Raw genomic sequence first — 57,671 nt, 5'->3', positions numbered from 1 at the left:
CTTTTTGGCATTGAGTTTCTGGAAGAGGTAAACGGGCAGCAAGATGGCAATCACAGCCAAAATCATACCGGCAAATCCTAAGACCGAAATAAAAGCGTTTGGTACGTAAAGAACAACCAAATAGGCCGGTAAAATGGTGAGGATGGCAGCCAATAGATTTCTTGCATTTTCGTTAGGAATCTTGACTGCTAGCATATTTTTTAAACTATCACATAAGCCAATTCCAACCCCAATGACCGAAGTTGAAACGGCCAGGATTGAAATACACCACACCAGCAATTGGACCGCGGGCCATTCGGCAATTTGACTAAGCGCTTGAATTAACTCTCCAACTTCGACTTCTCCTGCTGCCATTTGGCTATAGAAGGCAGGATTATTGTGATGAATGACGCTTAAAACGCTACAAGACCATACGATGTAGACAATGGCAGGAATCAAGCTTCCCCATAAAAAAGCTTGTTTGAGAATTTTACTATCGCGATGGCAATAATTTGTGACGGTATGGAAAATAACTTGAAAGCCGAAGGAGGTAAAGACGACCGGTAGCAAACCGAGCCAGCTTGTTAGATCACGCCATTTTGGGGCAAATAGAGGCATGTCTGTCCAGTCAACAGATAAGACTAAACCTGCAACCAGGATAGATATGATGGCGAGCAGTCCAATAAAAAGCAGCCGATTGATGTAGTCAATGGCTTTCAAAGGCAATAACAGCAGTCCTATACTAATAAGAGCATAGTAGGTAGCGATGCGATTGAAGGAGTACTCCATTAAACTGTTTGATTTTATTAATTCTTGAACGACAGAGCTTCCTCCATAGATAAAAACGGCAAGGAGGGAATAAGAAAGCAGCTTTAAGCTTCCGACTCCGATTAATTCGGCCATCTTTCCTGAATAAAGCCTACCAAGTGATCCAAGGGTGAGTCCTCGGCCAGCTTGTAAATTGAGCTCGACGTTGATCAATGAGGTATAGTACATGATAAACCAGATGAACAGCATGAGGAGAATGCTTGGAATAAGACCCAAGTTAGCCAAAACCATAGGTAATGCAATCATTCCGCTGCCGATACAGGTGCCTGCTATGAGTAAGACAGCTCCGGTTTTTATTTGCTTTGCATGCATCGTGTTTCCTTATAGTGGTGAAATCAAAGCGATAGGTGCGATAATTATAGTCGTCCCCATCACTAAACAAAAGTTAAATAAATTGGTTTATGGATTATGGCCAGGCATTGGGCATTTATTTCCGCTGGCCTTTGTTTTTGGCTACTAAATCGAGCGTCGATTAATTTTTTCATGAGTCACTCTTAAAAAAAGTATGTTATTTATGGGCAAAAAAAAGCCCCGCTTCAAGCGGGGCTTTTTATAGACACTTGTTTTTTACAAGCACTAACAATCCTCCCGCCTCGTGGGTAGCATAAAAAAGAAAAAGAAATAGGCGGTTTTGGTTCGTTGCATCTAATAAAACTCTCTTGTAAATCAACAATTTATCAAATCAGTAGATTCTCTGCCACTTTTTCTACCTAAACTAAAAACAAAGCCCAAGTTTATTTAAACTTGGGCTTTAAGACCTTTACTGAGTAAGGTTATATTTACTGAGTAAGGTCGTAATGAGTGAGCTCAATGACAGGGGCGTCATTTTCACCTAATGTGATGCTATAATGAATGCTCCCTTTGATGCCTGGAGCTTCAATACTCGTTTCTAAGTCAGAATTTACATTATCCAAAGATTCGCGAACAATATTTGTTTCGCCTTCGACGACAAAGTTTACTTTCTGAATGGCTTGACTTTCAGGATCTCGAATAACTTCAAGCTGGATGGGTGGCAACTGGTCTGGAAACCTTAGGACAGCCTTAAAATTGCGTCCCTCTTCTTCCCATTGATGGGGAGCGGATGCGATTGTAAATAAAAGGAGAGGAGCATCAAAAATAATGTTTAAGCTGCTTTGCGTACAAGCACTTTGAATGATTTTTTCCCATTTCTTATCGTTCTCATGGATAATGAGGGCTTTTATTCCTTCAACCCCTTTATTAACGCGCGCGGCTAAAACTTGCGAGATATCGTCGTTTTCGCGTGGCTGTATATTGGGAAAAGGACTTTGATCATTAATTTTTTGAGCTAGGTCCTTGCGCTTGAATTGGATGTCTCTTTCCATGTCTTTTTTAAATTGAAGAGTGTAGGGAGTGTCTCTTGAGAAATCGACTCCCTCTTTAAGGTCTTGGACGATTTTTTTGGTTAACAACTGTTCCACTTCCTGTTTCGTGGCAACTTCTTTTGCTTGCCCAACAATGGCGGGGATTTCATTAGTGAGTTGTTCGATTTTAGTCCGCCTATCTTCTAAGACCCTATTTTTAGTCGTTTCCTTAGCTTCTAAGACCCTATTTTCAGCCTTTTCCTTAGCTTCTAAGACCCTATTTTCAGTCGTTTCCTTAGCTTCTAAGACCCTATTTTCAGCCTTTTCCTTAGCTTCTAAGACCCTATTTTCAGTCGTTTCCTTAGCTTCTAAGACCCTATTTTCAGTCGTTTCCTTAGCTTCTAAGACCCTATTTTCAGTCGTTTCCTTAGCTTCTAAGACCCTATTTTCAGCCATTTCCTTAGCTTCTAAGACCCTATTTTCAGCCATTTCCTTAGCTTCAGCAAGACTTTTTTTGATATCTTTAGTTTCTTCTCGAAAAGCTTTATCGCTCTCTTTAAGCGCTTTAAAGGCCGAAATACCAAAAAGCGATGCAAAGGCAGACACTACATAGGCGATTTGTCTTCCCAAAACCTTTAGGGGCTCATTTCTTTTGGCGGTGCGGGCATCGATTAATCGCTCTGTCAAATCAGAAATTTTTCCGCTCAAGTTATAAAATTTTTTAATATCAATGTTTCCTTTTTTATAGCTACCAGAGAGGAATTCAAGTTGCGACTTTGAAATATCGGTAATCTCTTTGATTGAAAGCTTCTTACCTTGCTCTCCTTTTTTCACCCAAATATACAAGTGATCCCCAAAAGTTTTTCCTCTCGATTGAACAGCTTCTTCCAGAATCGTAGCCCATCGATTAGGATTAACATTTGATAATGGATTAACTGTCATAACAACCTCTTTTTGTTAATTACTTTCTAATGACTATTATAAAACAAATGAATTAATTTTGTTTGGATTTTTGTTAAATTTTATTTAAAACTGTTATTATTTAATAAAAAAGTAAAGTAAATATTTGATTTGCATTAGTTTAAGCCATTTATTAGTTTTAGGGATTGTTAGGGAAATTTTTAAAAAATATTGTGATTAACGTTAATATGCGTTGAGATAGAAAGGTGATAGGTTGCAGGTTCTGCGCCAGATCAATACAAAGGTAGGGAAGATGAGAGAAGAGGCTTTACATGCGAGTGATTATGAGACGTTTCTTTTGGGGGGCGACTTACCGGTCCGTCGTTTAGGATTCGGTGCGATGCGGATCACGGGTTATGGAGTTTGGGGGGATCCTGAAAATCCGCAAGAGGCATTGGCCGTGTTGAAGCGGGCTCTCAAGCTCGGTATTAATTTGATTGATACGGCCGATTCTTACGGTCCGGCGACTTCGGAAGATTTGATTGCTCAGGCGCTTTATCCCTATCCTTCAGACCTTGTTATTGCGACCAAAGGAGGGCTTGTAAGGCCGGGACGGGATGCATGGGTGCCAGTCGGGAGACCGGAGTATTTGATTCAGTGTGTGGAAATGAGTCTAAGGCGCCTTCGGATTGATCGGATCGATCTCTATCAGTTGCATGCCATCGACCCAGAGGTGCCGCTTGAAGACTCTTTGGGGGCCTTGAAGGCAATGCAAGAGCAGGGAAAAATCCGGCACATAGGCCTATCAAATGTTTCAGTGGCCGAGATTGAGAGGGCGAGAAAGATAGTCGATGTGGTTTCTGTCCAAAATCACTATAACTTGCGCAATCGCCATTCAGAGAAGGTTTTAGATTACTGTGAACAACATCAATTAGGCTTTATTCCTTGGTATCCAATTGCAAGCGGCGATTTGGCACAGCCAGGCGGCATTCTCAATGCAATAGCTAAAGAAAAAGAAAGCACTCCTGTGCAGGTAGCACTTGCTTGGCTGCTTAAGCGCTCTAAAGTCATGCTGCCAATACCTGGGACCTCATCTGTGAAGCATTTGGAAGAAAACATGGCAGCCGCCAGTCTTGAATTAAGCGATCAAGAATTTGCACAGCTGCAGGCCTGGAAGGATGGAGGCAATCTTTGATAGTATCTGCTTAAGGCATTCATTTATTTCCGGCGATGAGCTCCAGCCAATAAGCCTGCATGGTTGGTGAAAGATAGGGGGTAAGCTTTTGATATTTGACTCGTTTGGCGTGAAAAGATTGCGTGTCGACAAAGGCAATGCGCCCATCTTTGGAAATGGGGCAATTCGCGGGTTTGGTGCAGTCAAACAATCCAAGTTCGGTCACGATTGTATAAAGTGCTTCCAAGTATTCATTCGTGACCCACTCGCTTCCCCAAAAGGCTACATTTATTGCGTCATCGTAAAGGTCCATGTCCTCTTCGACTAAAATAAAATACTTTTTCAATGCATGGTTAGAAGCGTTTGAGCCGTTATCTGGCAGCTGGTAGATCCATTTATGAGGCACTTTTAAAAGATGCCCATAGCCATGGCTGGCGATCGCTTGTCTGATGAGTTCTGCCCCTAAAATGCGCTTGATCCAAAAGTAATACTCAGGCTTGCCTGAGTGATAATCTTGAACATCGAGATAGGCCTTGATAACATATCCCTTTAGCTCTGGATGCCTTGTGACAATGATTTGAGTGTGGTGCTGCGGTAACGCTTTATCAAAACTCGCCGCTTCCATAGATTGCAAGTCATAAAATGCCTGTACGTTGGATAGAATGTCATCAAGCTTTATTTTAGCTGCATGGTTAGAAGGGATGAGAAAGGGGGTGATTTGAGTCCAGACGGAAGTAGAGGGGGATGCGGGGTTGAAAGCAGGCGATAAGAGCCTTGTTTTTAAACTTTCTACAGGCTCTTGAGTTAGCTCAAACCATTCATAGATTTCGCATCCCTTGCAAATTGCGCGCTCTTCAATCCCTTGAATAGCGTTTAGGGGAATTGCAAGTAGCGCGTAAAGAGTTAAAAAAGCGTGCCGGATTGGAGTCTTCATCGTCGTTTTTTATTGCTTGGAAGTTGAAAGCGTTAATTTTTTTCGTTAGAGATGTATCAATTTTTTTATTTGTCTGACAATCGTTTTTCCAGATGCAGAGGGATTTTTGCTAGGTTTATTAACATCTTCTTGGCTATGCTAGCAGAAAAATAGGATTTTTTATGAAAGCTTTTATAACTAACAGTTTGATACGAAAAATAAATGCCGATGGGGCTATTAGCGAGAAAAATCTGCTTGTTGAGGCTTGTGTAGAAGGGGGGCTCTTAGCGGCTGGGCAGCCCTTAAAGCTTCTATTCGATTGGCCTGCATTTTTAGAGTCGATTGAATTAGGTTCTCTGTTTTGGTCATTTCCCTCTTTCGAGCAGAGCCAACTCTTTAATTTCATGATTGCAGTCCTTGCTCAAGAAGAGCAAAAAGACGAGCTACTCATTCGCTTATACGATCAGGTCTTTGTCGAGTGTTTGACCCAGGTTAAAGCTCTACCTCAAATCGATCAATCCTTCCTTCTCGATCAAATTCAAAAGAAAAGGCGTTTTGCTTTGTTTTCGCAAGCAGGCTATCTCTTTTCTGCGCCGCTCGATCATTATGAAAGAATGCTCGTAGAAAATCCTTATAATACCCTTCATGATCTCACCTTGTATCTTGCATGGGATCGCGTCTGTGTGAATTTGGCCATGATATTTGAGAATCCTTCTGCATTGAAACTGAGCGGTTTGGAAGTCTTAAAACAGTGCTTGGTCGAGTCTTTTCAACACATTACAGGCCAAGGTCGGACGGCTCCTGGTTTTTTCAGATTGATAGAGGCGTTTTATGCCTTTCAAATGAGAGAAGAAAATCTTCAGATCCATACAGATACTGAATGGCTGGTTCTTTGTCAAAGCGCACCAGCTTTGCGGCCGCGCGATAGTCTATGCGACGCCGTTTACATTGATGAGAGTATCATCAATTCACAAGTTATTGCAGATCCTTTGTCTGAGATGAGAAAAGTGAAGATCCTGACTTTGGATTCGGTCGATAAAGTAAAGGCTAGTTTATCTCTTGGCAGGTACATGATTGAAAAATTGCAAAAAGAGGTTCTCGACTGGGGTTATGCTCTTCGCTCTGTAGAAGTCATTTGTTTCAGAGAGGAAAAAGCAGGACTTGCTATCGAGTCGGTGTTTTTTTGATCTTGCCTCTATTGTACAAATCGGCTTAACTACGGTCTTAATGGTCGCAATGAGTGGGCATCATTCGTTTTTGAGAAAAGATTAGAGCCTAATGAAGATTGTTTAGCAGGCTCTGGTAAAATCAAAGTGGGAGGGGTCATGGGAATCATTAGTACGGTTGTAATCGGCTTTATCGTAGGACTTTTTGCACGAGCCCTCATGCCTGGAAGAGATCCTCTAGGCCTTATTCTCACAACGCTTCTTGGAATTGGAGGAGCTGTCGTTGGAAAATTCATTGGCGATACGCTTGGCGTTTATCGGCAGGATCAATCTGCCGGGTTTTTTATGTCATTGGTCGGGGCGATGATTCTTCTCTTTTTATATAATCGCTTTGGCCGCAAGGAAGTGGAGAATCAGGACAGGTAAAAGAGAGCTTGCAGTTTTGTATAAAAACCGGCCTATGCATGTGTGCATCGCATGCCTTTGCTTATAAAACTTGTTGAGATCTCAGTGCTTACTCGGTAATATAGTTCCTAATATAATATTATGGAGTAAGTATCGGTGTTTTTTTCTTCGGAACAGCCTAAAAATCAATCCAATGTTCAAGTTTTAGAATTATTTAAAGAGGCAAGTCTTAACCGTGAAGCTTTTTGGGCTAAGCAGGCCAATACTCTTCATTGGTTTCAAACTTGGAATCAAGTCCTGCAATGGCAGCCACCTCACGCTAAATGGTTTGTAGGCGGTAAGCTCAATGCTTGCTATAACTGTCTCGATCGCCATATGGGAACCGAGACGCGCTATAAAAAAGCGCTCATTTGGGAAGGGGAACGCGGAGAGGTTAAAACCTTAACGTACGAAGAGCTTTTTGCAGAAGTCTGTAAACTAGCCAATGTTCTTAAATCCCTCGGCATTCAAAAGGGGGACCGGGTTGCTCTTTATCTTCCCCTCATTCCAGAGTCGGTTGCTGCAATGCTGGCGTGTGCACGCATTGGAGCCGTGCATACTGTCGTGTTTGGCGGATTTTCGGCTGAAGCTTTAAAAGACCGCATCAATGATGCCGAAGCAAAGCTTGTCATTACGGCTGATGGTGGATTTCGCAAAGGCAAAGTTATCCAATTAAAAGAAGCTGTCGACATTGCCCTGCAAGAGTGTCCGAGTGTTGAGCATACTATCGTCATCAAACACACTAAAGAACCCATTCCTATGCAACCTGGAAGGGATTTATGGTATGATCAATTGATGCAAGACGCTTCTAGCCAATGTCTGGCAGTGGAGATGGACGCAGAAGACATGCTTTTTATCCTTTATACTTCTGGCACGACCGGCCATCCCAAGGGAATTGTTCATACGACAGGCGGTTATATGGTGGGCGTGGCGGCGACGACTAAATGGGTGTTTGATGTTAAGCCTTCCGATATCTATTGGTGTACCGCCGATATTGGCTGGATCACAGGCCATAGTTATGTCGTTTATGGACCGCTTGCCAATGGAATGACTCAGCTTTTGTATGAAGGGGCTCCTGATTGGCCTCAGCGCGATCGTTTTTGGAAGTTAATCGAGAAGCATAAAGTCACGACTCTCTATACTGCACCGACTGCCATTAGAATGTTTATGAAATGGGGTGAAGAGTGGTTAAAGAAGCACGATCTTTCTTCTTTGCGGCTGCTTGGATCTGTTGGTGAGTCTATCAATCCGGAGGCTTGGATGTGGTATTATAAGCATGTGGGTCTGGAAAAGTGTCCGATCGTTGATACCTGGTGGCAGACTGAGACGGGGAGTATCATGATTGCACCTTTGCCGGGATTTACGCCTCTAAAGCCCGGGAGTGCGGCATTTCCCCTTCCCGGAATAGATGTTGCCATTCTTAACGATAAAGGAATGGATGTTAATTTTGGCTATCTGGTCGTGACTTCGCCTTGGCCTTCGATGCTAAGAGGGATTTATAATGACCCTGAGCGCTACGAGGAAGTCTATTGGAAAAAATGGAATGGCCGCTACTATTTTACGGGTGATGGGGCTAATCGCGACAAAGACGGCTATTATTGGCTATTGGGACGAGTTGATGACGTGATTAATGTGTCAGGCCATCGTATTGGAAGTATCGAAGTGGAAAGTGCTTTAGTGGATCATTCAAGCGTTGCAGAAGCCGCCGTCATTGCCATCAGCCATCCTATCAAGGGTCAAGCCATTGCGGCCTTTACCTCTTTAAAGGAAGGATTTGAGCCAGGAGAATACCTAGCTGAGGTTTTGAAGCATCACGTTGTTGAAAAAATCGGGGCCCTTGCAAGACCAGAAAAAATTATTTTTGTTCGCGACCTTCCCAAAACACGAAGTGGTAAAATCATGCGACGCCTGCTTCGGGACATTGCAGAAGGACGGATCCTCGGAGATGTCACGACGCTTGCCGATCCGCTAATCATGAATGAGCTTAAAATTCAGTATGAAGAGGATTGAGCATCATCCATGGGGGAGGGTGCCGGACTTTTTTTGCAAGAGCTCCGCAGGTTTAAACTGGGAGCCCTGGATTGCTATCTTAGGCCTTCATTTACGGCGGCGGACTGCATAACCGTATGGTGTGGGCCATGAAGGAGCTTGGTTGAGGGCGTATTCCGCTTTTAGGGCCCAGTAAGGCTCGCGTAGAAACTCTCTGGCTAAAAATACAAGATCGGCTTCTCCGGAGGTAATGACGTCATTGGCTTGATGAGGATCGGTTATCAGTCCAACGGCTCCAGTTAGGATTTTAGCCTCTTCTCGAATTTGAGCTGCGAAAGGAACCTGGTAATTAGGCCCAACCGGAATTTTGGCATGTGGGACTAAGCCACCAGTGGATGTGTCGATGAGATCGACTCCTAACGATGATAGGCTTTTAGCAAGCGTAACAGACTGCTCCAAGTCCCATCCTCCTTCTTCCCAGTCGGTTGCTGAAATGCGAACAAAAAGAGGCATACTTGGTGGAATGATGGAGCGTGTATCTTCGACTACTTCGCAAAGCAATCGAATGCGATTTTGCAAGCCTCCGCCATACTCATCGGTCCGATGGTTGCTTAAAGGCGAAAGAAATTCGTGAAGTAAATACCCATGGGCTGAGTGGATTTCAATGATTTGAAATCCGGCTTTTAGGGATCGGTGGACACTTCTTTTGAAGGCCTCTTTGATTTCGGTAATGCCTTGTTTGTCCAATTCTTTTGGTAAGGGATTGTTTTCGGAGAATGCAACCGCGCTTGGGGCTACAATAGGCCATCCACCCTCGGTCGGCAATAAGCCATGCCCTCCAAGCCAGGGGACGGCGCAACTTCCTTTACGTCCTGCGTGCGCAAGTTGAATGCCTGGAATTGAGCCCATGCGGTCGATGAAGGCGGCAATGCGTGCGAGCGGCTCGATTTGTTTATCATCCCAAATTCCAAGATCTCCTGGCGAAATACGCCCTTGAGCTGTTACGGCTGTGGCTTCGGTGAAAACCAATGCGGCACCGCCAACGGCTCGGCTACCCAAGTGAACGAGATGCCAATCATCTGCGAATCCATTTTCAGAGGAGTATTGACACATAGGGGAGACGGCAATACGGTTTTTGAGTTTAACACCCCTAATGCTTAAAGGACTTAATAAATCAAAATCTGGAAAACTGCGATCATGGTCGACTTCTGATTGGCAGCCTGCATGATGTCTTGGTTCTTTGTCAAAATATGGATTCATGGCTTTTCCCTTTTGCTTTTCCAATAAAATAAGAGCTTTTCCGTCTTATAAAGGGGTTTTCATTTTTTGCCTAGCCTCTAAATAGGCGATGATTGCGTGTAAATCCGTATGGATAAGGGGTCTTGCTCGTTTTGCGAGTGAAGTTTTGCGAACGGTTGGATTCAAGAGACTCAGGGGATAAAGAGAGGGTTCTTATATTTTTGGAAGAGTAGAATAAGCGATTGCACGTCGAAAGAGCCATTTACGTGCTGAAGAATGTAGTCGGTATAGAGTTTGACCTCGGGGATGCGTTGACTTGCGATTCCTATGGCTATTCCAATGAGTAAAAAGTGGGTTTTAGAGACTCTAAAAGGAAGAAACTGGGTCAATCTCATGGTTGGTAGTCAAAGGGGATAAGGTTTTCGGTGTTAATATATTGAAATTCAATCAGAATTAGAATGATAAGTCGCATGGTTTTGAGATCTGCTATCAAGGAAGGAGTCTAATTGTAAAAAGCTTAAATTTCAAATGGATGAATCCAAAATTCTAAATCAATCGCTCTTCTGCACTCCATTTCATTTTTGCCTTTCTCACAGTTCCTAAATCACATGAGGGCAAAAGGCCGAATTATCTGCCATCCTACTTGCGATTCACATTTATGGTAGCAGGGATCCTATGGATGGCTTAGTTTATTACCTTCTGTTTTTCGAAAAATGAAAGCCAGGGCTAATCCTACAAAGAAGCCGCCAATGTGGGCCATGTAGGCCACTCCTCCCTCGTCATTTTTGACCGAATAGAGGGTTCCTGCACCACTCACTAACTGTAAAAAAATCCAGATTCCTATGACGACGAGGGCTGGCATTAAGACAATGGATTGTCCCACTAAGACTTTGACTTTTTGGCCTGGGTAAAGAAGAATATAAGCGCCGAGAATGCCAGCGATTGCTCCTGAGGCTCCAAGGTTTGGAATGGTAGAATCGGGAACGAATACGTATTGGGCTAGTGTCGCTGCTAGCCCGCTTAAAAGATAAAAAAGAATGTATTTAAATCGCCCCAACCGATCTTCGACATTGTCTCCGAAAATCCACAAGTAAAGCATATTACCAGCCAAGTGCATCCAACCCCCATGCATAAACATGGATGTAAACAAGGTGATGACGTTGTTCCAAGGATGGGCCGAGAATCTGCTTGGAACAAAGGCCCAGCGCTGAATAAACTCCATTCCTCCCTGCAGTTCTGCGAAAAAAAATAAAATATTCAAAGCCAGCAAAATATAAGTGACATAAGGGGTGCTTTTTCTAGACGAATTATCATCTCCAAGAGGCATCATAAAAAGAATTCTCGATTTAAGGTAATAAAAAAATTGATCATGGCGATAAAGCGAATTTTTTGTCTATGATCCATTTTTTTATAGTTCAGACAAGGATCTTGCTGATCTTTTTAAAATAAAATGTTGATGAATTGACAACATACAAGTGTTCTGATCTAATCCCGATAGGTAATGCTCAGAAACTTGCATCAGCGAGCAAAAAGCATTGCTTCGTGATGCTGGGGTGAATTTTATATGCAAAGGCATTTTTAAGCGTTTGGAGAAAAGTAAAATTTATTGGAGGAAACTATGGTAAGCACACTAAGCAAACAAAAACACAAAGACTATCAAAAAGAATTTAAAGAAGAATTCATGCAAAGAGCCATCGAACTTAGCCGGCGCGCTTCAATTATTGAAAAGACGGGCGGTGTATTTGGGGCCGTGGTTGTGAAAGATGGCAAGATCATTGCAGAAGGATACAATCAAGTTCTTAAGCACAAAGATCCGACATGGCATGCTGAAATGCAGGCAATTCGCGAGGCTTGTAAAAAGCTTGGAACACCTCATCTTGAAGGATGCATTTTATACACAAGCGCTGAGTGTTGTCCGATGTGTTTAGCTACGGCCTATTGGGCGCATATCGATCATATTTTCTATGGTGCGACAATGGATGATGCGCTGAAATACGGAAATTTCCAAGATACCGACATCTTGGATGAATTGCGCAAAGACTCAAAGGATCGCCGTATTCAATTTTCTGAAAAGATGCGTCCAGAGGCTGTTGAAGTCTGGAAAGAGTTTGCTAGTATGCCAGGCCACGGCCATTATTAATCTTAGCAAATAGTAGGGGTATTTTATGACAGCAACCGACAAGATCACCATTTTCACAACTAAAGTTAAGGTACCTCCCAAGTCCAAGGCGGCATTTAGCGATTGGCAAGCCAAACTAAATACCGCCATTGCCAAATTTCCTGGATTTGTCAGCCTGGAAATTTTATCTTCGCTTGAAAAAGAAACTCCCATTTGGACCCTTGTGCAGCGCTTTCATGACCCGGAAGATGTTGTGGCATGGCGTGCCTCGCCGGATCGGTTGAAACTCCGAGAGGAATTGAAAGGGCTTTTGGGTAAGGAAGGGCAAAATGCCATTCAAGAGATCGAGACAGGAGCATCTCATTTGCAAGGAGGAGTAACCGAAGTCTTCGTCACTCAGATAGCTTTGGAGCATGAAGAGGCTTATCGTGAATGGATTGCAAAGATTCACCAAGCCGAGTCGAAGTTTCCAGGTTTTCGCGGAATGTATGTCCAGTCGCCTAATACAAGTAAAGGGCGCTATTGGATTACCCTTTTACAATTTGACACGCCTGAAAATCTAGATCATTGGCTTTCTTCGCCAGAACGGCATGAGGTTTTAAAAGAGTCGACGTCGTTGATTTCGTCGCTTGAAAGCCATCGCATCATAACTCCCTATGCGGGCTGGTTCTCTTCGATCGCAAAAGAGGGAGTCGTGCCTGCTGTCTGGAAGCAAACTATGTTGGTTCTATTGGTTCTCTTTCCGGTCGTCATGCTTGAGCTCAAATATCTTTCACCATGGACAGCTAAGCTCAATATGGCTCTTGGCACATTCATTGGCAATGCGATTAGTGTGACATTACTTGCTTGGCCGCTGATGCCCTTTGCCATCTGGTTATTAAGCTGGTGGCTGATCCCAAGTAGCAATCGCAATCGAGCGGTGACGTTTGGTGGATTTTTGTTAGTGATGGGGCTTTATGCGGCTGAAATAGCTCTTTTGTGGCATCTCTTATGAGGGCTTTTTTGAAAGTAGAGAGCAAGTGCCCCTTCTAAATTTTTCTGATCTTTAGAGAGTCATTCCACTTCATCAGCTGCTTTAATCAAGGCAAGCTTTTCTTGGCGGCTCATTTTTTTGATGGAAATTTCCCGTTTTGTCGCCTCGGAACGATTGACATGTTCTTCGCGAAACACGATTTTTTCAGGAGCCGATAGTTTAAAGAAGCGCGCTCCATTTTGTTGTTTTTGATGTTCGTTAAAGCGGCGCTGAACATCTTTGCTAATGCCTGTGTACAGCTTTCCCGAACGCGTTTGAATCATGTACACTTCCCACCCATCCCCTGGCATGTCAATCCTTTTCGTCATTTGAACTGAGAGTATATCTGCGAGAGGATTAAGATTCATCTCTTAAATGGCATGCGGACTTCTCATTCATTCTCTTCAAACGCTTTCTTTGTGAGGATACTCTCTCATATAGTAATAAAGAAGAGCTAGGTAGATGAGCGGCATGACTAGGTCATCTGTCCAAACAAAGAGACCAAAATTTTCAGGAGCAGTATTTCCCCGCTGTAGATAGTCGACAATGTGTACAACTAAGGCACCTAAAAGAAAAATGCACTGTCCAATGATCGTTGCCAGCCAAAATGTGCTGCGATAGCTAAAAGCCATGATACCTAAAATGCCAAAAGCCAGATTGGCCGCCGCCACCTCTTGTTGAAAAGGATTACCAGGAGGCCATCCAATTAAGGTCGCTGTTTCATAAGATATAGCTGTATGAGCATAAAAACCCAAGAGTCCCATGATGCCTATATTAAAAAAAATGAGGTAAGAGAGAATAATCTCTACTTTTTTATTCCACTCTTTTTTCACGACCAAATGAATGAAACTGCAGATCAATGCACATAGACATAAGATGATTGGAATCATTTCCTTTTTCCTTTCCTTTATAACCTGAGTTTTGGATGTATTGCGCTTAGAGGAACTCAGACTTAAATCAAATGTCATAGTTTTTTCTTACATTCTTTACCAGAGATTTTATCCTCAACCTGACTGGGATAAATGTTGCAACTAATAATTTGATTTATGTTTTCTTAATATTATTTTAATATTAATTAAATTAATTTTATTTATTTTATATTTAAATAATAAATTAGAGAGATGTTATGGGAGAGTCATTCATTTGCAATCCTTCGGCTTCAGTAGCGAGGGGAATAGAAGACCTTATTATTAAGGGTGAGAATAGCAATAGTTTAGTTCTGACTGCTAGCTGCCATCTTTTATCCAGGTTCATGAGTGTCACAGTCTTCCCAACTTTTTTAGCATTAGAGTTACTATTCAAACGGGTTCCCAAACTATTATTATCGATTCCATTTTCGCGAAGCGATCAGGTTGCGAGTCAAAAGTTCCATAAAAATAGTCAGAAAATTGAGAAGTTTTGTTTAGGCATTTTGTTTTCACCTCTTGGCATCCGCTCTGCAGATGGAGTCTCTGGCTTGTTTCTTAAGAATATTAAGTCGAATAGAATCATTAGACCCTTCGGTGTTGAAACGCAGTATGGAAGGGAAATACCTGGGCAAGGCATTCAATATCCAGAGAGCGTTGAAGAGTTAAAGGAACTTGTCAAGCAAGCCAAGCGAGAAAATAAACAAGTCTCGGTCATTGGCGCTGGAATGAGCCAAGGTGCTCAGACGGTTCCTGCAAACGACAACTGCCTCGTGATTAATATGAGTCGATTAAAGTCTTTGACATTTAGCGAAGATAATCAGACAGCGACTGTGCAAGCCGGCGCGACGTGGGAAGAAATTCAGATCGAAGCGAATAAGAGAGGGATGTCTGTCATTGTCAAGCAGGCCTCAGATCTTTTTACTGTGGGTGGATCGATTGGCATTAACTGTCATGGCTGGGCGCATAAAGACGGGGCAATTGCCTCAACGGTTGAGTCGCTCGACATCATTGATGCTAATGGCGACTTACGTACGTTGACGCCCGATGACGAGATGTTTGGATGCATGTTTGGAACGCTTGGTTATTTTGGAGTCATTGTCAGTGCCAGATTGAAGTTAACAGCGAACGAGCATTTGATTGAGAAAACAACCGAAGTGAGTTTGGATGAGTTTATCACCCATTACAAGACGCATATTAAAGACCAAGATATTCCTTTATTTGGCGGACGGCTTGTGCTCGATAATTTGGATGGGAATCCGCTTCGCCAGGTGTGCATGGTCACTTATGAGAAAGACACCGCTGTTGCCGAAGCACAGCAAGCAATTCCAGTGTTGACACAAGATTTTACACCAGAACCGAAAGCTGGAACAAGAATTGAGCGCATTGCTCTTCAAGCGCTTAGCCGCCTCTCTTATTTTACCACGCGAAGACTGATCAATAAATTTTGGAGTAAAGAAAGGCAGGTCATGCTTGAGGGAAGGAAACTGACGCGCAATGAAGCGCTTCATCCGCCAATCAATGCCTTTAGAATGCTTCAAAACTCTAATTTACATGCACAGTGGCTGCAAGAGTATTTTATCAAGGAAGAAAATCTTCCGAATTTCCTCAGATTTTTAGGTGCTCAATTGAAAGCCAATGAAGTGCGCTTGGTCAATGCGACGATTAGGCCAACTCCACAAGATAATATCTCCGTTTTGCCATATGCAGAGCAGGACCGTTATGCCGTCGTCATCTGCTTTAGCCAATTGAAGACGGAGAAGGAAATTGAGCGCACAAAGAATTGGATTCAAGAGGTCAATCAATACCTTGTCACACAAGGGGATGTCTATTATCAGGCCTACATGCCTTATGCAACGCAAGAGCAGTTCGAACAATGCTATGGCGCAGAGCGTGTTGCAAATCTAAGAAGACTTAAGCAACAGTATGACCCAACTCATGTGTTTAGCAATGGTCATACACAAAAATATTACGACGTAACTTAGGAGAGAGAATGCTTAACATAAGCGCAGCAACCGTTAATCCAATTGTTCCTGTCAATCAAGACATACAGCCTGTTCAATCGCAAATGAATGTGTCCCCTCTTTTTCCGCGCGGCGATGTGCAACCTCCTTCGGATTTTAGACGTGTTTTTCAAACCTCGAATCAGATGAAAGGGGAATTTGTAAAGTTTCTTAAAACGATTTTCTATCGTCTAGACGAAAAGAAAGTTCTGGCCTTGATGGAAAACTTGCTTGGAGATCCAACAAAAACAGATGAACAAGTCTACACAGAGTTGGTTGCTCAAATTCATACAACCAAGAAAAACTTTTCATCCCTGAAACAATTGTGGTCGCTCTTTGTGTTGAAGAAGGGGATGGGCAGTCAAGTTGCTGAGTTCATGCAGGGATTTAGAAAAGAGAAGTTTTGCGATTACCTGGAAATTTATGATCGCCGCTACGTCGATACGATCCGCAAAACAGCCAAGCTGCCATTGAATGGCTCTGTCATTGCTGTTTGTAATAGTCCAGAGATTGGATTTGGAGATCGCATTCAAGCAGGCGCCTTATTAGGGTCTTATCCTTATAAGCAGCATGTGGCTTTAAATGACAACGACTGTGAAGATCCTTTTCTAAATCCGGAAAAAACTCATCGGCCAATTGGCGATGAAGTTGCTGATGGAAGCGTTGACATGATCGCGTGTGTGGGCGGACTGCATCACATTCCGGCCGATCGAGTAGAGCCTTTTACTCAATCGATGCATAGCAAGCTAAGACCGGGCGGAGTCATTTTCATTCGAGAGCATAATGTTGCAGATCAAGCAGGGGCGGCTCAGTTGCCTAAAGAAGACTTAAGGGCCATTGCATCTGTCGTTCATAGCTTTGTCAATGCCTCTGATGGCGTTAGCTGGGAAGTGGAAAGCAAAGAAGTGCGCGAGTTTAAAAGCAGCGAAGAGTGGGTCCAGTTAATGCAAACGCATGGCTTTACGCGTATCTCGGATAAGGCTCTTGTTTTGCCTGGTGATCCCACAGAAAATGCGATGTTGGCATTTGTGAAGGCTCCGACGAACTTAGAAGAGCTCCAACAAGCCATCAGCTATCGCAATGACTGTACACGTCCTAAAAATGGGACATGGGCAACATGGATTGAATGGGGAAATGTGCGCTTTTCAAAGCAGTATGCCGAATTTATTCAAGATCATCACAGCTATGCCTTCGATTATGTTGGACATATGCGGCAGCATTGGCGCCATTTCTATCAATTTTTAAAAGAGTCTATAAACGATAACGATGTGAAGCTGAAAGATTTGCTATTTTCAGATAACATGGCGATGAATTTGTTTATTCTTGCCACGACAACTATTCAGTGCAGCTTGAGTGCGCTGACGAATTTACCAAGCGCCTGCATCGCTCGTTGGAAGCATGGAAGCGAATGGCGCACTGTGGCCAACTTAACGGCATTGGAGAGATTTGATGCTCAGAATGAAAAAGAGTATTCAGACTTTATTGATCACACGCCCTTTTACATGTATGACTACATTGGCAAAATGAAGAGCATGTGGAGCTGCGTTTGGAATGCGCCTGAAAGCCTTGGAACAAAATTGGCAAGCGCTTTTAGTGCAGTGGGGGTAAGCCTTGGCTTCATCGCTAAGGCTATTATTTCAGCACCTATTAAAGCCTTCTACACAGCAGAAGGCAACCAGGAACCTGATACGATTAAAATCTTGATTGCTGATCCCAATAATGAACTGGATATCATTACAGCAAGATGGGAAAGGGAAAAAGATGAACGCTACCATCAAAACCAAACAATTCAGGTGATTCATCAAACACCAGATGGCCACAAGCTTGTTTCCATGCCCCGCTACAAACCCTTCACTCAGATTTGTGGCTATTTATCGGAGGCTGCGACATTGCAAGTGTTAGAAATTGGTGGGCAGAAAGAAATCTCCATTGATATCTTAGTCAATAAGCAAGAGCGGCCAGCTGTTGAAGGAGCTCGATTGATTTACGAGACAGAAAAACTGCAAGATCCGGCAGAAAAGCATTACCTGACATATCAAGTTCATCTTTCTGCACTAAAGCAATTTCAGCAAACGATTCAATTAGCCAATATTGAATATATCCACGAATAAGTTTCCATAATTCCGGCTCGAATGAGCCGGGATTATTTTTGAAAAATAAATGCCTATCATTTAAATAGGTACTGAGTTTTTGGGTTAGCTCTCTAAAATTTTGAGTGCCTGCTCAATCTGCCCTTGAATGTCAAGAGCGAGCAAAGTAGCAATCACGATGAAAGCTGTGGAGTCATGATGGGTGGATTAGATCAAATCAAAACAAAGCTGATTACAACCGAAGACCTTCCTTTAGTCATCGAGTCCCGAAATGAAATGGCTCTCGTTGACTTGCTCGACCTCTTGACCCATAGCAATTCCTTTTTTAAACAAAATTTGTTGAAGCATGGAGGGTTACTCTTTCGCAATTTTCCCATTCACAATGAGAATGACTTCGCATCGGTCATTAAGGCTCTAGGCACGGGAAAATTTATCGATTATGTTGGCGGAGATAGTCCGAGAACAAAAATCAAGGAAGGCATCTATACTTCAACAGAAGCGCCTCCTTCGATGAAAATACCTCTTCACAATGAATTGTCTTATGTTAAAAACTATCCCTCCCACATCTATTTTTACTGTGCTGTACCTGCCCAAGAAGGAGGCTCAACCATTCTTGGCGATGCACGCAAGATTTATCAATCAATTAATAGCGCTGTTAAGCAGCGGATGGTTGACAAAGAACTCCTCTATGTTTCTGCGTATTACCATCAAAGTAAGTTAATGGAGCTGATCAACACCTTCCAAAAAGGGCATAAACCTTGGAAAGATGTGTTTGAGACGATGGATCCGAAAGAAGTCGAAAAAAAATGCTTAGAAAATGAAATAAGCTTTAAGTGGAATCAGCATAATTGGCTGCAGATCAGCCAGCTGAGGCCCGCGGCCATTTCCCATCCAGAAACCCAAGAAAAGGTGTGGTTTAATCAGGCCCATCTCTTTGACTTCAATCCCAAATTGTTAGGATGGTGGCGCTATCTTGGCACGAAGTTGCTTTATTGCCGCGAACATATGCGATTGCATCAAGTGTTTTTTGCTGATCATTCTAAAATTCCCCGCAATGATCTATACCACGTTTTAGATGTTTTAGATGCCAACACGCTCTCATTTCCTTGGCAAAAAGGAGATCTATTGGTGCTGGACAATGTGCTGTCTATGCATGGCCGGGCTACTTTCAAGGGGCCACGCCGCGTCTTGACTGCGATGACTGGATAGGAAATCGAATATTTGAATTTAACAAATCTTAATAATTAAAAACAGCCTGTTTGCTACACTTTTTACTGTAAATTTTACATGTAGAATTTGTTTCGGTTTTTATTATTAATCCTTATTAAGAGATTATATGAATCCAGTTCAGGCTGTGGGGCGGATGCTTATTCCTAACCAGAGAAGGCATGTTGATCCGGAAGTAGCAAATCTATTGGACCAAGAGGCTTTAAGAGTTGTTGCTGTTTATGAGGGGCAAAAGTTAGATGTTACAACGCCGATGGGACATGCGCTTGAAGCTTTTCATTTCGCAGGCAAGCATCCCCATACTCAGACTAAAGTTGATCCAACGACGCAAACAGTTGTGCTATTTGGGGGACAGGGATGCTACCAGCATTATCTTTCCTATTACATAGACATGTATACGAGGCGTGGAATTAACGTCGTCACCTTTAATTATACAGGAGTTGGGCGAAGCGATGGTGAAACAAATCCAAGAGAAGTTGTGGATGGCGGTGTTGCAATAGTCGATCATTTAGAACGCCATTTTAACGTACCCTTGGATAAGATTGCTTTGCATGGCTTCTCTTTGGGCGGGGGAATTTCCGCGCAGGTTGCTCTGATCAAAGAAGGAGTTCATATTGTTAATGACCGCTCTTATGCAAAATTATCGATCGCCGCTCATCAACAGATCAGGTCGGTATTGCCGGCAGCTGGAATTGCAAGACGCATTATCAACTCGTTGGCTGTTGTTGAAAACATGTCCCATCTCGCTTTTAAATTAACGGGGTGGGAGCTCGATACAGAAAGCGCCTGGTCTAGAATTAGGGGTAGGAAGTGTGTGATCTGTCATACGCACGATCCTGTTATTGTTTATGATGCGAGCCTTTACAAAGCGATTCATGGCATAAATCAAGAAACGACCTTTATGCTTTTAGAAGATCAAACGGCAGATCCCCATTCTCGTCCTTTGAAAAATCATGAAATAGATGCGGTTATTCAAGCCATTGGATTTCGCAATCTTTTGGCGCAGCGCATCCAAGATCCAGTCACCTTGCCGTCTCCCATTAATCTGCACCGAAAAGTGACTTGGTTAGAGCGTGCTAAAGGCGCGTTTGATCTTTTCCAGCAAAAAGTCTGGGCAGCTTTTAGTTATACTATGGTATTTCTCCGTTCGGTTTGGCACAGACCAACCATCTAACCGCTCTATTTGAAGAAAAGAGCTCTTATGAGGACTCTTTTCTTTGCACATTAAATCCAAAAAAGATAGATGTGAGACAAGCCAGCTCTAAATTCTAGGTGTATAGAGCGATGAATGCTCTGATTAAATTAAGTGATGAAGGAGTTGTAGATGGATACCTCTCTTTTGCTCGCCCGCATTTTTGGAGTTTCGTTAATCGTCGTTTATGGAAGCGTCTTGTTCAATCAAAAATTTTTTAAGCTTGCCTGGAAAAGTTTATTGCAGCAGCCCATTTTACTATTTATCACAGGATTCCTTTCGCTCATTTTAGGCCTTATTGTCACGCAAATTCACAACATTTGGACGGCAGACTGGAGAGGGGTGATCACTTGTCTTGGATGGTTCTTACTAATCAGTGGAATGGTGCGCATTTTATTCCCTGCGGTCGTGCTGCAAATTCAATCTCAGCTGTTGAATTCGAGCCGTTCTTGGATTAACGCGATTGCAGGATTGCTATTTCTCGTTGGACTGTATTTGACTTACGTTGGATTTATTTCTCATTAGAACTTTCCACCCGTTAAAAAAGGGCGGGCAGTTTTATCTCCTTTTGGTTATCTTTAATAGCTCCTCTTTCTTTGAACGCGAGTAAAGTAACCTATGCATGAAATATCTGTAGTACTTCCAGCTATTGCCGATGGCGAGGATAAGAGTTCTCCTTTCGTCAATCGGATCAGAAAAAATTATCGGCATGTCAGAAAATGGGCAAAGAGAACCCATACCGATTGCTTTCGCATTTACGACAAAGAAATTCCGCAGTATCCGTTGGCGATTGATTTTTATGCAGGGCGCTTCTGCGTGCATTATTTTTCCCGTTCAATCGACGATCCAGAGCCACCCAAAGAGATTGTGGATGAAACAGTTCAGGCACTAAAAACCATTTTCGCGATAGACGAAGAGCTGGTCTTTTGGCGTACCCGTTCTAAGCGAAAAGAAACCCGCCAATATGAGAAGATGGGAGGGGCGAAAGAGTTTTTTACGGTTCTGGAGTTTGGCGTTAAATTCAAAGTTAATTTGGTAGACTATTTGGATACGGGTTTATTTTTGGATCATCGCGAAACGAGAAAAATTGTGGCGTCAGCCTCTGCAGGTAAACGGGTACTCAATTTATTCGCTTATACCTGTTCCTTTAGCGTGCACGCCGCAGCTGCAGGGGCAGCATTTACCAAAAGTGTCGATATGTCCAATACCTATACTGCGTGGGGACGCGATAACTTCGACTTAAATGGATTTCCCTTGCAGGATAATCCGATCATTCGTGCCGATTGCCTTAAGTTTCTCGATGAAGAAGTAAGAAGCCGGGTAAAATACGACATCATCGTGATCGACCCGCCAACGATCTCTCGCTCTAAAAAAATGGATCAGTTATTTGACATTCAAGTCGATTATACGACATTGATTTCAAAAGCTTTGAAGTTGCTTGTAAAGGGGGGGATGATCATCTTTAGTACAAATTCACGCAAATTTGTGTTTGATTCCCTGCTCTTTCCAACCTGTTCAATCGTAGATATTTCCCATAAAACGCTGCCGATTGATTTTCATGACCCCAAGATCCATCGTTGTTGGAAAATCACTCTAAATGAGTGAGTCGAAAGGCGTTCTTTTTTGCTGTTCTGCTTGATCTTTTTGTGGGGTTGTCCTACAACTCGAAGAAATAAAGAGTTAGAGGAGTTAAAGATGGCCCAATCCACTTCTTTGCAGCTAATCGTTCGCCAAAGTCCCCATTCTGTGCCGATGGCGGTCGAACGATTAGAAAATGGTATTCTTGCCAGAGGAATGAAAATGTTTGCCAAAATTGACCACGCTCGCGAAGCGCAAGATGCTGATATGTCCTTAAATGCAGAAATTGTTCTCATTTTTGGAGATCCAAAAGTGGGAACTTTTCTCATGCAAGAAAATCCGCTTATTGGGCTTGAGCTCCCTCTACGCTTACTAGTTTGGCAAAATGAAAATAACACTAACATTGCGTATGTAGACCCGATTTCTCTTGGATCTGCCTACGAGATTTACTCTCAGGCTGCGAGTTTAAAAAAAATCAGCGGGGCGTTAGCGGCGCTGGTTGAAGAGGCGATTAAATAAAAGGGGATGAAACAAATGGATGGTTTAAAAGGGCAGTGGAAAGTGATTGGATGCCAATTAAATGGAGTGTGGCTCCCAGTTCCTATCTTCCAGCATTTCATTTATGCTTTTCCTGACGAAAAACACTTCACTCTCAGCTGGGGAGATTTGACCTTTCCAAACTACGTCGGCGGATTTCCCAAAAGCGATAAAGGAACTCTTTCGATTAATACGGCGGTCGAGCCCCATGCAATAGATTTAACTCCATCTTCTGGCCCCTTTGCCGGCAAAACATTTGAAGGGATTTTTCATCTCGATCACGATATTTTGAAAGCTAATTTTGCCTTTCCTGGGCACGAGAGGCCGCATGCATTTAAAAGCCTTGAAGGGCATGTGTACGAAATTTGGCAGAGAATCTAGGGCGTGCCAAATAGATGAATCAAGATTATTTCCTAGGCCCTACCCTAAACTTGATTTAAGCAATCAGCCCTAGTTCTTAATGCACTTGCGGCAGAATTGCTTGGCCGCGGGCGACGTAGAGTTTGTCCATCCGCCTAACAAAAATCTTGGAGATCTTTCAATCTTTTAAAGACATTGATGGGAATCTCTTCTGCCTCTCTTCCAAATAATATCTGGGGCATTTGCTATTGCTGACGCAAGAGTAAATGCCTCTTATCGGCGCCTTCTCTTTTCTTTTTATTATTTTAAATTAGTATTTATTGTTTGTTTTAAAATAATCAATCATTAGTAATTCATTCTTTAGTTGATGGAATTGAAAGATCGAGTTATAAGATATGGCCTGTTATAAAAACATCTAACTAATTTGGGGTTTTATGGGCTATATAAAGTTTATACAGAAAGTGGTTCTCATCTTATTAATGGGATTAAATTGTGTGAGCTGCGCGACAGTGATTAATGGAACAACCCAAAGGATTCCGGTTTCGAGCGATCCTATTGGAGCGTGTGTGTATGTTGATGGTAATCCTGTTGGATGTACACCGACTCAGGTTGAGTTAAAGCGCAAGTATGACCATTTAATCACATTATCGAAAGATGGGTATGAAGACGAAACCATTCGCGTTGAGCCTGTTTTGAGTGCTGCTGTGGCGGGTAACATTTTAGCGGGTGGTTTTATTGGCTGGGGTGTTGATGCGATTAATGGATCACAATATCGCTTAATTCCTGAAACTGTTCATGTCAAGATGCGTCCAGGCTCAGTTCCTTACTGCCGGTCCGCTTCTGTGCGGGCGCCTTACATGCAGTAATAAGCTCCCAGCTTCCCCGACTTGTTCCTATATCTTTGCTATCATTGGCAAGTCGGATTTAAATTTCTGTTGCATTTTTTCCGCTTAAAAAAAGTTTAAAATTGAAAGCAGATTTAAGTTCTGTTTTGACAACCAACAATGGATGAGCGATAAAGCTCTCTTAGGCAAATTTTAGGGGCCTGGGTTTTAAGCAGATAAACGCAAAAGTTCAGATTAGATGAGTGGGGCATGGGTGTTCTGGCTTGGATTGTGTATGCCTTGATTGGCGTGGCGGCAGGATTTTTAGGGGGATTATTGGGAATTGGGGGTGGAATCGTTGTTGTTCCAGCACTCATTTGGACTTTTAGTCTTCAAGACTATCAAAATTCCCATCTCATGCAGATTGCGATAGGAACCTCTTTGGGAGCAATGGTGCTGACATCGGCTTCTTCTGCATGGGCGCATTATCTGCAAAAGGGAATCTATTGGCATCTTTTTCGGGTGCTTTTTCCCGGATCACTAGTGGGTGCTGTTTTAGGGGCTCTTCTGGCAGACTATTTGCCTAGCGACCATTTAAAGCTAATTTTTGGCATGTGCGAATGTATGATTGGGATGCACTTCTTGATGCCGGGCAAGCTCAAGTCAGGCACTCAGGTGCAATCATTTCATCCACTACTTTTTTTTTGCTTTGGCGTCGCGATAGGAGCCCTATCGACACTGCTTGGAATTGGCGGAGGGATTATCACGGTTCCTATTTTAACACTTTTTCAGGTTCCCATTAGACATGCAATTGCAACTTCGGCAGCCCTCGGCTTTTTTAATGCGGTGATAGGGGCGGCTTCTTTTCTTTATTTGGGATTAGATGCTGAAGTGTTTCCTGGAGCGATAGGCTACCTCTATTTGCCGGCTTTTATAATCATTGGAATATCAGCTTCCCTACTAGCACCATATGGAGTAAAAAAAGCCTATCTATGGCCAGCTGATGTCCTGAGGAGAATTTTCGGCGCAGTCCTAATCTTGCTGGGCCTTTCAGTCATCTTTCCTTTTTATTGATTGGAATACATGCTTGGTTTAAGGCTTCTTTATTACTTTGTCTATAGTGCAGGATAAGAAAGAGGCGAATAGAGCTAATAGAATAGTTAATTCTCTTCCCATTTCTTGTGTGGCATAAGAGAGCATTACATCTTTTAGGGAGTATCGTCAAATGAAAATCAAAATGCCTGAAAATGATTCAGGCATTTTGAAAGAAGGGGATGTTTAAAGGGTTTTTTCTAACACTTTTTCTGCAATGTAGCGCTCATATTTAAAGTGAAGCCTTCTGACAAGATCATTGACTTGTCGATTGTCTTCAATTATTAGGTATTTTTTTATTGAGTCAAAAAAAACAGTCAGTTCTTTTTCCGGAGCAAGCGATGAAGAAAGCTTGCTTCTGACAGTTGATTTCATTCGTCCAACATGTTCTGTCACTTTGATTAAATCTAAAGTGAGATCTGCCGCGCTTAATTGGATGCAATTATCATCATGATTTTCTTGGTTCAAGTTCTTTTCAAGATTATCAAAAACATGTTCCTCAAATGAAAGCTTGGCTAAGTCGTATAAGGCATAAACAGCACAACTGATGTAATTGCTCTGCCGCTTTTCTCCCCCTTGAAAGAATCGAACTTTTAGGTTTGACTTTAGCGCTAAAGCGGGGAGTGTTGCCGATGCGTGTCCTGCTGCATCTAGCTGTAAAGCTTTCCATCCCTGGTTCGTTCTTTGTAAGTAAATCGCTGTCATGTGAGCCGTTGGTTTACTGTCGCTGTTTTGACAGCGGACGATAAACCCGAACGTACTGTTTAAAGGAGCCTTTTCGATTTTTTGCAATTCAGATTCAAAGTCTTCGCAATCTTTGCAAACAATACAATGGAAATTAGGTTCCATGATCTTTTTAGTTTGCAAATAGTCAACCAGGAGTTGAAGGCTTTGAGGCTTAAAAGCGCGCCCTTCTTTGCTAAATTCAAAATAGTCGTTTAACTCCTGATATTTCGTTTTTAAACAGTCGAAGATAAAGGCTATTTTAGCATGATCCTTTCGATCTTTAAAAATCTTGAGAAGCTTTGAAAAAAGGAGATTCCTATCTTGGGCAGCGATCTCACCGAAAGTGTTTAAAAATAAATCTTTCACAGGTGTCAAAGAGCGAATCAGTTCACTCAGTTTTGTTAATTTTTCGGTTAAAGCCACCTTATCTTCAATCACAACAAAACTTTTTAATTTCGAAGGACTTTTTGGCGAAAAAATTACAAAGTAATGATTGGATAAAGGACTGATTTGCGCATTCGGGCTAACAGAACTCTCCTCTCTACTGAAACTGGGAATAAGGATAAGATTATTAGGTTTTAATAGCCGTCTTTTGGGAACCTTTTGAATCTTTTTTTTCTCGCCGACAGTAAAAGATTGAGAAGTTTCCAACTCCATTGAAGGATTTAGAGTAGATTGAACTTTCATAAGGATGTACTTTTGATAGATTAATAGGTAGTCCTAAACATGTAACGCTCGCCTCTGATTATAGTCACAAATAAAATATTTGATCATTCCAATATGATTGGCTAAGTTCTTTGAGAACGAAAGAGTCTTTCTCACAAGTTCTGAGCATCTTTCTCTGAGAATGTTATTAAATCTTTCAATGTAACTCGTTTTTCCCGATTCCTTTCCGACAGGGCGATGTTGCTTCCAAGGAATGACTTCGTCATACACTGAGAATTTATCTGTATAAAAGATGGCTTTTTTTTAAGTCTTCAGGTAATTGTTCCAATAAACATTCTGCTCCTTGTTTTGTTCGCTTACCAATATGCACTCCCAAAATCTGCTGTTTTGCAGAATGAAAAACAAGCCATAACGATTGCTGATTATCTTTTTTTCAACGTAACTCGATTGCTCATCTAACTCAACAACAGACACTTCAAACTCTTCAGCCCTTGTTATTGTCGCATTCAGATTTTCTGGCAGCTCTTCGACTATGTCATTAATAAACTGTAAAAGCCATGGCATACTAACATTAAAAATTCGACAGACTCCTTCAAGTGAAACCCGTTCAAGATGTCCTTGGCAAATTAGCGATCTCTTATCTTCATTAATTACTTTATTTTAAGGGTCGATGACAAACTGTCGCCCACAATTAAGGCATTGATGATTTTGCTTTCCATTATGAATATGGCCATTTTTTTTGATAATCGATGAGCTGCAGGTTAGGCATGTCAATGTCATTTCAGGTCTCGTTTGGGTAAAGCCCAATAAGAAAACCTAAAAGACCAGAAAAGTCAAATCAAAGTTTTTAGATAGCATTACATGTTTAGGACTACCAAAGAATTTGGTATGGTCTTAGATCTTTTGCTAAAACAATTTTGACTTTAGGTATAGGACTATTTTTTAAAAAAAACTAGATCGGATTGGAAATGTTTTTTTAAAGGTAAAAAAAATGTTGTTTTTTATACTTCTTCTTCTTTTTTAGTACAAAAAATTTTAGCAAATAGAGGAGATTCTAATGCTCAAAATAATGTAGGATTGATGTATCAGAATGGAAGAGGAGTGCAGCAGTTAGATGTAGAGGCTGTTAGATATTATCGCTTAGCTGTCGATCAGAAAGATCCTCCTGCTCAAAGCAATTTGAATCGCTTCTACTAGCATCTATTTTCAAATTTACAAAGTTCAAATAGTGGTGAGATATTTATCAAAAGTTGTGGATTTGGGAATAAGATGAGCCTAACCTTAATGAATTTTTGAGTATCAATCAAAAATCTCAAAAGAAGAACGCTCATAAAAGAGAATCTCATTTTAGAAGATAAAAACCGACCATCAATTGAATTTAAAAATTCTTTAGATGAAGTCGCTAGAAAACTTCTAGGGCAGGCGATTGAAAATGAAATTCAAGACTACATCTAACAATTTAAAGAGCTTAAGACAGAAGAGAATAGAAGAGTTGTTACGCGTAACGGTTATCTCCTAGAGCGCTTTATTCAAACGGGCATTGGCGAAGTCTTAGTTAAACAACCAAGAGTTCGAGATAAAAGAAAAGATCAGAAGTTGAGCAGTCAGATTTTGCCGCCTTATCTAAGGAGAACATCAAGCTTAGATGCTTTGATTCCAGCCCTTTACCTTAAAGGAATCTCAACAGGTGATTTTGGGGAAGCATTAGAAGTTATTCTTGGAGAAAATGCTAAAGGGCTGTCGCCAACTAATATTGTTAGATTAAAGGAGGGATGGGAAAAAGACTTTAAGGAATGACAAGGAAGAGATTTAAGAGAGAAGCAGTATGTCTTTTTTGGGTAGATGAAATTTATTTTAACATTCGCTTAAGCGAAGATCGTCCTTGCCTTCTTGTGATCATGGGGGCGTTAGATAATGGTAAAAAAGAGCTTGTTGCCATTCATGATGGGGTAAGAGAGAGCAAGCTGTCCTGGAAAGAAGTGTTGCAGGATTTGAAGATAAGAGGGTTAAGTACTCCTTAAGCTAGCGATAGGAGATGGAGCGTTAGGATTTTGGGCAGCTCTAGAAGAAGAATTTACAGAAACAAGCGAGCAAAGATGTTGGGTGAACAAAACAGCCAATGTTTTAGATAAGATGCCTAAGCGAGTGCAAACACACGCTAAAAAGCTAGTTCATGATATTTATATGGCCTCAACCAAACAAGAAGGCTTAAGAGCATTTGATGTTTTTATCAAGGTTTATGAGGCAAAATATCCGAAAGCTTGCGAGTGTTTATTAAAAGATAAGCAAGAGCTCATGACTTTTTATGATTTTCCAGCCATGAATTGGCAACATATCAGAACAACGAACCCAATTGAGTCGACATTAGCGACGATTCGGTATCGAACTAGCCAAACGAAAGGATGTGGATCAAGACTAGCAACTCCTACAATGGTCTATAAACTAGCAACCTCAGCAGAGAAGCATTCGAAACGATTAAAAGGTCATGAATTAATTAGCAAAGTCATCAAAGGGGTGCCATTTAAGGACGGAGAAGAAGTCAAAGACCAAGAGCAAATAGCGTAAAAATCAAAAAAAATTGAGGAACGCTCATACACAACTTTTGACAATATCTCTCAGAATAGGATAAATTGTGTATGCTTTTAGTTTTTGAATATACTTTTTGTTAAAACAATTAGGGAGTGATTTATGATCGAAGCAATCCGATACTACGGTAACCATACTATTTTGGATAATCTTACAGAGGTGGTTTCAGCAGTTGTTTCGACCTTTCGAAATGCCCTTGATCAAAGAATTTATTCATTCGTAGTTGAAATTATTTTTCAAATTATTGTTAGCTCTCTTTTTTACTTCAATCGCAATCTTTTTAGCTTAGGATTTGTTATTGGGTTTATTTTTGATCGGCAAGTACGTGAAATCGTTGAAAAAGTCAATATTGTCTATAATGCACAACGCTCATTTGTTGAAAATGCTCTCTTCTTTGGGGGCGGAGTCCTCCTAGCTTTTTTCACAATCCCAAATTCGATCGCGATTGCCACTCTTTATCATTCCGCTCAATGGGGTGCTTTCCTTTATACAAGCAGTCGCGAACAATAAGCCGTCGCAGAAAAAGTGCAAACTATGTTTGGTTGAGAGCGTCAAACAAGCGCTCCAACTCTTAGTTAAATGACACTCCCTCTTCCAGTTCATAACAGCTTATATCCGATATTATTTCTCAAGTGGATGTCACGACCTTAGGGGCTTTTCTTTAATTCATAACAATCTAGATTCGAAATTATTTTCTCTCTAACATGAGTTTTGAGTTTATCTAATTGACAATTAATTAGATAAATCAAAATTGATGACAAAAGACCTCTTGAAGATTTAAAACATTTGTTTCTCACTACTAATGTAAATCACAAAAGGGAGATATTATGAGAAGTTGTGGATTTGGGGATAAGATGAGCGTTCCACTTTTGAAATTTTTGATTGGTATTCAAAACTTCATTGAGGTTATACTCATCCTATCTCCAAATCCACAACTTCTCATAATATCTTTGGAGAACGAGTTAAATGACGATGAAAGATTGGATCAATCAGCTACTAGACTTAACGATTGTTTTTTCGTTTGATCATTCTGGATTTAAACGGCACTGTCTTTATTAGCTACATATGGTCGATTTATCGGGACATCATCGAGTCGTGACAGGAGCAAGCAGTGGGATTGGTTTAGCTGTCCTAAAATCGCTTCTTCAACAAAAAATATATGTCCAGTTAATAGGTCGGAATCTGGAAAAATTAGAAAATAGCTTTAAATGTGACTGTTCTGTTACCTTTGCAGAATATGATTGCCTCGATATAGCCGATTTAAACAAGGTTTAATTTTTTGCAATAGATGAAGTGAAAACTCCTATCGATCTTCTCATTCACGATGCAGGTGATATGCCTCTTTCTTTCACAATCACCAAAGAGGGGTTTGAACACATGTTTGCTTTTCAAGTTCTTGGCCCATTCATTTTAACGAAGACTCTAGCTGATTTAGGCAAGCTTCGACAAGGCTGCCACATTATCTTTGTTTCATCTGGAGGAATGTATTTACAAAAGCTTGATCTTTCAGAGCTTCTTTTTGAGAAGCGTTCATATAATAAATATACTGGATATGCAAATGTGAAACGTGTTCAGGTGATTTTTTCCGAGCTTTTTTCAAAAAATATCCGCAATACTTATTCAGCTCTATGCATCCCGGCTGGGCAGATACGCTTGGCGTTCGTTATTTCATGCCGCTCTTTAAAAATTATTAAATAAACGACTCCGATATGCAGAAGAAGGTGCTGATACAATCTTATGGCTTGCAATCGCTAATGATTATCCAAATGGAAAATTCTGGTTTGACCAGAAACAAGCAAAAACCACGATTCTGAATTTAAAGAAGTCAAGCAAAAATGACGATGAATTCCTCTGGAAATACTGTAAATCAATTTTGGCTTCGATAAAAGGTACATCTAGATGAATCTATCATTACTTAATAGCCTTTGCTACACAGCGGTTTGGTTTTGGTGTGTCTTTTTTGGCATTCATGGTCAATCCATCGTAGCTACAATCGGGGCTGTTTTTTTAATTTTATTTCAACTTTATTTCACTAAGATTAAAGGTATCGCTTTATACATTCAATATGTGCTTTTAGTCATTTTTTGTGTTCCTTTAGGGATTCTGTTGGAAGTATTTTTTATTCAAACAAACCTTATCCATTATGCCAATACAACCAAAATGCTTCCTCCAATTTGGATTGTTTTGCTTTACCCTCTTCTCGCTTTTGTTCAATCACTCATTAAAAATAATCAAAAAAATTACCTAACATCTTTTCTATTTGGGTTTCTAGGCGCTCCACTGAGTTATATTGCGGGTATTTCGTTAGGAGGATTAACTTTTCCATACCCACTTCTCCAAACTTGGATCATGATTAGAATCTGCTGGGGTCTATTCCTTTGTCTTCTTAGTAAAATTGCAAATATCGTTGAAAAAGCCACAGCAGAAACTTTAGAAGACTACGATTCAAAAACTAATTTAAAGTTAATATATGATGGTGAATGCCCAATCTGTAAACGAGAAATTTGCATTCTTCAAAAAATGGAAAAATACCTGAGGGCCAGATGAAACAAAAACAGTTTTGGATTTCGTTCGTTGTTTTTATCTTTCTTTGCTTGACTGTGCAGATTGTTGGAGGTTTTTGGACAAAAGAAACCGTTTCGACATGGTATCCCAAACTAGCCAAGCCTTCATGGACGCCACCCGATTGGATATTTGGCCCAGTCTGGTCCGCTCTCTACATTATGATAGCAGTTTCTGGTTGGTTAATTTACCGCGCTGAATATTCGTATAAGCGAACTATTGCTTTGATGTTTTATGGTAGTCAGCTTGCTATGAATTTTATCTGGTCATTTCTCTTTTTTTCCTTACGCAGTCCCTTTTTAGGATTGATCGATATCCTTCTTCTTTGCTTGTTAATCAGCTTAACGATCTTTAAGGCTTGGCCGGTGCGTCCTTTGGCAAGTCTCCTACTGATTCCCTATTTAATTTGGGTTATATATGCAACATCGCTTAATGCTGGAATCTGGCTACTGAACGATACTTCAAGAGTTGGATTAGTGGGATCATAGTAAGAACATGACGGATATTACGCTCATATTTCCAGACCAATTATTCTTACACCATCCTTGCTTAGCTTCTGGACGCGAAATTTACCTTGTAGAAGAGTTTCTCTTTTATAAAGTTCAGCCATTTCACAAACAAAGACTGGTTCTCCTAAGGTCTGCGATGCACAGCTATGCCGAAATGCTCCGAAAGAACCAACATAATGTGATTTATATCTCTTCAAAAGACCTCACATACCGGGGAAGTTTATTCGATATTCTTGGTAAAAAGCATATTAAAAATATTTACGTTGCTGAATTTGCGGATGAATGGCTATCCCAAGATTTAACAAAAGGTGCTGAAAAATTTGGATGGAACATTTATTTCTATCCTTCACCAGGTTTTATCTGTTCCAATCAAGACTTAAAGACTTTTTTTGTGGGAAAAGAGCATTATTCTATGGCACAGTTTTATGCTTATCAACGAAAAAGTCAGAATATCTTAATGAAAGGCGGAAGTCCTGTTGGAGGCAAATATAGCTTCGATACCGAAAATAGAAAAAGAATGCCCAAAGGTCTTCCTGTGCCCCCTACTTTTCTTCCGCCTAAAAACCCAGATACCAAAAAAATAATCGCTGAAGTGGAAAGAGAATTTACTGATGCGATTGGCGAAGCAGCTCCTTTTTTATATCCAACAACGCATGAAGAAGCTCATAAAGCACTTCAGGTATTTTTAAACCATAAATTTGCTTTATTTGGTGACTATCAGGATGCTATAAAACAGGAAAATTCTTTTCTTTTTCATAGCGTGTTGTCTCCAATATTGAATATTGGACTTTTGACCCCCGACGAAGTCATCAAAGCAGCCATTAATCACGCTGAAAAACATTCTGTCCCAATAAATTGCCTTGAAGGATTTTTGCGGCAAATCATAGGTTGGAGGGAATTTGTAAGGGCATCATATTTACTAAAAGGATCTTTTCAACGTTCATTTAATTTTTTTTATCATCAGGACACCATTCCTAAGAGCTTTTGGGAAGGTTCTGTAGGCATTTTACCTATCGATACGATTATTAAGAGAATTTTAAGAACTGGATATTGCAATCATATTGAGCGTTTGATGGTGTTAGGAAATTTTTTATTGCTGACAGACACTGCACCTCAAGAAATTTATAAATGGTTTATGGGATATTTTGTAGATGCATATGATTGGGTAATGGTACCAAACGTTTACGGAATGAGTCAGTATGCTGATGGAGGCATTATTGTTACTAAACCCTATATTTCATCCTCGAATTATATTTTAAAGATGAGCAATTACCCAAAGGGAGAGTGGACAGAAATATGGGATGGTCTTTTTTGGCGTTTCCTTCAAAAACATCCCTCCCTATTTTCTTCTAATAACCGCACATTAAATTTAATGCACGTTCTAAAGAAAAACGAAAGTAGTATTATCAAAAAGGTTCGAAAAGCGGAATTGTGGCTTACGGCTTATAAATCAGAAAAATCTTATTGAAGAACTTTGTTTTTTTTAAATAGTCTATCCTGAAAAACTCTCAAAAAAAAGAAAGCTAATCAAATTTGATAAAGTGATCTAATGCATATGCCGATACTAAAAAAGAGCATTATTAAAGCAGGTAAAAACTTCTTCAAGGGGTCTCTGACTTTTATGTGCATGCATACAGCTCCTACCATCACCAAACAAATAACAAGAGCTGAAGGAAAAACCAAGAAAGGTATCCACAATCCTAAAAGAAGTAGGAGAGCTGAGCTGATTTTGATGAATCCAATAACATAGAAGAACCTATCCCGATAATGTTTTAAGCTTATCCATCCAAAAGAAGATAAAGCTAAAAGTTAAAAACCCTTTCCAATAGCAAAGACGTCTTTCCCAGCGAACCACAAGTCGTCTAAATTTTCTTTGCAGCCAAGAAATAGCCCGCTCAACTTTCCACCTGAATTTGGCTAAGTTGGAAACGATTTTCTCAGCTTTTTTCGCTTTACCTATTCTTCTGTAAGCAATAAAAGGAAAAACTTTTCTCCTAACCAATTTGTCTCTAAGCTCTTCAGCATCATATCCTTTATCTGCTTCAAAAATAGGAATCAATCCTTTTAGCAAATATCTTCGATTTGTAAATCCTTCAATTCCATCCAAGAGCTTATCGACCTGTTGCCTTTCATCTCCTTTAGCCGATGTCACTTCAAAGTTAATAGGATTGCCATTGCCATCTGTCAGTAGATGAATTGTAACGCCTTTTCCTTTATAACCATAATCAATCAGCTGACCTCCTCCTTTTCCTGCTGAAAAAAAAACCATCTGCAGCCAGTCTTTCAAAATTTAGGAGACCTTCAAGCTAAGCCTGCTCTCTAGCTGCTGTCAACATCTTTTCTAGCTTCCCATTTGCCTGCGAAATTCCTAACCATCTATGAGTTGCTGACCTTGAAGCCCACTGATCTCCTTTTGGCAAATCGCACCACCTGGCTCCATTAATCAAAATCCATAAAAGGCTATTGCATACCTCTCTTCAGGGAGTATGAGGCTTACCTTTCCTTTTCTTTCCAGCTTCTCTAGGAAAAAATATTTCTAATATTTGCCATTGATCGTCACTCAATCCTTCAAATCGATTCCCTTCATATCTTTCTCTGATTTTCAACGAAAATAAGAGAAAGATAATCTATTGCTTAAAAAATTGCATTATCGGGATAGGTTCACTGTTTTATTTTCATGAATTGGACTAAAATTTAAACTTACTGAAATTTTTTGCAATGGTTGAAAAATAGGTAGTAATTTCAAATTATCATTATAATCACAAATAAAGATCTTGATCAATCCGACGTGGTTCTCAATTTTTTTCGAACACGAGCCACAGCGATTGATCATTTTTTTATTCCCTAAAAAACTCCACATCTCACCTACCTCAAGAACAACAACTTCGAAATTATCACTTTCAACTAATACCCTAGCGTTTAATTTCTCGGCTAGAACTTCGAAAGTCTGCTACATAAACTCAAGTAGCCATGGCATGCTTACATCAAAAATTCTACAAATACCCTCTAGAGATACCCTTATCTATAAGAGATCTTCGAATTCTTTTTTTGGAGCCTTGTGAAATAATTTTATTTTGAGGATCTTCGAGAAATTGCTTTAAACAAGAAAGACATTGAAATTTCTGTTTTCTTTGAGAAGTTGATTCATTTTTCGAGCTGTGAGTGATTGGCTGTAAGGACAGATATCTTCATAAATGCTCCTATGGTAGAGCTATATTTACTCGCCTAACGTCTTAAAATCAGTACCTATTTAGGACTACCGATTTTTGGGGTTTATCTAACAAATTTTCTTTGTAAATAAAGATATTTTATTTAGGATAGCTTTCTTTGTTATTTCTGCGTTATCAAACCTGGTGCTGTATAAATGAACTTAAGCCATTGATAAGATGTGATAAGCTTTATTGATTTCCAAAAATTTAAGATATTTTTTTCAATTTAGTTAGTAAATTAAAAGGATAAGTGTATGGTAGATAATATAGGGAGCAGAATTAAGGATGATTATCTTAGCACTAGCAACGAAGCTGAAAAAGTCTCTCCTACAAGTCGTCGCTTAATTGAAGGAGTTGAGCAAACGCAGGACATCGTTTCTCAAGATGGATTAATATCAGAGATTGGATTATCACTAGGAGATCGAATCGAATCTTCTGCTAGTAATAGTGAGGGAGCTTTAAAATCACGTGGTATATATCTTTTTGAGCAATATAGTGATGATGAAATAAATGATGTAATTTCTTGTAGTACTACAACAACTGAATTAAGTGAGGGGACAGAGCAGTCGCAAATTTCTTTCAAACAAGAAAATTCTTTTGACATCGCTAGCCTAATCAAGCAGATGGAGGCTAGTGTGAATGCTTCCATGAACGAAAAATTAAAGAAACAAAAGAAAAAAGACAAAGAGAAGCAAAAATTAATATATAAAGAAAATTTTGAATCCAAAAAGATATTAGAAGAATCGATTTTACAGCTCCGTAAAGATCTTAGTCAACAAGAAAATCGACACCAAGAATCGATTCTACAGCTCCGTGAAGATCTTAGTCAACAGCAAAATCAATATCAGCGATTAGAAACAAATTTTAATAAGTTAGAAAATCAAAATAAACAAATTCTCAATGAGAATACTGAGTTGAAAGATCGAAATGAAAAATTAGAGAGCCTAAAGCAATATTTAGAAAGCGAAAATCTGAAGCTAAGTAAAGATAACATTGAATTAAAAGAAAAAGTTGCTTCTGATGCTAACACAATAAGCAATTTGAATCTGGAGATTGTTGATAAAGATACTAAAATAGGTAATTTGAATAACGAAGTTGATAATCTAAGCCAACAGAATACAGCTCTAAATCAACAGAACACAGCTCTAAATCAACAGAACACAGCTCTAAGCCAACAGAATACAGCTCTAAGCCAACAGACTAGAACTGATGCTAACACAATAAGCAATTTGAACCTGGAGATTGTTGATAAAGATACCAGAATAGGTAATTTGAATAAGGAAGTTGATAATCTAAGCCAACAGAATACAGCTCTAAGCCAACAGAATACATCTCTAAGCCAACAGAATACATCTCTAAGCCAACAGAATACATCTCTAAGCCAACAGAATACATCTCTAAGCCAACAGAATACAGCTCTAAGCCAACAGACTAGAACTGATACTAACACAATAAGCAATTTGAATCTGGAGATTGTTAATAAAGATACCAGAATAGGTAATTTGAATAAGGAAGTTGATAATCTAAGCCAACGGAATACAGCTATAAGCCAACAGACTAGAACCGATGCGAGCACAATACATAATTTAACTTTGCAAGCTCTAACAGATGCTAGGACTATACTTGATTTTAATAATCGAATAATTGCTTTAGAGCAACAAAAATTAGAAGATACTGCGACAATCAATAATTTAACTACGCAGAATGCAAATTTAAACCGTCGACTAATTTCTGAAACTAACCGAGCAGACGTTTTAAACCGAAGAGTAGAAAATAGAGATGAAAGAATAGAAAATCTTACATCTGCTAATCAGGCTCTAATAGAACGCAACCGAAATACGAATCTTCTATTGAATATCGCTCTTGAAACGCAAGATTTAAATGTAGACCAAATACTACAAAGTTTTGGCCTTCAACAAGATGCATATATCAATCTTTCTCACAAAGACAAATTAGACAAAATTATAGATGCCTACAGCCTAAGAATTAATCAGGCTTTGAAAGAAAATGGTATTCCTTTTGATCAGTATCAGAACTTAACAAACGAGCAAAAAGTAGGTTTACTGACATCTAAAGTAAATTCAATGACGCAACCTTCATGGTTTTGGAGTTTATTCAATATTTTTGGACGAAGAAGATAAAAGATTAATTTTATTCTTTGCTAGAGTATATTGAAATGGCTTTGTTGAATAAATCAATTTAAAATTGTGGATATGAGTGAAAAAATTACAGATTATCAATAACTTAAGTTGATTTATTTAACACAGAGCCATAAATTTAATGATAAAATTTTTATATAGTTTTCAAATGGAGTCTATTAATGCGTAACAACTGTGCTATAGAAGCTAAGCGCTTTTATAATTCTGACTATACACAAATGAGTTATGAAGACTTCATGAAAAAATATCGAGATTCTGATGATAGGTCTTGTATTGATGCAAGGCGGTTTACAGAATTAGCTGTTCTCATTATCTCTTCTTTTTCTAAATCTTTTTCACAATTAAATGTAGCAATTCCTGCATTATGTGAATCAATAGCCTCTTCTAAAAGATATCGTAAATTTAAAAAAATGAATTCAGCTCATATAAAAGAGATGAAAAGAAAAGAAATCAAAAAGCGGCAAGCAATAAATGACGTGGTTTCTTGTAGTACTACAGCAACTGAATTAAGTGAATTTATAGAGCAGCCGCAAATTTCTTTTAAACAGGAAACTTCTTTTGACATCGCTAGCATAATGAAGCAGTTGCAGGCTAGTGTGAATGCTTCCATGAACGAAAAATTAAAGAAACAAAAGAAAAAAGACAAAGAGAAGCAAAAATTAATAGATAAAGAAAATTTTGAATCCAAAAAGATATTAGAAGAATCGATTCTACAGCTCCGTGAAGATCTTAGTCAACAGCAAAATCAATATCAGCGATTAAAAAAGGCAGAAACCGAGCGTCGTAGAGAGATGGATGAATTAAAAAGCGTGCAAGCCTATATTCGTATAGAGCAAACTGAGCGTCGTAGAGAGATGGATGAATTAGAAAACGCACAAGCCGAGCGTCGTAGAGAGATGAATGAATTAGAAAACGCACGAGCAAAAAATAGCATAGGCATTAGGCAATTAGAAACAAACGTCCATGAATTAGAAACAAACATTGTTCAATTAGAAACAAACGTGCATAAATTAAAAAGCGCACAGGGTGAATTAAAAAATGCACAGAATGAATTAGAAAACGCACAAGCCGAGCGTCATAGAGAGATGGATGAATTAGAAAACGCACAAGCAAAAAATAGAATAGGCATTAGGCGATTAGAAACAAACGTCCATGAATTAGAAACAAACATTGTTCAATTAGAAACAAAAGTGCATAAATTAAAAAGCGCACAGGATGAATTAAAAAGCGCACAGGATGAATTAGAAAGCGCACAAGCAAAAAATAGCATAGGCATTAGGCAATTAGAAACAAACGTCCATGAATTAGAAACAAACATTGTTCAATTAGAAACAAACGTGCATAAATTAGAAAACGCACAGAATAAATTAAAAAGCGCGCAAGCAAAAAATAGCATAGGTATTAGGCAATTAGAAAAAGCACAAGCCGAGCGTAGCCTAGCGATTAGGCAATTACAAGCAAACATCAGTAAATTAGAAAGCACACAACCCGATAGCCCTATAAAGATTAATCAATTAGGGGCAGATATCAGATTTATAGAAGAGCAAGTTTTTGTAGAAGCAGAAGAAAATATTGGAGTAGTTGAAAGAGCAAAAAGAGCTCTTCTGCTTAAAGTAGAAGAAAGTGATGACACAGAGCGGGAACAAGTAAACGAAGAAGTGATTGTAACAGACATTCAAGTAGAAAACCTTGAAGTAAAACAAGAAATTTCTGTTAGACAAGAACCTTTTGTATCTGAACAACATTATCCTTTACATGTGCCAATAGAAGCAACTAGGGAATCAATATCCATTCTCCAGTATCTATTCAAAATGTTTTCTCGGTTCCCCTTTAAAAGTATAAATAACCTATTCAACAGGTTAATTAATTTAAAAAAATAGAGATATGGCTAGTTGCGATTGTGCGCAGTAACTTATAAAATCAAAAACTGTTAGCTTGAAAGATCGCGTTTATTTCGGAAATATCTTCAAAGAGTTTCTTAAAGGAACTCATCGATTAAATGAGGTTTGGAGCCTTGCTTTTATGTCTGATAGGGTTCCAAACGGAAAGAAAATCAGATTGCTCAATATTGTCGATGAATTTACCAGGGAAAGTTTAAAAATGGTTGTCGACACATCTCTTTTTGGATTAAGGATAGCCAGAGAATTGGAAGAATTAATTAAAAACAGAGGATGCCCTAGACAAATCATAAGTGATAATAGAACAGAATTCACAAGCATGGCTGTGTTAAAATAGTCAGAGAAAGCATGTGTTGAATGGCATTATATAGAACCCGGTAAACCAATCCAAAATCAAACGATAGAAAGTTTTAATGGTAAAGTGAGAGATGAATTTTTAAATCAACACTGGTTTACTAGTTTGCAAGAAGCTCAAAATTTAGCAAAAGAATGGAGGTAAGACTATAATAATTGGCACCCTCATAGTGCACTACTATATAGTCTTTCACCTGAAAAGTTTAGAAAGGCTTATGATCTAAAAACAATCAATGCATAGATAGTGCGATTTTCTACTTTCTATTGGACCTTTTTTTAAGAGGCAATCTCAATTCTCTATGAGACTGTAAATAATCCAGTCTCATGAACATTTTTAAATTCGTTTGAGATAAGGATTGTCATGACTTTGTATTTTCGTTCCCTCTACTTGATCTTATGCTGCTGTTCGATGCTTCATGCACAAGAAAGCTGGTCTAATCTAGAACATTTATTCAATAGAATAGAGCCGCCGGAGCGTTTGATCAAGCACGGACATGACAAGCCAAACCAGGAGATCAGGAAATATTATCAAAAGTTGTGAATTTTAGGATAAGGTGAGCGTAACATCAATTAAGTTTTGACTACCAATCAAAAATTTCAAAAGAGGAACGCTCATGAAAGAGATTCTCATTTTAGAAGATAAAAATCGATCATCAATTGCATTTAAAAATTCTCTAGAAGAACTATTAAGAGAAGGGACTAGAAGGCTTCTTGAGCAAGCAATAGAGAATGAAATTCAACGCTATATCGAATAATTTAAACGACTTAAGACAGAATAAAATAGAAGTGTGGTTACCTGTAACGGTTATCTACCAGAGGACAAGTATTGGAAGCGATTAAAAGGTCATGAATTGATTAGAAAAATAGTTGAAGGAGTGCAATTTAAAGACGGAGAAGAAGTCAAAGACCAATAGCAAATACCATAGAAAATCAAACAAATTGGGGAACGCTCATACACAACTTTTGACAATATCTCTAGCTATACTTCCTCTTTGAATAATGGGTTTGTTATACTCAGCTCAATTTCGAATGCGATAAGTCCGTCCAGTTTGCACGGGTAGTCTTTGCGTTCTATAGTGAGAAGCACCCTACTCCATGCTTTTTTTATTCGCATACTATTTCAAATTTGACGTGAGAGATATTTCGCAACAAGGCTATTGACTTTGATAAGGCTTGTGTTTTAATCTTTTTGATGAGTAATCATGTAGTGATTAAAAAATTTAAAGTTATGAGAATTTCCAGTATTTTTCATAAAAAAATTTGAAATCTCATGAAGATTTAATGCAATCAATGATTATAACAAAAATTTGAAGTCAATATTTTTTTTGACAAATAAAAAATATAACAGGAAGTGTAATTATGAAATTCAATTTAGTAGATAATTTAACGAACTATGGTTTATTAGGTTTAGCTGGATATACTGTTTTTCAATCTAAGATGGCACCTATAGCCTTTTTTAAGGCTGGAGCTACTCAGGTTTCAGTCATGCTCGCAATAGTGTATGTTTCAAAAAAAATATTCGATTCTTTCGGATACGAATTTTCTCAAGCTAAAGATTGGGATAGTATCGTGGCAATTGGATATGTAAGTTCTTATGTGGTGACAGGAATAGCGATAGCTCATTTTGGATGGAGTCCATCATTAGAATCTGGAGGAATGCTTTTAGTCTTCAATAATTTAGCTGCTGCAAATCTTATGAATTGGTTTACTCATGCCATAAAAGCCTTTTATCCGATCAGTAATACTCATCAGAGCATTTAGTTTTGATTTCCTTAAGCTAGGCGTAAAAATTAGCAATTTCCCATGAGAAATGTTGTCAAAAATTGTGTGTCAGCATTTCTTTTTTGAAATTTTTGATTGATACTCAAAGCTTGGGTAGTCCTAAACATGTAATGCTGAATATTTGATTTGACTTTGATGTGCTGAATGCGGTTTTCTTTTTTTAAATCTAGAGGAAAACCAATGACAATCACATGTCGATCTTGCAATGCTCTCGTGATTAAGAAAAATTGTCATATCCATAATGGAAAACAGAATCATCAATGTCTGTTTTGTGGAAGACAATTTCTTCTGAATCCAGAAAAGAAATCTATACCTGAAGAAGAACGAGCTAAAATCCGTCAAGCGCTGCTTGAAAGAGTTTCTCTTGAAGGTATTTGCAGGATTTTTAATGTTAGTATGCCATGGTTACTAAAGTTCATAGATGAAATTATTCATGAACTTCCCGAAAATTTGAATGCTAATGTGATTGAAAATGAAGAGCTTGAAGTTGCTACGTTTGAACTGGATGAGCAATGGAGTGTTGTTGGGAAAAAGAAAAACCGTCAGTGGTTATGGCTAGTTTTTGATAGCCCCACAAGGCAAGTTTTAGCCATGCATGTAGAAAAACTAGATAAAGCTAATGCAGAATGTCTATTAGCAAAACTTTCAAACGATTTTAAAAAAAAGCCATCTTTTATACAGATAAGTTCTCTGTTTATTATGAAACCATTCCATGGCTTCAACATAGACCACTTGGAAAAGAATCAGGTAAAACAAGCTACATTGAAAGATATTAATAATACCCTCAGATAAAGAAGCTCTCGACTAGTGAGAAAGACACTTTCTTTTTCGAAAAAATTAGCAAATCATATAGCTATGCTAAAATATTTTATTTGTGACTACAATCAAAAGCGAGCATTACATCTTTAGGACTACCGAATTTCCAGTATTTTTGATGAAAAAATTGGAAAGCTCATTAAGATTTGCTGCACTCAATGCCAATCACAAACAGTTGGTAAAAATGGTTCAATTCATTCAGGTAAACAAAAATACAAATGCCTTGCTTGTCATAAAGAATTTGTCGAAGAGCCTCAAAATAAGATTATCTGAGATGATATTAAAGAATTGATCATGAACTATTTTTCATGGAAGAAAATCATGCGTTAAATCCATCTAGGAACAACCTGCACACAATAAATAGAATAGGCTTTTTAAAATCTCTATCCTACAATAAAATGAGGCAAATCTCGAGACTTGTTTCACTTTTACCAGAATGGGTTCGATTAAAGCCTACTATTTGTATGTAAGATTATCAGGATAAAATTTTTAAATTTGAAATTCCTTGTTTAAAATGCACAGTAATATTAAAAACTAGACTTTTGAGACACTCTCTTAGGACTAATTGGCTGTCTTGAATAAATGCTCTTAAGTTGTCGATGATCTATAACAAATTTTATTGATTTTCAATCACTTAAGATGATTTAGTCGTAGCTTGACTAAGTAAAATAAATTCTTTAAAAGATTAAAAAATGATTTTCCCGATTATATAGATTTATTGTATGTAACTAAATAAGTTTATTAAAAAATATGGTTTGTTAATGATTTTATTAAATAATAATAGTGTTTTTTATCTAGTTAATAATTCTCAAAGGGTAACAAAAGAAGAGCTCATAGATTTATCTAGTTTACCGCATGACATGTTCACGATATGCTTTTCTTATTTACAAGAAAAAGATTTAAGAAATGTCAAATTAGCTTGTAGATCTTTCTATATTCTTGCCCAAGATCCTAATTTACCAGTTTATAGATGGATCTTTGCTTCTGAGACTATTCATCGAAGAGAGAAGGCTAAGACAAACCCTCTCATTATTTATGATCAGGAAAAGCCTTTTATTTTGTCTAAACATTATGTAGCAGTGATGAGAATATATGCTCAATCCAACCATTTATCTAAAGCGAAAGATTGCATCATAGAAGAGCAAAAAACTCCTTCAAAGATGAAGAAATTATTGGCAAAGACAGAAACATTGTGGGCTAAATTTTCTTTTTTAAAAAAGAAAAGCAAAGAAACGGAGCCAGTCACTCAAATAGAAGTAGAGCAACTATCACCGGTTAAAGAACGTTTTGTTGAGCACTTACTCTTAGCTTTAGACAAAACATATTTTTCTGCTAGTGATAATGAAAAAAAATCTGTATGTGATAAAGTCAAGGAAACATGCATAGAGGGATTTAGCAAACATCTAGATTGGATTGAACCAGATATTATCTTTTGTGAAAATTTTTCTAAATTGCTAGAGAAAGTCGGTCTTGTTTACGAGGAATTTTATGCAGATGTTCGCTTAAGAAACTTGAATGTTTCGGCGGAATTAATGGGATTTTCCAGAAAACAATGAGAGAAGCAATTTTTTCGGCATCCTCTTTTTGTCAAGGGAAATCACAATTCTAGACATTTTATACTTCTTAGTAAGCGATAAATGTCTAGAATTTAAATCCGATTGATTAAAGGTGAACGAGGCCTGCACTAGCACTAAATCCTACTCCAAATGAGATGATTAAACCTGTTAAAAGACCGGCTAAAGATGAAGTTGTATGTTTTCTACTTTCCAGGTAATCAGAAAGCATAAAACCGATTGAGCAAGAAGAAAGATTTCCATACTCTTTTAAAATTTCATATGACCACTTCGTTTGATCAGAATTCTGGTCGACAGCAATTGTTCGACAGATTGCGTCTAATATTTTTTTACTTCCCGTATGGATGAAGAACATCTGAGCATCATTGGGGCTAGAAATTTCCCGTTTGTTTTGAATCAGAGAGGCCAAAACTTTCTTGCTATAGGCAGCTCCTTTAGAAGGAACTTTTTCATTCATATAGTAGTGAGGAAAATTGGGAATGGTTGGTTGTAAGATGCCCCCTTCGTTCAAAGTCAATAATTCCGCATCAAACGCTTCGATGTTAGTTAAATGGGCAATGCTAGAAAATCCAGAATGATTTTGATACCCTTGATTATCTAATAGCATGGCAAATGCACCATCTCCAAATAAGAAAAATGAAATGACTTCCATGGTCTCTTGCAATTTGATATTAGCGTCGGGTAGTTTTTTTAATTCATGCAATCCATAATAAGGTTTTTTGGGGATGGAATGAATATAACCCGTATGGGATTCAGATCCAACAATCATCACTGTTTTATCTGGATTTGCTACTAAATAACATGAAGCTAGCTCTATCGCTTTTAATAAGACGGCACACCCTTGGTTTTGCATATTGATAATATTGATGTCGTGTGGAATTAAATCGCCTAACTCACTGACAATTTCAAAAGCCATGCAAGGTAGAGGGCGATTAGCCGTATTCGTAATCGCAATCAAAAGACCCAAATCTTTGGAGCCTTGCTTAGATTTTTCTAAACATTTTAGTATTGCTTTAGTTGCCATTGAGGTTGTTGAATCTATTAATTGCCTTTCTATTTTACCTGATAGATAATCGGGAAAGTTTTTGATGATTGAGTATCGATTCAAAACTCCTAAACGATTTAAGGTCATTTGTAATTCTTCTGACAAACAATCTTTAAACTTGTCTATTAATTCATCCGTAGATGTCTTACATTCCGGTATAAATGTCGCAATTGAGGAAATATTGGTATGATGAATTGATTCGCTCATAATTACTCCTATAAAATGATGATTTATATACCTTGGGCTAATTCTTAATAATTATTCTTCGAATGTTTGACTTGACTCGATGAATTCTTTTAGACTTTTTTCTTGCATTTGTACAAATGCGTCATATAAATTGTTGGGAGCGCATTCTATATCTATGGCATTCACTTTTAAGGCGCGCTCCGTGTCATGATAATCTTCATAGGCCTGGCGTTCTTGAAATTCTATTTCTTCAATGATTTTTCTTAAATTTGCCTCATATTCTTTACTCATGGGTGAAATGTTCTGAGCAGCATTTGATGTCACTTGATAGTGATGAGACTTTTCATAAGTATGGTTTTGAATGGTTTGATTTTGAATATTGTTAATCTCTTCTTGCCTTTGAATGAAATTTGTTAATCGATCATCTTGTTTGGCTTTGTTGAGAATGCGTTTGTGGAAGAGTACTTTAACGGCCACTTGTGCACCAACGACTTGAATATGAGACTTTTCGACCGCCATAATTTTTAAGGTTGGATTTAGCTGTTTGCTAAATACGACAAAAGTGCCTCCTATCAAGCGACCCAAAATAATAATTGTTATAGGTCCCTCATGTTCTACAATTGCTCGAGCAATTTGAGCGCCTGAGCTAAGCTGATGATTTTCCATAGATAATGGATCGCTGTTGAAGCCTGATAAATTACCTATAATCAATACTGGCATACGGCGATTAGCTTTATAAATCGCTTTTGCAACTAAAAGAGAATCGGCCGGAGTAAGAGGGCCAAGAGGTGGAAAAATTACCATTGTTGGTTGTGAACCAATTAACATCTCTTGAACAATCGTATTAGGATCTTGACTCATCAAACCGGATCGACACGTTTTACTCTCGTTACATGATGCTTTTTGATATCCTACGGCATCTTTCCACAAAACTAGGGCAGGGGGCGATCCTGGTGTTTGGAGTGCTTCTAATAGTAATTCTCTTTTGACAATTGCGCCTTTTTGAATATTTTGAATTTCTTTCGATATTAAATCGATATTAACTGTGCCACTATTCTTTGATATATTGATAGGGCGAGAAGTGGCAATTTTATCTCCTTTTCTTAAGGCAGAATAGTAATGATGTAACAAAAGAATCTCGCATGCTTCCTGAATATTAGAAGCTAAACACATGGCTTCGCCGTTTGGTCCGAAAACGTTTGAATACCCACCTAAACATTTTAATCCATCAGGATAGATTTTTTTTGCGGCTTGTTGAATATCAAGACTGTGCAAATGAGATTGTAAAGCAGCGACTAAGGCGCGATAACCAGTTAAAATCATACTGCTTTTAGAAGTCATAATTAAAATACCTCGCGTATCTGGAAGAATTGCCGCTAGTGCATTCCAATAAGCCTGAGCTCCAGTACTGACTGAATCGACGATAATGTTGATAATCACTCCCTTACTATGTGCATATCGTATGATAGCTCTAGCCGTAGATGCGCTGGCATCTAAGTTTTCGACTCCTCTTTCTTGAGATATTTCAACTCCAAACGAGGTGGCAAACCAATCGATTGGGATATTCTCTTTATGCGCATAACGGATCGCAGCATTAATATACGCGCATTCATTTGCCGATATCGTTCCTTTGCCTTTATGGGTGAGATCTCCAATGATTAAAAGTCTCTTAACTGGAAATCCCGTATTTAAATCATCGATTTTAATCCCAACGACAACGCCTACTCGATTCTGTCCCCAAGATCGGAGTTGACCATATTCATTTTTAGCAGGAATCAGCTCTCCCTTATTATGATTGATTAGTCCTGTAAGAGAATTGGTTTGGATTGTTTTAGGATCTAAATCTAATTCGACAAATGAACTGGAAACTTTGTGTTCTATTCGATTTACTTTCAACGGGTAGGTAGATCTAAATTTAGTAGCGCATCTTTCAATTAATTCGGGGATGCGATAAGCCCATATCAGAGAATTATCTTGAGCTTTTTTTTCGTGATTAAAAATACAATCAAGCGATTGAATAAAATTCTTAGAATTAGTCTCCAACATTTGGTTTAAAAATGTTTGGCTATTTTCCCTAAGGTTTGGAGCAGACTTATAAAAATAGTAAAGTGCAGCTATCTCTGATGGGCTTTTTTTGAGGTTATCTGCAGCTTTTTTTTTAACTTGTAAAGGTAGTAGATTAATTTCATCTAACAATCTTTCAATTTCATTTTGGATCAACAAGCTAATTTTGCTATTTTCGGAAACTTTTGAACTGATGTATAGTTTCAAATGGTAATTCAATTTTTTGAATGGATGCTTTAAAAAACTAATACTGCTGAAGTTGAGTAATTTTTTTGCTTTCTTATCTTTTATATCTATAAAGATTTCCGATTCAAAGACATGGATGTCAACTTGAATTTCTGCATAAGAATCTTTAAAAAAGCAAACACTTTGATCACTATTATTCAATATCGATTTGGATAAGTCGGTAGAATGAATGAGAAGCAATCGATTGTCGTGATGCTGGCGGTAGAGCTTTAAAGAAGGTGATTTTTTTTTGTTAATCGTTAATTCATAAAGAGTGGAGATAGGTTGTTTATCTTGAAAAGATAAAGTGACTTCTCTCAAAAAAAGAATTAGATAAGATTGATCTTTTTTTAAGCAAATGAATTCTTTAAATAGATCGCCTTCAATATTAATAAATTTGTTTGATTTTAAGTTGATTATTTGTTTGTGTTCTTCTTTATTTAATTCTAACCACTTATAAATTATGTGATTTTCAGATAAATATTCAATAAAATGTTTTTTAGATGACTCTTTTTTGATCTCACATTGTTTTGCTTTTAGATTCATAATATTAACCGTTGTTAATTGCTTTCTTTTGAAATTAGTGTGCATCTTGCGCACTAAAGCTGATTGCAATTACTGAGCCAAGATGAGGAATTGGAATGGTCCTCTGGTTGAAATTGCACCTTAGGTTAAGATTAACATGAGTATGTTTAAGGTCTTAGAAGAAATCATTGACTTATACAGAAATGGTCAGAGCAGCCTCTTGTAGATGCTGTGTTGAAAAAGTTACTCCTAAGAGTTGAGAGAAAGGCTGAAAAAAAAGAAACTCCTTGTCTCTTCGCCAAGAGAAAACAAAGGAGTTTCCGATGCGCGAACGCAATTGGTCTTATTATAACAAATAGTTGGTTCAAAGGAGAAGTTTAACTTTTCTAATCGATTCAAAAATATTTAAATCTTTAAACACTCCTGCTAAAAAGAAGCAAAAAGGAAGGCCTGTTGAATTCTCTCATTCCTTAATTTTGCTGCTTATGATGGTCAAGATTAACTATAGACTACCTTATCTTTACTACTCTCTAGATCTAGAAATTGTGATTTTGCTTTTTCAGATTACTTTAGATTAAATTTCATCACCATTTCGCTTTTAGTTCTTCTATCGTTTTGTATATACAATTTGTATTAGGAGGGTTGATAATCCATTTTGCTTCCCCGATAAATAATACCTTTTTATCTATAGATTCCGATAGTATGTCCCATTCAAGGTTACTTTTATGCCCGTATCGATTTGCAGTACCGAAGATTAATTCATGTTCGAATTGTTGGGATAGAATGGAGGGAGCCAATCGACATAAGTCTTCCCAACAGAGAGAAAATATTCTCTGAATAGAATCGTGGAGGTATTTAATAGATTGGCTATCATTAGCTTTAGTAATAAAGCTTCTTTGAGAAGCTACTAATTCGAACCAAAAACGCATAAAAGGATCACTAATCTTATAGAGTGTACGTTTAGAATTGTATTCTTCGGCACTGAAAGGAATTTCGCGTTCAATAAGATCTAGCTCTATAAGTGGTTGTATTGAACGATTTAAAGACGTAGCTTGCTGGCCGACTTTTCTTGGAATTTCAGAAAGCCGATGAGCTCCTAATCCAATCGCATCTAAAATACGTTTTAATGAGGTTGCAGGTGATTAGGCTCATCATTTAATGCTCCTAGTGCATCTAGAACAAGATGATTAACTTGTTCGAGAAAACTTTCTTTTTGATTCGCTGCTAATTCCCAATAGCGAGGGACTCCTTCTCATACAGAGTAAGCTTCAACAATATCTCTAGAATTTTGGATGCCTAAAGCTTCTTGCATGTACCCAATAGGAATTGGACCTCATTTAATAATCTCCTTAGCTCTTCCGAATAAAGGTGCTGAAGCATCTAATATAGCGCCTTGCATCATCCGTTGACTTGACCCACTCAAAGCAATTATCATCTTAGATTTCTTGGCGTCATGATCAATAAATCGCTGTAAAATACTAGCGATTTCCTGAGAGGTAGGAGTTCATCAATTATTAGTAGACTTCTCCAGCGAATATAAGAAGCATCAATTGCTAATCTCGTAAATAAAGAGTTCCAATCATTGTATTCGACAGAGGCAAAATTAGGCAAAACTTCTTGCAGAGCTAATGCAAAGTATTTTCTTTGCAATATAGCTGAAGATTCATCTGCCATATATCGTATAATCAGATAAATTATCAAAGGCTTAGCTAAAGAAAACTTGAATTAGTTAAAATTGTACTTTCTTGTAAGCAATCGAATAAAAGTTTCTAGATAATTTCTATTTCGAAAGCTATATTCAAGATTTTTTTGCGAGTCGAAATGTTTGTCTGATCTCTTCGTTCTCATTTTCATTCGTACCGTTATTGATCATAATGAATCCGGGATTCATAAAGAAATTGAGTGAATTGTTGGTTTCATATAGCTCAAAAGGTTCTAATTTTTGAACATAGTTTGTTTTGCTAAAAGCCAAAGAATTATTTCTTCCATAACCAAGTAAAATACCTAGCAAGGTCATGTTATGGCGAGTCACATATTCTTTATCTTTAGGATAGCAAAGCTCGGTAGTACTAAAAATGTAATGCTGAATAGATTTCTTTTGACTTTTTGATGTCTCTTGTATTTTAATATTTGGTAGTCCTAAACAGGTAGTGATTTAAAATTATCATTATAATCGCAAATAAACATCTTGATCAATCCGACGTGGTTCTCAATTTTTTTCGAAAATAATAGGGTTTTTCGAACTAGTCTTGCACATCGCTGTAGGATGGTGCAGTTAAATCTTTCAATGTAACTTGTCTACCCAGACTCTTTCCTTACAGGAGAATGCTTGGTAAATGGAATAGCTTCGTAGTAAACTGAGAACCTATTTGTACAAAGCTAGGCTTTTTTTAGGTCTTTAGGGAGTTTATTCATCAATGCCTCTTCAGAAGCTTTATTTCTTTTTCCAACGTGAAATGCCAAAATTTGTCTGGTTCTTCTATGCATCACGAGCCACAGCCATTGATCATTTGTTTTATTCCCTACAAAACTCCACATCTCATCTACCTCAAGAATAACAGCTTCGAAAGTGTGCTGCATAAACTCAAGTAGCCATGGCATGCTTACATCAAAAATTCTACAAATACCATCTAGAGATACCCTTATCTATAAGAGATCTTCAAATTCTCTCTTTGGAGTCTTGTGAAATAATTTTATTTTGAGGATCTTCGACAAATTGCTTTAAACAAGAAGGACATTGAAATTTCTGTTTTCTTTGAGAAGTTGATCCATTTTTCGAGCTGTGAGTGATTGGCAGTGAGGGCAGATAATCTTCATAAATGCTCCGATCGTAGAGCTATATTTTACGCGCCTAACGTCTTAAAATCACTACCTGTTTAGGACTAACTATTTAGCACTATCAAAGTTTTGCAAAGAACAAGAAGGAAGATGTTATATATATTCCAAAAAATATTTATATGGATAAAGTTAAAATATTTTATTTAAAAATATAATAAGAGAAAGACCTTACTTTTTAAAACTAATATAAGTTTGTGCGAGCAAATCGTTTTCTTGACTCATTTTTTGAATAAAATAAAACAATCTTTCATTATGATTTTCTACAGGAAACTTCCATTCAAAAACATTTATAAGTTCGTTAATTCGCTTACATATCTTGAAATAGTTATTACATTCATCTTTATCTTTATTATTAATTCTACTTATATAAAATTCAAAGCCAATTGACGACATAAATATTCCTTTTGCTAAAGTACCTATCGGAGCAGTGATCGATTGTAAAGTTAATTTGGTTGCTTTAAAAAAAAGTTTTCTTTTAGGATTTTTGTTTTTCACTAATTCTTTTATAGTCCATTCAAATGTACTATTCAATCGATTTTGAAAACAAAACAAAGAAACTATTGTATCTATAGGCAATTGAAAAAAACATATAGGCTTAAACAAAGCCATTCCAATTTCATGAATAACATTGCTTATAAATCTAGATTTTAAACCACTAGTTTTTTGATTTTTTTCATCAAAAAAATCAAAAAACTTCATATACATCAAAATAGAACTCTCAGTCTTATAAAAAGGTATACTTACTAAAACATTATTAGATTTCAACACATAATCAACATCAATAATTCTTAAAATTTTATTAAATAGAAGATCATGTTGGACAAATGAATTGTCATGAAATTGATGATGAATTAATTGTTTGTTTTCAGAAAATTCATTTTCCACACTAAACATAAAAAACCATTAAATTTAATTAAATAAAAAAATAAAAATAATCAACACAAAAACTATTACACAAAATCAATAAACCATGAATCTATCCCGATAATATTTTAAGCTTGTCTATCGAGAAGAAGATAAGACTAAAAATTAAAAAGTCTTTCCAATAACAAAGACGTCTTTCCCAGCGAACAACAAGTCGCCTAAATTTTCTTTGTAACCAAGAAATAGCCTCTCAATTTTCCACCTGAATTTGGCTAAGCTGCAAATAATTTTTTCAGCTTTTTAGCGCGCCTATTCTTCTATAAGGAATAAAAGGAAAAATTTTCCTCTCAAGTAATTTATCTCTAAGCTCTTCAGCATCATATCTTTTATGTGCTTCAAAAATAGGAATCAATCCGTTTAGCACATATCTTTGATGAGTAAATTCTTCAATCCCGTCTAGGAGCTTATCCACCTGTTGCCTTTCGTCCCCTTTAGCTGAGGTCACTTCAAAGTTAATGAGATTCTGTCAGTAGATGAGTTGTAACGCCTTTTCCTTTATAACCATAATCAATCAACCGGCCTCCTCTATTGCCTGCTGAAAAAAAAACATCTGCAGCTAGTCTTTCAAAATTGAGCAGACTTTGAAGCTCCGCTTGCTCTCTAACAGTCGCAAACATCTTTTCTAGTGTCCCATTTGCTTGCCAAATTCCTAACCATCTATAAGTTGCTGATCTTGAAGCCCACTGATCTGCTTTTAGCAAATCGCATCACTTCACTCCATAATCAAAATCCATAGAAGGCTTATTGCACACCTCTCTCCAGGGAGTATGAGGCTTACCTTTTCCTCTATTTCCAGGTTCTCTAGGCAAAATATTTCTAATACTTGCCATTGATCGTCACTCAATCCTTCAAATCGATTCCCTTCATCTCTTCCTCTGATTTTCAACGAAAATAAGAGAAAGATAATCTATTCCTTAAAAAATTGCATTATCGGGATAGGTTCATTGAAAATTATCAATGATTTAAGGTGTTAATCTGTTTATGTATAAAAAAACAAATTTAATATCAAGTTTAATACTCGCTATTTATTTTTTCATTTTATGTTGTTGAAATTCAATTAGATAAGATGAGACATGCAGCTTTTAAATACACCGATTATTTTTTTACATCTTGAATTGTGTTAAATAAAAGAAAAAACAGTCTTAGGTCAAAAGCCGGTAGTCCTAAATAGGTAGTGATTTTAAGACGCTAGGCGGGTAAATATAGCTCTACCATCGGAGCATTTATGAAGATTATCTGTCCTCACTGCCAATCACTCACAGCTCGAAAAATGGATCAACTTCTCAAGGAAAATAGAAATTTCAATGTCCTTCTTGTTTAAAGCAATTTCTAGAAGATCCTCAAAATAAAATTATTTCACAAGACTCCAAAGAGAGAATTCGAAGATCTCTTATAGATAAGGGGTATTTGTAGAATTTTTGATGTAAGCATGCCATGGCTACTTGAGTTTATGCAGCAGACTTTCGAAGTTCTAGCCGAGAAATTAAACGTTACGGTATTAGTTGAAAGTGATGATTTCGAAGTTGTTGTTCTTGAGGTAGGTGCGATGTGAGTTTTGTAGGGAATAAAAAAATGATCAGTGGCTGTGGCTCGTGATGCATACAAAAACCAGACAAATTTTGGCATTTCACGTTGGAAAAAGAAATAAAGCTTCTGGAGAGGCATTGATGAATAAACTCCCTAAAGACCTAAAAAAAGCAGACTTTTGTACAGCTAGGTTCTCAGTTTACTACCAAGTTATTCCATTTACCAAGCATTCTCCTTTGGGGAAAGAGTCTGGGGAGACAAGTCACATTGAAAGATTTAACTGCGCCATCCGAAAGCGATGTGCAAGACTAGTTCGAAAAACCCTATCATTTTCGAAAAAATTGAGAACCACGTCGGATTGATCAAGATGTTTATTTGCGATTATAATGATAATTTGAAATCACTACCTGTTTTTTTAACCATTGCAAAAAATTTCAGTAAGTTTAAATTTTACTCTAATTCATGAAAATAAAACAGTGTGCCAGTAAAGAGATGAAATGTTTTAAAAAAATTAAATTGATCTTCTGAAATTAAGAATTGAAGTATAGAATGACATTTTTAATAAAGATCTCAACTAAATTATTAGTATTACATCGATCAGTGGGGCGATATATCTCGAAGAGGTAAGAGAAGGCTATCATTAATGCAGTAGCTCTTGAAAGACCTCCCTTTAGCTATCGACGCATTCATCTTCTATTGAAAAAAAGAGGTCTTAAAATTAATCATAAGAAACTTTTTAGGCTTTACTAAGAAATGGGTTTAAAGGTTAAGAGGAGGGGATCTCGAAGGCGTGGAGTTGGTGAGAATAAAAGCTTCACAAGTTAATTAAGTTTAGAGTCTTGATTTTATGTCGGATAGGCTTGCAAACGGAAAGAAAATCAGATTAGTGAATATTGTCGATGAGTTTACCAGAGAGAGTTTAAAAATTTTTGTAGACACATCTCTTTCTGGATTAAGGGTAGTTATGGAATTGGAAGAGTTAATTAAAACAGAGGATGCTCTAAACAAATCATAAGCGATAATCGGACAGAATTCACAAGCATAGCTGTTTTAAAATTGACATACAAATCATGTATTAGATGGCATTATATAGAACCCGATAAACCAATGCAAAATGTAACGATAGAAAGTTTTAATGGTAGAGTGCGAGATGAATTTTAAACCAGCACTGGTTTATTAGTTTGCAAGAAGTTCAAAGCTTAGTAAAAGAGTGGAGAGAAGATTATAATAATTGGCACCCTCATAGGTGCTATATATGGTCTTTCAGCTGAAGAGTTTAGAAAAGCTTATGATCTAAAAACAATCAATGTATAGATAGCGGGATTTTCTATTAAAAAATGGGCCTAATTATGGGGCAATCTCAATTTGGGGATAAGATGAGCGTAACCTCAATGAAGTCTTGACTACCAATCAAAAATTTCAAAAGAGGAACGCTCATACACAACTTTTCCTTCTCTTCTCTTCTGTAGACTGTGTTCAGTAGTACTTGCAAATCAGTAAAATCTATTAGAGATTATCAATAACTTAAGTCCATTTATTCAACACAGTCTTTCATATTAAAGCAAAGCCATAGCAATTAAAGTCTCAGGTGGTAAGATTATACTACAAGACATTAATTACTTAGCAGAGAACCACTATTTTTAAATTGTTTAGCCAAAACTTTCATTTTTCTTTATATGGAGAAGAAACTTGTTTTTGAAGATGAAATTCAACAACACACGATTTATCTCGTTTGGGACGTCTTCGACAAACCAACTTCTTATAAGCCTGCTCGGAATCCAAAATCGATTCCACTTCTTCTTGGCTATTGAGTAGCCAAGCGCCTTGGCTCTCCAAAGCTTCTTGCGCTACCCCTCCCTTACTGAATATAGATCCAATTAGGTGACCGTCGTCTTCCAGTACCCCATAAATTTTTTCCCATATACCGCGAATAAGCTTAGGATCTATATACGAGATAACATCTGTGATAACTACTAGAGAAACCTTTTTAGAGTAATCATAATCTTGAATGTTTCTATTAATAACAATAAGCTGATTTGTTTTTAAATATGCTTGATTGCTATTTTGAATCTCTGCAATAGCTTTAGGATTTTTTTCCAAAGCGATAACTTTCCATCCAAGCTGCAATAAGTGCATAGTTGAGGCTCCGTAACCACAACCTAAGTCTAACGCCCATTTTTCTCCTTGCACTTTCTGATTAAATAATTCAGTTAACAATGGAGTCACTTTAGTTAATCTACTAGAAGCTTGAGATATTATTAAAGGAAAAATAGAATTAGATTTTGATAAAGACTTTTTAACTAAAATACCAATTGGCATCCAAGCTTGGCAAACTTTTTTGTGGACAGGCCAGTGTTTTTTTTGACAATCGGTGTTGCAGTATTTTGCAAATTGACATTTAGAACATACTTGAAGCTTAATATCTGTTTTACTGCAGCATGAACATGCAGGTTCATTCTGGCAATAAACTTGCATGCTTTGTAATGGATTTATGATTCCTAAAGAACAGAAAGACATGACAGGCTCCTTATCATAATGGTTAATAGGTCGGTAGAAGAAATCTCTTTAAGTCATTGGAAATCAGTAAAACCTGTCAAATATTATCAATGAATTAAGTCTATTTATTCAATACAGTAGTTAAGAGGGATATAATCATAACTCCTTCCAAATACTATATATCATTCGAGATATCTTTAAAACATTATCTTAAAAAGTTTGAATAATCAATTCAATATTGCTTGGGTGAATCTCTTTCGATAAAGAAATTTCTAATATATCAATAGATGAGTTACTGGCTGTGTTGAATAATTATGGACTACAAGAAGAGAGTCTTTTTGAGGTGGATTTGAAACCCTTATTTGATTCATTTGATTCAGTAATTATTACTTAAAATATTTAACATCAAACGGTTAATAAAAAACTAATCTGCATAGAACCTCTTAAGGTGAGAAAAGCTTGTTTCTATTAAAAATCTTTGAATATAGCCTGTTAACTTGCCACACAAAGACCTGGCTTGCTTATCTCGAGATATTGTCAAAAGTTGCGCTCACGCATCTACTTCGCTATTTCAACACTAGTGAGTCCTTTCAATTGCTTAAAAACGATACTGGAATTGTGATTTCTGCGGCAAAACGTTGCTTGGATCGTATCTATAATGAAAGTGAAAGATATAAAAAGTGTGGGGTCTTATTGTTAGATTTGATTCCAGAATCTACCGTTATTCCGGATCTATTCTTAAGGTCCTCACATCCTGAAAGGAATGCTTTTATGAAGGCTGCTGATGCTATAAATATAGCAAACGTCGCTCTTCTCTTCGTTCGCAATCCCATTTAAATTGCTGCTGTTTTTAATGTCTGTAAAGAATGGTTACCTGTGGCACACATTTCAACTAATTTTCTAATAAAGGGTGTTCGGTCTGGATGTGGACCAATTGTTTTTTCTCCTTTATCATTTGTAAATGCATATAGCCTGTAGGAGTTAAATCCATCCATATGCCTCGTTTTGCTGGCTGCTCCGCTTAATATTGTCGCTTAATTGGATACCATAGCTGCGAGCAAACATCACGACCATATTCCAGCGCAAAATATCAGAATTGTTTGATTTTATGTTGAGGACCAATCTTTCTTGCATAAAGTGAATCTCTACTTTTCCATCTTTTCTCAGATTGTCAAGAACCACTGATTCTTTAAAACTATGTTGAACTCTATCAATTGTATCAGCGACTAACGCAATAGTTTCACGAGGTTGATGACTCCGTAATTTTAAAAACTTCCTCAACAACAAGACCTTTTCTCTCAGCATATTCTCTTAATCGACGTTCCTTTGCGGGAATAGACTGACCTTCTTCCTGCTCTTTGGTTGAAACTATAGCTAATAGGATTGCTTTCATGATTTTTTGCTTTTATAAGCTTTTTGGTGATGATTTGGAACATCTGGAAACGTATATTCAAGTTCTCCTTGTTCGAGCATTTTCGCAAGATAGCGTTTTCGTATATGATCAGCATCTCTTTGAAGAATCTCTACTAGCTCAGGTAATCTTAAAGGCGCAAGGCTACACAATTGTAAAATAACAGATTGTGCTTCCTTAACAGAAGCTCGTTTGCCTATCTTTTTTAGAGAATTAACTAAATCAGAAGATAAAGAAGGAAACCCATCTGCAAGACCTGTAACGCCCGGAGTCGGAGCGCTTATGCCCAGAACTAAAAGTTTTAGAGTTGGTACACAATATGTTGCATTTCCTCCTCCTTTCTGATCCAAAAGTTCTAAATCATGAAGACGTCTTAAATGAGCGCTTGCCGTTAAGGTATCTAGTCCATTAATTGTTCGATATTCAGCATTAGAAATAGAATCCTTCTCGCGTATAATAATGAGACTAATAGCTTCTTGATCACTCAAGTTATGGGCTTTAAAAGATTATGGGCTTTAAAAGAGTTTAGCCATTCGATATCTTGCTGATCAAAGAGATGGGAATGACCAATGATTATGAGATAGTTATTGAAGACGGAGCCGCGCTTGTGAGAATTGGGTCGGCCATTTTTGGCGGCCGCCCCTTGGTAAGGCACTAGCAAGCTTGCTTGTTGCAATCCAAGCCCTTTCAAAAAAA

General features: G+C 38.0%; 50 protein-coding genes and 8 pseudogenes (1 of these 58 cut by a window edge). 37 read left to right on the top strand and 21 right to left on the bottom strand.

Annotation, left to right across the window (positions count from 1 at the left end; all coding sequences use genetic code 11):
- Window positions 1-1,119 carry the 5' portion of an amino acid permease gene (locus PNK_RS13125; RefSeq protein ID WP_079992843.1) on the bottom strand. 105 nt of this gene lie to the left of the window's left edge, so 1,119 of the gene's 1,224 nt are visible here — the first part of the coding sequence; it begins with the start codon at window positions 1,117-1,119; its stop codon lies off the left edge, out of view.
- Window positions 1,120-1,586: 467 nt separating this feature from the next.
- Window positions 1,587-3,071, bottom strand: coding sequence for a hypothetical protein (locus tag PNK_RS06480; protein ID WP_059061074.1), 1,485 nt, complete (start codon window positions 3,069-3,071; stop codon window positions 1,587-1,589).
- A 271-nt stretch (window positions 3,072-3,342) separates the two neighbouring features.
- Here PNK_RS06480 and PNK_RS06475 point away from each other — a divergent pair, with 271 nt between their 5' ends.
- A complete protein-coding gene (locus PNK_RS06475) occupies window positions 3,343-4,224 on the top strand; it encodes an aldo/keto reductase (RefSeq protein ID WP_158021729.1) in 882 nt (293 codons plus the stop codon).
- Between the two features lie 19 nt (window positions 4,225-4,243).
- On the opposite strand, the gene PNK_RS06470 is transcribed toward PNK_RS06475, so the two are convergent.
- Window positions 4,244-5,137, bottom strand: coding sequence for a hypothetical protein (locus PNK_RS06470; RefSeq protein WP_059061072.1), 894 nt, complete (start codon window positions 5,135-5,137; stop codon window positions 4,244-4,246).
- A 161-nt stretch (window positions 5,138-5,298) separates the two neighbouring features.
- Here PNK_RS06470 and PNK_RS06465 point away from each other — a divergent pair, with 161 nt between their 5' ends.
- From PNK_RS06465 to acs, 3 genes are all read left to right on the top strand, one after another.
- A complete protein-coding gene (locus PNK_RS06465) occupies window positions 5,299-6,303 on the top strand; it encodes a hypothetical protein (RefSeq protein ID WP_059061071.1) in 1,005 nt (334 codons plus the stop codon).
- A 138-nt stretch (window positions 6,304-6,441) separates the two neighbouring features.
- Window positions 6,442-6,708, top strand: a complete 267-nt coding sequence (locus tag PNK_RS06460) for a GlsB/YeaQ/YmgE family stress response membrane protein (protein ID WP_032125655.1) — start codon at window positions 6,442-6,444, stop codon at window positions 6,706-6,708.
- A 135-nt stretch (window positions 6,709-6,843) separates the two neighbouring features.
- Window positions 6,844-8,736 (top strand): acetate--CoA ligase, encoded by a 1,893-nt coding sequence (gene acs / locus PNK_RS06455; RefSeq protein WP_059061069.1) that lies wholly within the window; start codon window positions 6,844-6,846, stop codon window positions 8,734-8,736.
- 87 nt (window positions 8,737-8,823) lie between these two features.
- On the opposite strand, the gene PNK_RS06450 is transcribed toward acs, so the two are convergent.
- Together PNK_RS06450 and PNK_RS06445 are read right to left on the bottom strand one after the other, a co-directional pair.
- A complete protein-coding gene (locus PNK_RS06450; protein WP_059061067.1) occupies window positions 8,824-9,975 on the bottom strand; it encodes an NADH:flavin oxidoreductase/NADH oxidase in 1,152 nt (383 codons plus the stop codon).
- A 652-nt stretch (window positions 9,976-10,627) separates the two neighbouring features.
- Entirely contained in the window at window positions 10,628-11,284 is a 657-nt protein-coding gene (locus PNK_RS06445) for a rhomboid family intramembrane serine protease (protein WP_032125653.1), read from the bottom strand.
- A 288-nt stretch (window positions 11,285-11,572) separates the two neighbouring features.
- Between PNK_RS06445 and PNK_RS06440 the strand changes: the two genes are divergently transcribed.
- Together PNK_RS06440 and PNK_RS06435 are read left to right on the top strand one after the other, a co-directional pair.
- On the top strand, window positions 11,573-12,094 hold the full coding sequence (locus PNK_RS06440; RefSeq protein WP_051981986.1) for a nucleoside deaminase: 522 nt from the start codon (window positions 11,573-11,575) through the stop codon (window positions 12,092-12,094).
- Between the two features lie 25 nt (window positions 12,095-12,119).
- Window positions 12,120-13,067: an antibiotic biosynthesis monooxygenase gene (locus PNK_RS06435; RefSeq protein WP_059061065.1), complete on the top strand. Its 948-nt coding sequence runs from the start codon at window positions 12,120-12,122 to the stop codon at window positions 13,065-13,067.
- Window positions 13,068-13,126: 59 nt separating this feature from the next.
- Here the strand turns inward: PNK_RS06435 and PNK_RS06430 are convergent, their stop codons facing one another.
- Both PNK_RS06430 and PNK_RS06425 read right to left on the bottom strand, forming a co-directional pair.
- On the bottom strand, window positions 13,127-13,396 hold the full coding sequence (locus PNK_RS06430) for a GIY-YIG nuclease family protein (RefSeq protein ID WP_059061063.1): 270 nt from the start codon (window positions 13,394-13,396) through the stop codon (window positions 13,127-13,129).
- Between the two features lie 93 nt (window positions 13,397-13,489).
- A complete protein-coding gene (locus tag PNK_RS06425) occupies window positions 13,490-13,975 on the bottom strand; it encodes a DUF6790 family protein (protein ID WP_079992948.1) in 486 nt (161 codons plus the stop codon).
- A 236-nt stretch (window positions 13,976-14,211) separates the two neighbouring features.
- On the opposite strand from PNK_RS06425, the gene PNK_RS06420 reads away from it, so the two are divergent.
- From PNK_RS06420 to PNK_RS06375, 10 genes are all read left to right on the top strand, one after another.
- The gene (locus tag PNK_RS06420; protein WP_059061059.1) at window positions 14,212-15,975 is read left to right on the top strand and encodes an FAD-binding oxidoreductase; all 1,764 of its coding nucleotides are present in this window, start codon (window positions 14,212-14,214) and stop codon (window positions 15,973-15,975) included.
- Between the two features lie 8 nt (window positions 15,976-15,983).
- On the top strand, window positions 15,984-18,104 hold the full coding sequence (locus PNK_RS06415) for a class I SAM-dependent methyltransferase (RefSeq protein WP_059061057.1): 2,121 nt from the start codon (window positions 15,984-15,986) through the stop codon (window positions 18,102-18,104).
- Window positions 18,105-18,278: 174 nt separating this feature from the next.
- Window positions 18,279-19,292, top strand: a complete 1,014-nt coding sequence (locus tag PNK_RS06410; RefSeq protein ID WP_079992842.1) for a TauD/TfdA family dioxygenase — start codon at window positions 18,279-18,281, stop codon at window positions 19,290-19,292.
- A 127-nt stretch (window positions 19,293-19,419) separates the two neighbouring features.
- Window positions 19,420-20,484, top strand: a complete 1,065-nt coding sequence (locus PNK_RS06405) for an alpha/beta hydrolase (protein ID WP_059061053.1) — start codon at window positions 19,420-19,422, stop codon at window positions 20,482-20,484.
- Window positions 20,485-20,634: 150 nt separating this feature from the next.
- Window positions 20,635-21,027 carry a hypothetical protein gene (locus PNK_RS06400; RefSeq protein WP_059061051.1) on the top strand — a complete coding sequence of 131 codons (393 nt, stop codon included), beginning with the start codon at window positions 20,635-20,637 and terminating at the stop codon, window positions 21,025-21,027.
- 93 nt (window positions 21,028-21,120) lie between these two features.
- Complete coding sequence (locus PNK_RS06395) at window positions 21,121-22,107, top strand: class I SAM-dependent methyltransferase (RefSeq protein WP_059061049.1); 987 nt, start codon at window positions 21,121-21,123, stop codon at window positions 22,105-22,107.
- Between the two features lie 90 nt (window positions 22,108-22,197).
- A complete protein-coding gene (locus PNK_RS06390) occupies window positions 22,198-22,599 on the top strand; it encodes a DUF302 domain-containing protein (protein ID WP_032125646.1) in 402 nt (133 codons plus the stop codon).
- A 15-nt stretch (window positions 22,600-22,614) separates the two neighbouring features.
- Complete coding sequence (locus PNK_RS06385; protein WP_059061047.1) at window positions 22,615-22,998, top strand: TIGR03067 domain-containing protein; 384 nt, start codon at window positions 22,615-22,617, stop codon at window positions 22,996-22,998.
- 413 nt (window positions 22,999-23,411) lie between these two features.
- Window positions 23,412-23,843, top strand: a complete 432-nt coding sequence (locus PNK_RS06380; protein WP_059061045.1) for a PEGA domain-containing protein — start codon at window positions 23,412-23,414, stop codon at window positions 23,841-23,843.
- Window positions 23,844-24,071: 228 nt separating this feature from the next.
- Complete coding sequence (locus tag PNK_RS06375) at window positions 24,072-24,875, top strand: sulfite exporter TauE/SafE family protein (RefSeq protein WP_059061044.1); 804 nt, start codon at window positions 24,072-24,074, stop codon at window positions 24,873-24,875.
- A 204-nt stretch (window positions 24,876-25,079) separates the two neighbouring features.
- Here the strand turns inward: PNK_RS06375 and PNK_RS06370 are convergent, their stop codons facing one another.
- Both PNK_RS06370 and PNK_RS13120 read right to left on the bottom strand, forming a co-directional pair.
- A complete protein-coding gene (locus PNK_RS06370) occupies window positions 25,080-26,306 on the bottom strand; it encodes a hypothetical protein (RefSeq protein ID WP_059061042.1) in 1,227 nt (408 codons plus the stop codon).
- Between the two features lie 33 nt (window positions 26,307-26,339).
- Window positions 26,340-27,065, bottom strand: a pseudogene (locus PNK_RS13120) (IS1 family transposase).
- A 252-nt stretch (window positions 27,066-27,317) separates the two neighbouring features.
- Between PNK_RS13120 and PNK_RS13950 the strand changes: the two are divergent.
- The 8 genes and pseudogenes from PNK_RS13950 to PNK_RS06330 all read left to right on the top strand — a co-directional run bounded on the left by PNK_RS13950 (window position 27,318) and on the right by PNK_RS06330 (window position 33,410).
- Window positions 27,318-27,482, top strand: coding sequence for a tetratricopeptide repeat protein (locus tag PNK_RS13950; RefSeq protein WP_338140395.1), 165 nt, complete (start codon window positions 27,318-27,320; stop codon window positions 27,480-27,482).
- Between the two features lie 132 nt (window positions 27,483-27,614).
- Window positions 27,615-28,850 (top strand): annotated as a pseudogene (locus PNK_RS06360) (IS256 family transposase).
- A 123-nt stretch (window positions 28,851-28,973) separates the two neighbouring features.
- Window positions 28,974-29,381, top strand: coding sequence for a hypothetical protein (locus PNK_RS06355; RefSeq protein WP_059061037.1), 408 nt, complete (start codon window positions 28,974-28,976; stop codon window positions 29,379-29,381).
- 555 nt (window positions 29,382-29,936) lie between these two features.
- Window positions 29,937-30,146, top strand: a complete 210-nt coding sequence (locus tag PNK_RS13415) for an SDR family oxidoreductase (protein WP_158021728.1) — start codon at window positions 29,937-29,939, stop codon at window positions 30,144-30,146.
- A gap of 18 nt (window positions 30,147-30,164) precedes the next feature.
- On the top strand, window positions 30,165-30,569 hold the full coding sequence (locus PNK_RS06345; protein ID WP_059061034.1) for a Rossmann-fold NAD(P)-binding domain-containing protein: 405 nt from the start codon (window positions 30,165-30,167) through the stop codon (window positions 30,567-30,569).
- A gap of 201 nt (window positions 30,570-30,770) precedes the next feature.
- Window positions 30,771-31,418 (top strand): DUF2878 domain-containing protein, encoded by a 648-nt coding sequence (locus tag PNK_RS06340; protein WP_059061032.1) that lies wholly within the window; start codon window positions 30,771-30,773, stop codon window positions 31,416-31,418.
- The gene (locus PNK_RS06335) at window positions 31,415-31,921 is read left to right on the top strand and encodes a TspO/MBR family protein (RefSeq protein ID WP_059061030.1); all 507 of its coding nucleotides are present in this window, start codon (window positions 31,415-31,417) and stop codon (window positions 31,919-31,921) included. Before PNK_RS06340 ends, PNK_RS06335 begins: the two co-directional genes overlap by 4 nt.
- A gap of 7 nt (window positions 31,922-31,928) precedes the next feature.
- On the top strand, window positions 31,929-33,410 hold the full coding sequence (locus PNK_RS06330; protein WP_059061028.1) for a cryptochrome/photolyase family protein: 1,482 nt from the start codon (window positions 31,929-31,931) through the stop codon (window positions 33,408-33,410).
- A gap of 59 nt (window positions 33,411-33,469) precedes the next feature.
- Here PNK_RS06330 and PNK_RS14015 read toward each other — a convergent pair whose 3' ends face one another.
- Both PNK_RS14015 and PNK_RS13410 read right to left on the bottom strand, forming a co-directional pair.
- Window positions 33,470-33,670 (bottom strand): DoxX family protein, encoded by a 201-nt coding sequence (locus tag PNK_RS14015; protein WP_420885362.1) that lies wholly within the window; start codon window positions 33,668-33,670, stop codon window positions 33,470-33,472.
- 28 nt (window positions 33,671-33,698) lie between these two features.
- A complete protein-coding gene (locus PNK_RS13410) occupies window positions 33,699-34,211 on the bottom strand; it encodes a transposase (RefSeq protein ID WP_059061024.1) in 513 nt (170 codons plus the stop codon).
- 1,194 nt (window positions 34,212-35,405) lie between these two features.
- Between PNK_RS13410 and PNK_RS13405 the strand changes: the two genes are divergently transcribed.
- The 10 genes and pseudogenes from PNK_RS13405 (at window position 35,406) to PNK_RS06280 (ending at window position 43,716) form a co-directional block, all read left to right on the top strand.
- Window positions 35,406-37,292 carry a hypothetical protein gene (locus PNK_RS13405; protein ID WP_059061020.1) on the top strand — a complete coding sequence of 629 codons (1,887 nt, stop codon included), beginning with the start codon at window positions 35,406-35,408 and terminating at the stop codon, window positions 37,290-37,292.
- Between the two features lie 179 nt (window positions 37,293-37,471).
- On the top strand, window positions 37,472-39,190 hold the full coding sequence (locus PNK_RS06305; RefSeq protein WP_059061019.1) for a coiled-coil domain-containing protein: 1,719 nt from the start codon (window positions 37,472-37,474) through the stop codon (window positions 39,188-39,190).
- A gap of 55 nt (window positions 39,191-39,245) precedes the next feature.
- Complete coding sequence (locus tag PNK_RS06300; protein ID WP_059061017.1) at window positions 39,246-39,545, top strand: DDE-type integrase/transposase/recombinase; 300 nt, start codon at window positions 39,246-39,248, stop codon at window positions 39,543-39,545.
- 24 nt (window positions 39,546-39,569) lie between these two features.
- A pseudogene (locus tag PNK_RS14010) lies at window positions 39,570-39,707 on the top strand (integrase core domain-containing protein); the annotation flags it as partial.
- A gap of 216 nt (window positions 39,708-39,923) precedes the next feature.
- On the top strand, window positions 39,924-40,103 hold the full coding sequence (locus PNK_RS06295; RefSeq protein ID WP_059061015.1) for a hypothetical protein: 180 nt from the start codon (window positions 39,924-39,926) through the stop codon (window positions 40,101-40,103).
- A gap of 73 nt (window positions 40,104-40,176) precedes the next feature.
- Window positions 40,177-40,338 (top strand): annotated as a pseudogene (locus PNK_RS13400) (IS256 family transposase); the annotation flags it as partial.
- A 583-nt stretch (window positions 40,339-40,921) separates the two neighbouring features.
- Window positions 40,922-41,323: a hypothetical protein gene (locus PNK_RS06290; RefSeq protein WP_059061013.1), complete on the top strand. Its 402-nt coding sequence runs from the start codon at window positions 40,922-40,924 to the stop codon at window positions 41,321-41,323.
- Window positions 41,324-41,524: 201 nt separating this feature from the next.
- Window positions 41,525-42,253: pseudogene (locus PNK_RS06285) on the top strand (IS1 family transposase).
- Window positions 42,254-42,262: 9 nt separating this feature from the next.
- Window positions 42,263-42,433 carry an IS1/IS1595 family N-terminal zinc-binding domain-containing protein gene (locus tag PNK_RS14005; protein ID WP_420885361.1) on the top strand — a complete coding sequence of 57 codons (171 nt, stop codon included), beginning with the start codon at window positions 42,263-42,265 and terminating at the stop codon, window positions 42,431-42,433.
- Window positions 42,434-42,921: 488 nt separating this feature from the next.
- Window positions 42,922-43,716 (top strand): F-box protein, encoded by a 795-nt coding sequence (locus PNK_RS06280; protein WP_059061009.1) that lies wholly within the window; start codon window positions 42,922-42,924, stop codon window positions 43,714-43,716.
- Between the two features lie 106 nt (window positions 43,717-43,822).
- Here PNK_RS06280 and PNK_RS06275 read toward each other — a convergent pair whose 3' ends face one another.
- From PNK_RS06275 to PNK_RS06235, 7 genes and pseudogenes are all read right to left on the bottom strand, one after another.
- The gene (locus PNK_RS06275; RefSeq protein WP_059061007.1) at window positions 43,823-44,986 is read right to left on the bottom strand and encodes a 3-oxoacyl-[acyl-carrier-protein] synthase III C-terminal domain-containing protein; all 1,164 of its coding nucleotides are present in this window, start codon (window positions 44,984-44,986) and stop codon (window positions 43,823-43,825) included.
- A 51-nt stretch (window positions 44,987-45,037) separates the two neighbouring features.
- Window positions 45,038-47,800, bottom strand: a complete 2,763-nt coding sequence (locus PNK_RS06270) for a carboxyl transferase domain-containing protein (RefSeq protein WP_059061005.1) — start codon at window positions 47,798-47,800, stop codon at window positions 45,038-45,040.
- Window positions 47,801-48,363: 563 nt separating this feature from the next.
- Window positions 48,364-48,708, bottom strand: coding sequence for a DUF234 domain-containing protein (locus tag PNK_RS14000; protein WP_059061003.1), 345 nt, complete (start codon window positions 48,706-48,708; stop codon window positions 48,364-48,366).
- A 1,210-nt stretch (window positions 48,709-49,918) separates the two neighbouring features.
- Window positions 49,919-50,590: pseudogene (locus PNK_RS13080) on the bottom strand (IS1 family transposase).
- A gap of 195 nt (window positions 50,591-50,785) precedes the next feature.
- The gene (locus PNK_RS06245; protein WP_059060997.1) at window positions 50,786-51,511 is read right to left on the bottom strand and encodes a hypothetical protein; all 726 of its coding nucleotides are present in this window, start codon (window positions 51,509-51,511) and stop codon (window positions 50,786-50,788) included.
- A gap of 262 nt (window positions 51,512-51,773) precedes the next feature.
- Window positions 51,774-51,953 carry a hypothetical protein gene (locus PNK_RS06240; protein WP_059060995.1) on the bottom strand — a complete coding sequence of 60 codons (180 nt, stop codon included), beginning with the start codon at window positions 51,951-51,953 and terminating at the stop codon, window positions 51,774-51,776.
- Between the two features lie 40 nt (window positions 51,954-51,993).
- Window positions 51,994-52,242: a hypothetical protein gene (locus PNK_RS06235; protein ID WP_059060993.1), complete on the bottom strand. Its 249-nt coding sequence runs from the start codon at window positions 52,240-52,242 to the stop codon at window positions 51,994-51,996.
- 524 nt (window positions 52,243-52,766) lie between these two features.
- On the opposite strand from PNK_RS06235, the pseudogene PNK_RS13075 reads away from it, so the two are divergent.
- Window positions 52,767-53,534 (top strand): annotated as a pseudogene (locus tag PNK_RS13075) (IS1 family transposase).
- Between the two features lie 590 nt (window positions 53,535-54,124).
- Window positions 54,125-54,339, top strand: a pseudogene (locus PNK_RS13995) (integrase core domain-containing protein).
- A gap of 391 nt (window positions 54,340-54,730) precedes the next feature.
- Here PNK_RS13995 and PNK_RS06225 read toward each other — a convergent pair.
- A complete protein-coding gene (locus PNK_RS06225) occupies window positions 54,731-55,585 on the bottom strand; it encodes a methyltransferase (protein ID WP_059060990.1) in 855 nt (284 codons plus the stop codon).
- Between the two features lie 438 nt (window positions 55,586-56,023).
- On the opposite strand from PNK_RS06225, the gene PNK_RS13990 reads away from it, so the two are divergent.
- Window positions 56,024-56,401, top strand: a complete 378-nt coding sequence (locus PNK_RS13990; protein WP_059060988.1) for a DinB/UmuC family translesion DNA polymerase — start codon at window positions 56,024-56,026, stop codon at window positions 56,399-56,401.
- Between the two features lie 144 nt (window positions 56,402-56,545).
- Here the strand turns inward: PNK_RS13990 and PNK_RS13690 are convergent, their stop codons facing one another.
- Complete coding sequence (locus PNK_RS13690; RefSeq protein ID WP_197560199.1) at window positions 56,546-56,869, bottom strand: hypothetical protein; 324 nt, start codon at window positions 56,867-56,869, stop codon at window positions 56,546-56,548.
- 84 nt (window positions 56,870-56,953) lie between these two features.
- Complete coding sequence (locus PNK_RS06210) at window positions 56,954-57,463, bottom strand: hypothetical protein (protein WP_059060983.1); 510 nt, start codon at window positions 57,461-57,463, stop codon at window positions 56,954-56,956.
- Between the last annotated feature and the right edge of the window lie 208 nt (window positions 57,464-57,671).

The organism is Candidatus Protochlamydia naegleriophila, assembly GCF_001499655.1.
GTDB classification, from domain to species: domain Bacteria; phylum Chlamydiota; class Chlamydiia; order Chlamydiales; family Parachlamydiaceae; genus Protochlamydia; species Protochlamydia naegleriophila.
The sequence above is the reverse complement of the archived record's forward strand: the minus strand, read 5'-3'. Positions and strand labels throughout refer to the sequence as shown.

Excerpts from the sequence above, each read along its gene's own strand:
- PNK_RS06480 (WP_059061074.1), bottom strand. The coding sequence starts at position 3,071 with ATGACAGTTAATCCATTATCAAATGTTAATCCTAATCGATGGGCTACG.
- PNK_RS06475 (WP_158021729.1), top strand. The coding sequence starts at position 3,343 with ATGAGAGAAGAGGCTTTACATGCGAGTGATTATGAGACGTTTCTTTTG.
- PNK_RS06470 (WP_059061072.1), bottom strand. The coding sequence starts at position 5,137 with ATGAAGACTCCAATCCGGCACGCTTTTTTAACTCTTTACGCGCTACTT.
- PNK_RS06465 (WP_059061071.1), top strand. The coding sequence starts at position 5,299 with ATGAAAGCTTTTATAACTAACAGTTTGATACGAAAAATAAATGCCGAT.
- PNK_RS06460 (WP_032125655.1), top strand. The coding sequence starts at position 6,442 with ATGGGAATCATTAGTACGGTTGTAATCGGCTTTATCGTAGGACTTTTT.
- PNK_RS06450 (WP_059061067.1), bottom strand. The coding sequence starts at position 9,975 with ATGAATCCATATTTTGACAAAGAACCAAGACATCATGCAGGCTGCCAA.
- PNK_RS06445 (WP_032125653.1), bottom strand. The coding sequence starts at position 11,284 with ATGATGCCTCTTGGAGATGATAATTCGTCTAGAAAAAGCACCCCTTAT.
- PNK_RS06440 (WP_051981986.1), top strand. The coding sequence starts at position 11,573 with ATGGTAAGCACACTAAGCAAACAAAAACACAAAGACTATCAAAAAGAA.
- PNK_RS06435 (WP_059061065.1), top strand. The coding sequence starts at position 12,120 with ATGACAGCAACCGACAAGATCACCATTTTCACAACTAAAGTTAAGGTA.
- PNK_RS06430 (WP_059061063.1), bottom strand. The coding sequence starts at position 13,396 with ATGCCAGGGGATGGGTGGGAAGTGTACATGATTCAAACGCGTTCGGGA.
- PNK_RS06425 (WP_079992948.1), bottom strand. The coding sequence starts at position 13,975 with ATGATTCCAATCATCTTATGTCTATGTGCATTGATCTGCAGTTTCATT.
- PNK_RS06420 (WP_059061059.1), top strand. The coding sequence starts at position 14,212 with ATGGGAGAGTCATTCATTTGCAATCCTTCGGCTTCAGTAGCGAGGGGA.
- PNK_RS06415 (WP_059061057.1), top strand. The coding sequence starts at position 15,984 with ATGCTTAACATAAGCGCAGCAACCGTTAATCCAATTGTTCCTGTCAAT.
- PNK_RS06410 (WP_079992842.1), top strand. The coding sequence starts at position 18,279 with ATGATGGGTGGATTAGATCAAATCAAAACAAAGCTGATTACAACCGAA.
- PNK_RS06405 (WP_059061053.1), top strand. The coding sequence starts at position 19,420 with ATGAATCCAGTTCAGGCTGTGGGGCGGATGCTTATTCCTAACCAGAGA.
- PNK_RS06400 (WP_059061051.1), top strand. The coding sequence starts at position 20,635 with ATGGATACCTCTCTTTTGCTCGCCCGCATTTTTGGAGTTTCGTTAATC.
- PNK_RS06395 (WP_059061049.1), top strand. The coding sequence starts at position 21,121 with ATGCATGAAATATCTGTAGTACTTCCAGCTATTGCCGATGGCGAGGAT.
- PNK_RS06390 (WP_032125646.1), top strand. The coding sequence starts at position 22,198 with ATGGCCCAATCCACTTCTTTGCAGCTAATCGTTCGCCAAAGTCCCCAT.
- PNK_RS06385 (WP_059061047.1), top strand. The coding sequence starts at position 22,615 with ATGGATGGTTTAAAAGGGCAGTGGAAAGTGATTGGATGCCAATTAAAT.
- PNK_RS06380 (WP_059061045.1), top strand. The coding sequence starts at position 23,412 with ATGGGCTATATAAAGTTTATACAGAAAGTGGTTCTCATCTTATTAATG.
- PNK_RS06375 (WP_059061044.1), top strand. The coding sequence starts at position 24,072 with ATGGGTGTTCTGGCTTGGATTGTGTATGCCTTGATTGGCGTGGCGGCA.
- PNK_RS06370 (WP_059061042.1), bottom strand. The coding sequence starts at position 26,306 with ATGAAAGTTCAATCTACTCTAAATCCTTCAATGGAGTTGGAAACTTCT.
- PNK_RS06355 (WP_059061037.1), top strand. The coding sequence starts at position 28,974 with ATGATCGAAGCAATCCGATACTACGGTAACCATACTATTTTGGATAAT.
- PNK_RS13415 (WP_158021728.1), top strand. The coding sequence starts at position 29,937 with ATGGTCGATTTATCGGGACATCATCGAGTCGTGACAGGAGCAAGCAGT.
- PNK_RS06340 (WP_059061032.1), top strand. The coding sequence starts at position 30,771 with ATGAATCTATCATTACTTAATAGCCTTTGCTACACAGCGGTTTGGTTT.
- PNK_RS06335 (WP_059061030.1), top strand. The coding sequence starts at position 31,415 with ATGAAACAAAAACAGTTTTGGATTTCGTTCGTTGTTTTTATCTTTCTT.
- PNK_RS06330 (WP_059061028.1), top strand. The coding sequence starts at position 31,929 with ATGACGGATATTACGCTCATATTTCCAGACCAATTATTCTTACACCAT.
- PNK_RS13410 (WP_059061024.1), bottom strand. The coding sequence starts at position 34,211 with ATGGTTTTTTTTTCAGCAGGAAAAGGAGGAGGTCAGCTGATTGATTAT.
- PNK_RS13405 (WP_059061020.1), top strand. The coding sequence starts at position 35,406 with ATGGTAGATAATATAGGGAGCAGAATTAAGGATGATTATCTTAGCACT.
- PNK_RS06305 (WP_059061019.1), top strand. The coding sequence starts at position 37,472 with ATGCGTAACAACTGTGCTATAGAAGCTAAGCGCTTTTATAATTCTGAC.
- PNK_RS06295 (WP_059061015.1), top strand. The coding sequence starts at position 39,924 with ATGACTTTGTATTTTCGTTCCCTCTACTTGATCTTATGCTGCTGTTCG.
- PNK_RS06290 (WP_059061013.1), top strand. The coding sequence starts at position 40,922 with ATGAAATTCAATTTAGTAGATAATTTAACGAACTATGGTTTATTAGGT.
- PNK_RS06280 (WP_059061009.1), top strand. The coding sequence starts at position 42,922 with ATGATTTTATTAAATAATAATAGTGTTTTTTATCTAGTTAATAATTCT.
- PNK_RS06275 (WP_059061007.1), bottom strand. The coding sequence starts at position 44,986 with ATGAGCGAATCAATTCATCATACCAATATTTCCTCAATTGCGACATTT.
- PNK_RS06270 (WP_059061005.1), bottom strand. The coding sequence starts at position 47,800 with ATGAATCTAAAAGCAAAACAATGTGAGATCAAAAAAGAGTCATCTAAA.
- PNK_RS14000 (WP_059061003.1), bottom strand. The coding sequence starts at position 48,708 with ATGCGTTTTTGGTTCGAATTAGTAGCTTCTCAAAGAAGCTTTATTACT.
- PNK_RS06245 (WP_059060997.1), bottom strand. The coding sequence starts at position 51,511 with ATGTTTAGTGTGGAAAATGAATTTTCTGAAAACAAACAATTAATTCAT.
- PNK_RS06225 (WP_059060990.1), bottom strand. The coding sequence starts at position 55,585 with ATGTCTTTCTGTTCTTTAGGAATCATAAATCCATTACAAAGCATGCAA.
- PNK_RS13690 (WP_197560199.1), bottom strand. The coding sequence starts at position 56,869 with ATGCTGAGAGAAAAGGTCTTGTTGTTGAGGAAGTTTTTAAAATTACGG.